We start from the raw sequence: 54,190 nt of genomic DNA on the forward strand, positions 1-54,190 counted from the left end.
AAGAACCAAACGAAACCCCCGACTCGGGGTGTTCCCCCCCCCTTCTCCCCCCCCGGCCCCCCCCCCCCCGGGGCCCACTGCTGTACGTCGCACCAAAGCGCCCAGAGCCGCCGGAAAAGAACAGGTTCCCATGATCCGTTTCGAGAACATCGAGGTCACCTTCGGTGACTTCACCGCCATCCCAGAGCTGAATCTCCAGGTGAAACAGGGTGAGTTCTTTACGCTCCTGGGACCGTCCGGTTGCGGCAAGACGACGGCGCTGCGCACCCTGGCCGGGTTCATTGAACCATCAGCCGGTGAAGTGTACGTCGACGGCAAGCCGGTCACCCGGCTCCCGAGCGACAAACGCCAGGTCGGCATGGTGTTCCAGAACTATGCCCTGTTCCCCAGCATGAGCGTGTGGGAAAACATCGCTTTCGGTCTCAGGGTCCGCAAGGAAAAGTCGGCCGAGAGCGACCGGCTCGTGCGCGAAATCGCCCGGCGTGTGGAGCTGTCCGACGACCAGCTCCGGAAGAATGTCACAGAGCTCTCCGGCGGGCAGCAGCAGCGCGTCGCCGTCGCCCGTGCCCTCGTTCTGCAGCCCAAGATCCTGCTCCTGGACGAGCCGCTCTCCAACCTTGACGCCAAGCTCCGGCACCAGCTGCGGCAGCAGCTCAAGGACCTGCAGAGCGAATTCGGCATCACCACCGTCTACGTCACCCACGACCAGGACGAGGCCCTGGCGATGAGCGACCGGGTGGCCGTCTTCAATAAGGGTGTGGTGGAGCAGGTGGGCACACCCCAGGATATCTACGAGGACTCCGCCACCGAATTCGTCTGCAATTTCATCGGCGACAGCTCGCGCCTCACCGGCGACTTCGTTGCCGAACTGAACCGGAAGTCGAGCTATGCCCTCGACCCCACGGCCAATTCCTACCTGCGGGTGGAAAAGGCCTCGCTGGAACCTGCCGGCGGGGACGGCTCCGCCGTTCCGATGCAGGGGACAGTTGTCTCGAAGAGTTACCACGGGCTGCACAGCCGGTACGTCGTGAGCTGCCACGGGTCCGAGGTCCGGCTCCTGGTCAAGGAGGACGGCGGGGTGCATCCCGACACCGGCAGCCAGGCAACGGTGTACATCCAGCCGCGGCACGTCCTGCAGTACCACCCGGAAACAGGCCAGTCACTGGGCGCCCGGCTGCCGGAAGCGGCCCGGCCGTGAGCAGCGGCGGCGCCCGGAACGGTGCCAGCACCCGGAGCATGCTGCGCTCCCCCGCCGTCCTGATCGCCGGCGTCGTGCTGACCTGGTTCATCGCGGCCTTCCTCGTCTGGCCGAATGCGAACGTGCTGATCCAGACCTTCTTGCCGAACGGAAGCTTCTCGGGACGCGCCGCCGAGAAGCTCTTCTCCTCCCAGCGGGCGATGAAGTCACTCGGCAACAGCTTCCTGCTGGCGGTCGCCCTGTCCATCACCGTCAATGCGGTGGGAATCTTCATTGTGCTGGTCACCCAGTACTTTCGGATTCGCGGCTCACGGATCCTGTTCCTCGGTTACGCCTCGACCTTTATCTACGGCGGAATTGTGCTGGCGGCCGGCTACAAGTTCATCTACGGGGACAAGGGCATTGTCACCGGTTTCCTGCTGTCGCTGTTTCCCGGCATGGACCCCGGGTGGTTCTCCGGGTTCTTCGCCGTTCTTGCCGTGATGACTTTTGCCACCACCACGAACCACATGCTCTTCGTCGCCAACGCCCTCAAAGGGGTGGATTACCAGACCATCGAGGCGGCCCGGAACATGGGCGCGTCCACCTGGACGATCCTGCGGCGGATTGTCCTGCCGATGCTCAAGCCCACACTCTTTGCCGTGACCGTACTCTCGTTCCTGACCGGCCTCGGTGCCCTCAGCGCCCCGCAGGTGCTGGGCGGACGGGACTTCCAGACCATCACCCCGATGATTCTCACCTTTTCCAACAGCCCGACGTCGCGGGACCTCGCCGCGCTGCTCGCCGTCATCCTCGGCGTGGCCACCATCCTGATGCTGGCCGTCATGACACGGCTGGAAAAGGGCGGCACCTACTTCTCGGTCTCCAAGGTCTCCTCCGGGCTGCAGAAACAGCAGATCCGCAACCCCGCCGCCAACGCCGCCGTCCATGTCATCGCGTATCTGCTGTTCGCCGTCTATACCCTGCCGGTCGTGCTGATCGTGGTGTACTCGTTTGCCGACGGCGCCGCCATCCAGACCGGACAGCTGTCGCCCGGCAGCCTGACCCTGGACAACTACGTCCGGGTGCTCACCCAGCCGTCGGGCCTCCGGCCCTTCGTGATCAGCATCGTTTACAGCGCCCTGGCTTCGCTGATCGCCGTCGGAGGGTTGCTCTTTGTGGCCCGGATGCTGCAGAAATACCGCAATTGGCTCACCACGGCGTTCGAATACCTGCTCCACATCCCCTGGATCCTGCCGTCGGCACTGCTGGCCCTGGGCCTGATCCTGAGCTACGACCACCCCAACCCGCTGGTGGGCGGCGCGGTCCTGACCGGAACCACGGTCATCCTGCTGATCGCCTTCGTGACCGTGAAGATCCCGTTCACCCTGCGGATGCTGAAGGCTTCGTTCGCGTCGGTCAACTCCTCGCTCGAGGAGGCCGCCAACATCATGGGTGCCAAGACGCTGTACATCTTCCGCCGGATCCTGCTGCCGATCGTGCTGCCGGCCGCGGCGGCAATCACGGCGCTGAACTTTAACAGCATGCTGGACGACTATGACACGGCGATCTTCCTGGCGCACCCGCTGTTCCAGCCGCTTGGCCTGGTCATCAAGGCCAATACCGACGGGGCCGAGGGCGTCGACGGGGTGTCCAACACCTTCGTCTACACAGTGTTGCTGATGGTCATCACCGGAGTGACGATGTATCTGGTCTACGGCAGGACGGGCCGGAAGCAGGCAAGGACTGCAAAGGCCGGGACCGACGAGAAACATAGCCCGACGGCGGTCCTGGCGGAGGCAGCGCGCAAGGATCCCGCGCTTTTGCCCTGACCCGATCCTGCGGACCGTTGAAGGACGGTCACGTCACCAAATGCCTGGCCTGGTCCGTGGCTGCATTTTCCGGGCTGCCGGTTAGACCCAGAAATCGTCCCACGTGGCGGTGTCTTCGGAGTACTCCCGGCCTTCGGTGATCTTTCCGTCCCGGACCACAAAGGTGATGACGGTGGCCACGTCCAACGTTTTGCCATTGTTTGTCGCCCGGGTTTGCTGGATCGCGACCGTGTGGCTTTCCCCGCCGACGATGTCCTTGACCTTGGCTTGGAAGTTGCCCTGGGTGCGCGCTCCCAGTTCGCCAAAGTAGGCCAGGACGGCGTCGCGACCCTGCTTCGTACCGGACAGCACGCCGCTCCCGGCAACGTGCCAGACGGCGTCCTCCGCGAACATCTCGCTGAGGCTCGACATATCCCCGGCGTTGAAGGCCTCAAACCCCCGCCGGACCAGGTCAGCATTCTCTACGGTTCCCATGATCGGACACCTCTCCGTCGTCCTTGTCAGGTCGTGCTGGAACGTTTAAAGGCTAGTCCTGGCCGTGACGCCTGTCGATGGAATAAGGCACGACGGCCCGAGCGCGGGGGCGCGGGGGCGAGCGCGTGGGCGGGGCGCGGGGGCGAGCGCGGGTGCGGGTGCGGCCTAGTGTGATCCCGGCCAGCCGGTATAGGCCTCGGCCAGGTAGGCCCGGCCGTGACGGGAGGACACCACGGAATTGAGCTCGCCGAGCTGGCGGGCCCGGGCGAAGTCATCGCCGTTGGCCGGGGTGTGCAGCATGGAGGTCATCCAGTAGGAGAACTGCTGGGCCTTCCAGACCCGGTCCAGGGCGCGGTCGCTGTAGGCATCCAGGAGCACGGTGTTCCCGGTCTTGTAGAAGCTGTCGAAACCTTCGAACAGCACCTTGACGTCGTGCAGCGCCAGGTTCAGGCCCTTGGCCCCGGTCGGCGGGACGGTGTGGGCGGCGTCGCCGGCGAGGAACAGCTTGCCGTGCCGCATCGGGGCGTGCACGAAGCTGCGGAACTTCAGGACCGTCTTGTCGATGACCGGGCCCTCTTTGAGTTCAAAGCCGTTGCCGTTGACCCGGCTGCGGAAGGCGTCCCAGATCCGGTCTTCGCTCCAGTTGTTGACGTCTTCGTCCGGGTCGCACTGGAAGTACATCCGCTGCACAGTTTCGGTCCGCTGGCTGATCAGGGCGAAACCATTCTCGGAGTTGGCGTAAATCAGTTCCTCGGAGCTGCGCGGCGCCTCGGCCAGGATCCCGAACCAGGCGAACGGGTATTCGTGGAAATACCACTTGCGCTGGGCCTCGGGGATCTGGAAGCGGCTGTGGCTGCGGGAGCCGTCGGCGCCGGCGATGAAGTCCGCCTGCAGCTCCCATTCCACGCCCTCGGCATCGGTAAACCAGACCTTCGGTTTGCCCTCAAGGTCATGGATGGTGGTGTCGGTGACGTTGTAGCGGACGTCGCCGCCGTCGGCCTGGCGGCGTGCTGCGAGGTCGAGGAAGACGTCGGTCTGGGGGTAGAGCCAGACCGACTCGCCGACGAGGTCCTGGAAGTCGATCCGGTGGCTCTCGCCGTTGAAGCGCAGTTCGATTCCGTCGTGCCGGTCGCCGTCGCGCAGGACGCGGTCCGAGACGCCGCTGTCCACGAGCAGGTTCACGGACCCGTGCTCGAGGATGCCCGCGCGGACGGTTTCCGAGATCTCCTGGTGGCTGCGGATCTCGATCACGGTGGATTCGATGCCCTGCTTGGCCAGCAGGTGGGAGAGCATCAGCCCTGCCGGGCCGGCGCCCATGATCGCGACCTGGGTGGTGATGACGTGGCGCTGTGCCATGCTGTCCTCGCTTCGTTGCGGGGCCCGGACTGCTGGTGTCCGGGGCCGGATGGTTTCTCTGGCTACAGTGTGCGCCGGGATTCGTGACAGGCGTTACAGGGATTCCGCTGAATGGAATTGCGGGGCGGCTCGGGGGTCCTGGAGCTGCCGCCCGATGCCGCGGGCGGCTGTCTGCAGGGCCGGCACCAGCGCCTGAAGCCGCACTTCCCGCAGCGGAACGACGACGCCGAGCGCCGCCACGGTGCGGCTCCTCGCGTCCCGCACCGGAACGGCAATCCCCCACGTGTCGGGGTCCACGACGCCGGCCAGCTGCGCAAACCCATGGCCGGCGGTCTCCTGCAGCAGGGTTCGGAGGGCGTCGGGCTGCACCTTGCCGTCGGGGTCCTTGAACTGGAGGAGGTACTCGGCCTGGACCGCGGGTGCCTGGTTGGCCATCAGCGCCAGCCCGGCAGAGGAGACGTGCACCGGCATCCGGCCCGCGATCTGGGCCCGGTTCGCCACGGAACCGCGGCGGGACAGCCGCTCGACGAAAAGCGCCTCCCAGCCCTCAAGTACGGCCAGGTTCACATTCTGGTTCAGCACCTGCTGGATGTCCTCCATAAACGGCATCGCCGCCTGGCGCAGGGCTAGGGTGGGGGAATTCCGGTTGACCAGCTCCCAGAGGCGCAGCCCCAGCCGGACGGACCCGCCGCCGCCGAGCTCGAGGAGCCCGTGTCCGGCCAGCTGCCGGACCAGCCGGTGGGCGGTGCTCAGCGGCAGTCCGGCCCGGGCCGCGAGCTCGGAGAGCGGCAGCGCGGTGACACCCGCGGGGAACGCCGTGATCACCCGCACCACGCGGTCCACCACCGAGTCCCCGGTGCCTGAGTTGGCCATAACAGTCACTTCCGTTGAATGGATCCTGCGTCCACTTTACGCTGCCGGTCCGGCGCCGGTACGGGCTGCGCGGCGCCGGTCCGGCTTCGTCAGAGGGCCCGGCCCAGGCTTCGCCGCAGAAGCCCGGCACCGACCAGGAGCAACACCGCAGCCATGCCGGCGAGCACACCAAGCTGGGGCAGGATGTCACCAAGGGTGCCCTCCTGCCGCTGGATGGTGGCGAACGCCTCGTAGGCCCACCGGTGCGGAGTTGCGAAGGAGATTACGCCCAGCGCGTCCGGGAAGATTTCCGGCGGCACCATACAGCCGCCCAGGCCAGCCAGCACGAGCCCGCCGCCCACCCCCACGCCGGAGGCGGCAGTGTCGTTGTCCACCACCGAACCGACAATCATCGCGGCGGCCGCTGCGACGGCGCAGAAGATCACCAGCACCAGGCCGGAAAGCCACGGGTTGCCCCAGTCGACGCCGAACAGCAGCGCAGTACCGAGCATTATGACGCCGCCCTGGACGAAGGCGATGGCGAACCGTCCGAGCGCCTGGCCGGCAACGATCTGGCCGCTGGAAACCGGTGTGGACATGACCCGTCCGACCACACCGAAGCGACGTGACTGGATCAGCGTGGCCGCGCCGGCGAGCGAGCTGAGGAACACAAAGAGCAGGACCTGCTGGGAAGCGCCGAGGTCGAACTGGCCCAGTCCCCGGAACTCCTGGACGGCCGCGTCGATGTCCACGATCTCCACGGCCGGCACCGCCACCTGCGCGGCGGCCTGGTCAAGGGCCTGGCGTGCCTGCCCCTCGGGAATTCCGGCGCCGGTCAGGGCAGCAAGCGGGGTCCGCTCCAGGCCCACGGCCTGCACCGCGGTGCGGACCTGCTGGATCACGGCCTGGGCGGAGGACTGCGAGGCCATCACGACGTCGAGCTCCGCCGGCTGGCCGGCGTCGAAGGCCTTCGCGGCGGCCTCGTCCAGGAACAGCCCGACGTCGGTGCGTCCGCGGCTGAGGTCCGCCCGCGTGGCGTCAGCGCTGCTGGCAACGACGTGGGCGCCGGCTGATGTGAGTTCCGCGCTCAGGGCCTCGGAAAGTGCGCTGCTGGGACCGGCGATGGCCACCCGCGCCTGGCTGCTGCCGGCACCGAACTGGGAACCGAGCAGCAGGATCAGCAGGAACGGGAAGATGAAGACGAAGAAGATGTTCGACCTGTCACGCAGGAAGCGCCGCAGTTCAACGGCGGCGATCGCGATGATGGCGCTCATACCTGGGCCCCCCGGTTCGGGAGCAGGCGTGAGAGGAGCAGCCCGGCCGCGGCGAAAGCCAGCATCACTGCAACCGGCGCCATGACGTCGCCGAGGCCTCCGCCGCCGGCGGAGATCCCGAGTCCCCGGATGAACGCCCCGATCGGGTTGAGGTCCAGCAGCGTGGCGGCGACGCCGGTGCCCTGGACCGGGAAGAAGGCGCCGCCCGCGATCCCCAGCACCATCGCCAGGATGGACTGCGCCACGTTGGCCTGTTCCGCTGTCCGGACCAGCCGCGCGACCACGAATGTCAGGCTGGTGGCGGCTGTCACCACGGCCAGGATCAGCACGGCCACCACGGGTGGCGAGCCGAAGGACACATCGAACAGCCGTGAGCCTGCGGTGAGCAGGACGGTGGTAGCGACCACCCCCAGAATGAAGCCGGTGCAGGCTTTGGCCGTTATCACCGTGCCGCCGCTGACCGGCATCGACCGCAGCCTGGCCAGGGTGCCCTGTTCCCTCTCCGCGAGCAGCCCCAGCACCCCGAACCCGACGGTGAACATCAGGAACAGCCCGGCCTGGCCCGCCACGAGTGTGCCGCGGAGCGAGAGCTGCTCGGCCGCAGCCTGCCCTTCGGCCAGCGTGAGCAGGGGCGGCCCGGCCGAGGCCTGCCGGGCCAGTGCCGCGAGGTCCTGGGGCGGAAGCCCGGACATGCTGCCGGCGGCAGCGGTCACCGTTCCGGCGGCGAACTGGTCCACGATCCCCCGGACCACGGTGATCAGCACGTTGGTTTCCAGGCTGGCGCCGTTGCCCTCGACGAGTTGGACGGAGACGGCCCGTCCGGACAGCACGGCGTCGCTGAAGCCCGCGGGGATGATGATGCCGAGCTCGGCCCCGCTGGCCCGGGTCTCGTTCCGGACGTCGGCGGATGGAACCCGCCTGACGGTGACGTCCAGAATCTCCAGTGAATCGACGGTGCCGAGCAGCGCCGCCGCCAACTGGTCGGCGTCGTCCGCGCTGGCGACGACGGTGGCGGGCCGCAGTTCAACGGTGTCCTCGCCGACGCCGCCGAACACCAGGCTCAACACTCCCATGAGCGCGAGCGGGACGACGAGGGAGAAGATGAAGACGGACTTGTCCCGGATGCGCTGGCGCAGGTCGTTCCCGACCATGGTCCATAATCCCCGCATTTCAGTCCCTCAGCGCTTTGCCGGTCAGGTGCAGGAAGACGGACTCAAGGTCCGGCCGGACGATCTCGACGGAGGTCACCGACATCCCGGCGTCACCGGCGCCGGTCACGATCCGTGCGAGCGCAGTGGGTCCGTCGTTGACCGTAAGCATCAGCCCGGTCCCGTCCTTGTCGACGCGCTGCACCGCCGGCAGCAGGCGAAGGGCTTCCGCGGCCCGGGACATGTTGCCGCCGCCGCGGAGGTTGATCCGGTCCACACCACCGGTCAGCGTGATCAGCTGGTCCCGGGTGCCCTCGGCCTGGATCCGGCCCTCGTCAATGACAGCGATCCGGTCGCAGAGCCGCTCGGCTTCCTCCATGTAATGGGTGGTGTAGAGCACCGCCATGCCTTCGACGGAGAGCTTTTCCACGGACTCCAGGATGGAGTTGCGGGACTGCGGGTCCACTCCGACGGTCGGTTCGTCCAGGATCAGCAGGTTGGGCCGGTGGAGCAGGCCGATGCCGATGTTCAGCCGGCGCTTCATGCCGCCGGAGTACTTCTTGGTCAGGTCACCGGCACGGTCGCTCAGTCCGATCAGCTCCAGCACCTCGTTGGTGCGCTCGGTGAGCCCCTTGCCGGTGAGTCCCTGCAGCCGTCCGAAAAACTTCAGGTTTTCCCGGGCAGTCAGGTCCGGGTAGATGGCCAGCTCCTGCGGGACCAGGCCGATGACCCGCTTGGCCTCCGTCTCGGACGGGGTCATGTCCCGGCCCGCCACGCGGATGGTTCCCTCGCTGGCCGGAATCAGGCCCGCGACCATGGAGATGATGGTGGTCTTGCCGGCGCCGTTGGGGCCCAGCAGCCCGAACGTTTCGCCGGCGCGGATATGGAATGAAACATCGTCGACGGCGGTCAGCTCGCCGTATCGTTTGACGAGTCCGCTGACGTGCAGCACGTCCTTAGTTAAGACCTCAACAACTTCCACCAGCACTCCCCCAAGTCTCTGCGCACACGGCTGTGCCCAGAGTAGCCTTTCGTGCGGGCATCCGGCGGGACAGGGTCCTTAGACCCCTCCGGCCGGTCAGCGGGGGTGCGCCGGGCCTTTTGCCAGTGCCGGCTGGCTGCCGCGCAGCCGCCGCCAGACCGTCGGGGCGAGCACGACGGCGACGCCAACGGCGGCTCCAATGACGGTCTCAAAAATCCGGTCGCGCAGCAGCGCGCCCGGCGAGGACGGCACCACCAGCAACGTCGAAATCAGCGCCAGCGGGGTGACGAAGATCTGGGCCAGGACGTACTGGCGGGCGATGAACAGCTCCGCGCCGAACTGGCAGGCGGCGATCACCAGCACGGTCTGCCAGGGGGCCGGCTGCAGCAGCAGGATCCCCGCCAGCAGCACCAGTCCGATCGCCGTGCCGAGGATTCTTTGCACCCCGCGGCTGATCCGGTGCCGGGTGGAGTGCCCCACGAGCGGCACAACGGCGGCCACCATGGCCCAGTAGTTGTGGCCGAAGCCCAGCCATTCACCCAACAGCGTCGCCAGGGTTCCGGCCAGGCCGGCCGCCACAAGGTGGTTGCTGCCGTCAAGCAGAGCCGCGCGCTTTTCAGCCTGGCCGGGCGGGATGCGGGCCGGGACGACCCACGGCGTCCGGCGGCTCCGGAGCACCCGGGAGGACATGCCCACCAGCAGGGAGAAGCCGACGGTCAGGACCGCCACGAGCATGCCCTGCCAGAGCGGCGGCTGGGCAGGGATCGAGGCGATCGCGGCGAAGGCAAAGATGTGGAACAGGGAGCCTGCGGGGCGGAGCCGCCACCAGGCCACGATCAGCGAACAGCCGCCTGCCACCAGCGTCGTGGCGAAGACCTGGAGCCAGATGGTATGCGCGGCCGGAAGCGCGAGGGCCGTCCCGGCGCGGGCCGTCAGGGCCGCGGCCAGGAGGACCAGCAGCATCAGCGACCCGGCGCGCAGTTGCAGGAGGAAGCGCGTGGCGTGGGGTTGATTGCGGCCGTAGATTCCGGTGAAGGCACCAAAGGACGCGAAGATGGCCAGGTCGAGGCGGTCCAGCAGCACCAGCATGATCAGCGGGACAAAGACACCAACGGCACAGCGGATGGCGACCTGGTGGTCCTTGTTGGCAGGAGCCAAGGTGAACAGCTCGGCGAGCATCTTCACGTGCGGGCGGTGCCTTTCTTGCGGTCGGATGATAACGACGGCGGCGCTGGCATCCAGCAGAATTCTACGCCGGCGGACACGGGGCCCGTCATTCAAATCCATTCAGTGGAAAACTGCCCGGGGCTGTGGAGGTGATAGCGTCTAGCGGTTGATTCCCTTGCCGGGACACGGCACCCAGACTTATTTCAAGGCACACCGGAGGACCCCATGCTCAAAGGATTCAAGGACTTTATCCTGCGCGGCAACGTGATCGAACTGTCCATCGCCGTCGTGGTCGGCACCGCTTTCACCGCCTTGGTCGGCGCGTTCACCTCGAACATCGTGAACCCCATCATTGCGGCGGCCGGCGGCGTCGAAACCGACGGCCTGGGGTTCCACATCTGGCCGGGGAACGACAAGACCTTCCTCAACTTCGGGGCGGTCATCACCGCGTTCGTCACCTTCCTGATCACCGCCGCCGTCGTGTACTTCATCTTCGTGGCCCCGATGAACCGGATCAACCAGTTGGTCAAGAAGCGCCTGGCCACCGCAGAGCCGGAAGAGAAGCCGCTCCCCACCGACACTGCCCTGCTGGCCGAGATCCGTGACCTGTTGGCCCAGCTCGCCGGCCCGGACCACAACCATGGCCCCGCCGCGACCCCCAACCAGCAACGCGGGGTCACTCTCGGCCGGTAATCCCCTCCGGGATGGGCGGTAAGTGACCCCGCGTTGCAGTGTGGGCCGCGCGAAATCGTCACCGGCCGGCAATGGGCCGGTAACAGCCGCCGGACATCATGGGATGATGACGTCCTCAGCCCCTGGCAGGAAAACCGAAGCAACCCGCGCCGCAGCCTCCGAGCTAAGCTGCGAAGTCTGCGGCCAGATGCCCGAACCGACCAAGGCCCGGCTGACCCTCGCCAACATCGCCGTGATGCTGCCCATCGAGCTCGTGGTCCACGCGGCAGTCGTCGGGACCCACCTGCCCTATGCGGCCAAGGTCCTCGTCCTCACCCTGACCGCCACCGTCCTGGTGATCTGGGTGGCGGAACCTTCCGCCGCGCGGATGCTGCGGCGCTGGCTGCACGCCCCCGCCCTGCGGCACCGCAGCCCCCCCTCCCCCCCGCCGGCGCTGTGGCGGGCCCGCACGGTACTGCAGGACCGCCCCGGTTCGCTGCAGAAACTCACACAGTCGCTGGCCGGACTGGACAGTAACATCCTGAGCATCCATGTCCACCCGGTCGACGGCGGTGTGCTGGACGAGTTTGTGCTGTCCGCGCCCGGCGCACTGCGCGAGGCGGAGCTGTTGAAGGCCCTGCGCGACGGCGGCGGCTGCGATCCGCATGTCTGGCCCACCACCGCGCTGGCCATGGCGGACGGGCAGACCGGGGCGCTGAGCCTCGCGGCGAGGATCGCGGCCAACCCCGAGGAGTTGCCTCTCGCGGTGGCGGAACTTCTGCACGCCCGGATCGAGACCCGAACGGAGCCGGGCACTCCGGCTTCGGCGGCGGCCGCCCGCCCCGGCCCGCCGCCGGCGACGGACGGAACCGTGATGAGGATACCGACCGCGTGGCACGGTCCCCTCACCTTTTACCGCCCCGGCGAACCCTTCACCCCGGCGGAATCAGCGCGGGCGCACCGGCTGGCCGAGCTCGCCGAGATCCTCGCGCACCGGCCGGTCGCGGGCCGGTGACGGTTCAGGTTCCGCCGGGTTCAGCGCCGGGACCCCGGGCGTTCAGTCTGGTTTCCGCCGGAAGCCGGCCCGCGGCTGCTGGCATCGCGTTCCCAGCCCCCCGGATGTGCGGTCCCCCGGCGGCCTGCCAGGGCAAATCCCAGGTAGACCGAGGCGTGGACCGCCGAGAGCGGACCACGGATTGAGCGGACGACCTCCGAGAGCGTCTGGCCCGCCGTTCCGATCCGGCCGGTCTGCTCGGCGTTGCCGCGGTAGACGCGATGCAGCACGGCCAGCTGGTCCTTGGGTGTCCTGGGCGGGCAGATCACCACCGGGTCCACATCCAGGACGGCTTTCTCCGCGGGCCCGAAGAGACGGTCCACGAACAGATCATCCGCGGTCAGGTCGGGGAACTGCTGGAACCGCTGCCGCCCCTCGTGGGACAGGCCGTAGACGCCCCCTCCCCACAGCCCGCTGCGGGCCGCCGGGAGCTGCAGCCGGGTGCGGTAGTACGAGTGGATCAGCGGGTGCGCGTCGTGAAGGTCAAAACGCACGGCCGGGCGTGCGGCGAGGACCCGGCCCGACAGCAGTGCGTTGAGGACATCGCGCACCGTGTCCGGACTGATCTGCACGTCGGCGTCAAGATACAGCCGGGGCCAGTGGGAGGCGACGGCGTCACCGGCGTTGAGCGCGGCCGTCTTGGAGGGCTGCTTCAACTCCAGCACTGTCACGCCCTCGAACCCGCGCGCAATTGCGGCGGTGTCGTCGCTGCAACCATTGCAGGCCACGATCACCTCAAGGTGTCCTGCCGCAGCCAGCGGGGCCAGCGGAGTAAGGGTCCGCGCGATCACGGCGGCTTCGTTGTGTGCCGGAATGATCACCGAACCGTGCGGGAAACTTCCGGCGTCCGGGTTCTGCCCGGTGTCCCGGCCCGGGCCAGGCAGCGCTGACCAGCGTCCCTCGTCCAGCACCGTCCGCAGCACGCCCCGGTGTTCCGGCTTCCAGCAGCGCAGGAGTTCGGAAAGCACGACGGCGCCGTGAAACACCGCTGAATAGGCTGCGGAATGGTATTTGCGGATGTAGCGGACCCGGTTGACGGCCAGCAGCGCGTTTAATTGTGCTGACGCGCCGGAGGCCCCTCCCGTGTGGCGCATGACCGCAGCAGGTTCGTACCAGACCGTTTCCCCCATGGTCCTCAGACGCCGGAAAAAATCAGTCTCTTCGCTGTAGAGGAAGTAGGACTCATCCCATTCCAGCGCGTCCGCCAGGGGACGCCGGACCATCAGCGCAGCGCCGGTTGCCCACTCCACGGTGTGCGGGTGGGCGTAGCTTTCCGGGGAGAAGTCCGTGCCCGCAAGCCAGCCTGGCCGGTCGGGCGCCCGCCGGCCCAGCAGCGCATCGCCCACCGCGGTGGCGATGGTCGGCTCCCGGTAGAGGGAGTGGCTGGTTTCGCCCCGCTCGTTGACGAGGCGGGGAACCACGGCCCCGGCCCGCGACGACAGCAGCCGATGCAGCATTGTCTTGAAGCTGCCCGGTTCCACCGTGAGGTCAGGGTTGAGCACCACCACGGTCGCGGCATCGCCTGCCCTGCGCAGGGCGGCGTTGATGCCGCCGGAATAGCCCAGATTGCCGCCGGTGCCGAACGCCTGGACGTCCGGGTGGCGGCGGCGCACCAAATCCAGGGTGCCGTCGCTGGAGGCGTTGTCGGCCACCAGCACCCGCAGCGTTTGATCGGCAGTCTCCACCCGCAGGCTCTCCAGGAGCGCTCCGACGCATTCCGCGCTGTTGTAGGTCACAATGACGACGGCGGCGTCCGCTGACCCTTCGGGCCCGGTGAAGCGGCCCGGCGTGCGTGGGGCTGCGGCCGCCTGCGGCCGGGGTTCGACCCGGGCGGGCGGGACTGCGCAGGATGCGGTCCGCAATTTCAGGTAAGCCGGTGGGCCGTCCACGAGGTAGCGGCCGGCCAGCCGCTTGGGCTCCAGGGCCAGCCGGTACCCCCATTCCAGACCGTGCTCGCAAAACCAGTCGGGTGCCCGCTGGACCCGGCCTGCCAGGAAGTCCACGGCCGCGCCGAAGGCCAGCAGGACAGCCGCCCCCGTGGCCGCCGCGTACCGGTCGATCCAGAGTTCCTGGCGCGGCTTGCCGAGTCCCACGTAGAGGATCTGGGTGCCGGAAGCGGCAATCTCGCCGGCAATCCGTTCGGAGTCACTGACGGACGCGAGCTCCTCCCGGCTCGGGGACCACATGCCGGCGAGTTGCAGATCAGGATGCTCATCTGCGATCTTCCGGGCCAACAGCCGCTGGTTGGCTTCGGAGCCGCCGAGGAATCCCACTTTCAGCCCGAGTTGCTCCGCCCGCGCCAGCAGCGGGGAGGCCAGGTCGCTGCCCGCCAGCCGGGGCCACCGGTGGCCGGTGATCCGCTGGGACTGGGCCACCAGGGGCGCACCGTCAAGAAGGTAAAGCCAGTCGACGGTACTGGCGGGATCGGCATGCAGAGTGCCCGCCCATCGGCCGCCGGTGCCGAAGTGGTGCAAATGGTCCAGATTAACCGAAGCGACTCCCAACGGCGGGAGGACAGCACCGTTGGTCACCCTGGCGAGTATCCTCTCCAGGGCCGGTTCGGGTTCCATCAGGTCTACTGGTGTACCGCCCAGGATTACTTTGCTTCTATCCAGCTTTTCCACGCCGCCTCCTCAGTCCAGCAGTGCCGCAGGGGCCAATTGCCCGTTGGTTTCGACGTATCTCCGGCCGGTGGCCGGGCAGAGCCACGTGCCGCCGTCCTCCTTGAGCGGGTGTCCGGCCTCACCCACCCAGCCGGCCTGCCGGGCCGGGACTCCAACAACCACCGCGTAGTCCGGCACGTCCCTGGTCACCACGGCCCCGGCGGCCACTGTGGCCCATTGCCCGATGGACACGGGGGCGACGCAAACGGCCCGGGCGCCGATGGAGGCGCCCTTGCCGACAGTCACGCCCACGGCCTCCCAGTCCTCGGCGCCCTTGAGTGTTCCGTCCGGGGTGATGGCCCGGGGGTGCAGGTCATTGGTGAGCACGGCCGCGGGCCCGACGAAGACGCCGTCGGCCAGGCGCGCCGGTTCATAGACGAGGGCGTAGTTTTGCAGTTTGCAGTTGTTCCCCAGCACGACGGCGGGGCCAACGTATGCGCCACGTCCGATATTGCAGTTGCTGCCCACGCTGGCATCCTCGCGGATCTGTGCGAGGTGCCAGATCCTGGTTCCGTCCCCGATGACGGCGGTGTCCGCCACGTCTGCTGTATCGGCGATGGTTTTCATGACGCTCCTTGGGGAAACGGGTTCCGTGCCGGGGTGCGGCGTGGTGCCCCGCGCCGGGTGTGTTCGGATTATCCGGATGGCCGCGGCACCCAGCGCGGCTCCGAGGGTGTTGTTCATGATGTCCCCCAGACTCGCCGTGCGCTGGCTCAGCGCGACGTATTGTACGGTTTCGATTGCGGCTGAGATCAGCGCACCAGCGACCGCCGCCAGCCACCACCGGCGGGTCGGCAGGAGCAGTGCGACGATCAGCCCAAGAGGGACAAAGAGCAGGACGTTGGCCGCGCCCTCGACGTGCATGTACGTGATGCCTGCTGTCAGCGGATAATTCCGCACGGCCTCAATGACATCTCTGAGCAGGCCCGTCAGCGGGCGGTCCACCGGCGTCGGCCAGGCGCCGATGAACGCGAGGCCAACCAGGTACAGCGCCAGGGCGATAAGCAGGATCCCGCGGCGTGCCGTCGCGTTCATCGCCTGACGTCCCTTCGCACCGGGCCCGGGTTCTGGTGTTTCACGGCTGTCCGACGGCTGCCCGCAGATGGTCCGCGACAGACTGCTGCTGGGCCCCGCTGATGTGCGGGAAGATCGGCAGCGACAGGATCGCGCGGGCGGCCTGCTCCGCCACCGGGAAGGATCCAGGACCCAGGCCCAGATGCCGGTAGGCGGGGCTGAGGTGCACCGGAACGGGGTAGTGGATGCCGGCGCCGATCCCGGCCCGGTTCAAGGCGGCAAGCACACGGTCCCGATCCGCGACCCTGATGACGTAGAGATGCCAGACGTCGGTGTTGCCCGGGGCAGTGCCGGGGAGCTGGACGCCTGGCAGGTCCTCCAGCAATTCCTGGTAGCGGGCCGCGGCGCTCCGGCGCCGTGCGTTCCATCCGGCCAGCCGGCGCAGCTTGGCGTTGAGCACTACCGCCTGGATGGTGTCGAGGCGTGAGTTCATGCCCACCGCGTCGTGCTGGTATTTCCGCTCGCTGCCGTGGGCGCCAAGCATCCGCACCCTGGCCGCGAGGTCGTCGTCAGCTGTCAGCACGGCTCCGGCATCGCCGGCGGCGCCGAGGTTCTTGCCGGGATAGAAGCTGGTGCCGGCCACCTGTCCGAGCGTGCCGGCGCACCGGCCATGGCGGGTCGCACCCTGGGACTGGGCTGCGTCCTCGACAATCACCGCGCCGCAGGACGCCGCAATCGGGACGAGGTGCTCAACAAAGGCCGTTTGCCCGAACAGGTGGACCGGGATGATGGCCCGGGTCCGCGGCGTCACAGCGGCCGCCACCGCTTCGGGATCGATCAGCAGGTACTCCGGATCGACGTCGACCAGCACCGGCATGGCGCCGATCCGGCTCACCGCCTCGGCGGTCGCGATAAACGTGTTGGCGGGGAGGATGACTTCCGCTCCGGCCGTGACCCCGGACGCGCGCAGCGCCAGTTCCAGCGCGTCGGTCCCGTTGGCCACCCCGACGCAATGTCCGGCGCCGAGGAACCGGGCATACGCCTGCTCAAATTCGGCCACGGCGGGACCGCCGATAAAGGAGGTCTGCGCAAAGACTTCCTTCAGCCCGACCTCGACTTCGTCGGCGATCTCGTCCTGCTGGGCGGCCAAATCAACGAAGGGAACCGAAGTACCGGCAGTCCTGGGCCCGGTCATCGCGCACCGCCCGCGGAGGCCGCTGCGGGTTCCAGTACCCGTGCCGGGACGCCGGCCCAGGTTTCGCCGTCGGGAACGTTAACCAGAACGGCGGCTCCCATGCCCACCCTCGAACCACTGCCCACCCTGATTCCTTCGCGCACGCTGGAGTTCATGCCCAGGTACGCCGTGCGCCCGATCCGGACACCGCCGCCCAGCGACACGCCGGCGGCCAGCGTGGCGAAGTCCTCCACGACGTCGTCGTGGGTCAACGTCACACCGGGCATCACCACGACATGGCTGCCGACAGTGACACCGGCGGTCAGGGTGACATTGCCCAGCAGGATGCTCCCGGGACCGATATCGCAGCAGTACGGCACCCGCACTGACGGATCGATTACCGTCGCGAAACGGTAACCCGGGAAGCCCAGCCCGGCGAGCCTGGCGACCACCTTCTCGCGCCCCTTTCCGGCACCGATGCAGATGACTACACGGGCTTCCGGGTAGCGGAGGACGTGGCTTGCGGGGCCCACGATCGGAGCGCCGTCCACGGTGGATCCGACCTTGGATTCGTCGTCGTCAAGGACTCCGACGACGTCGAACTGGCCGTTTTCGCGGACGCAGGCAAGCACCTCACGGGCCAGGCCGCTGGCGCCAATCAGCAGGAGCTCAGTCATCAGATTTGCCTGCGGCCTTCAAGATCGACTGGATGACCCGGGACTGTTCGTCCAGGGTCAGCTGGTGGTACACCGGCAGAATCACGGTGTGGTCCGTGAGCCGCTCCGTCACGGAGAGGTCGGCCCCGCCGGTGTCACGCCCGGCGTAGGCGGGTTGCCGGTGTGCGGCCATGATGCCGCGCCGGGCCGAGATGCCGTCCTGCGCCAGCCGCTCCAGGAGTTCCTCACGCCCGAGCGGGAAGTCCGGCCGGACTTCGAACCAGAAGGACTGGAAATTGCTGGTGCCATAGAGCGGGTCCTGGCTGAAGCGCAGCCCCTCGACCCCCGCGAGCGCCCTCCGGTAGCCGTCGGCGATGGCCCGGCGCCGGGAGACGGCCTCATCCAGCCGGCCCAGCTGCACAAGCCCGACGGCGGCCTGCAGGTCGGTCATCCGGTAGTTGAACCCGATTTCGCCGTATTCCTCAGGCGGTGCCAGGACGGTGGCGTGCCGGTCGTTCGCGGAGACGCTCATGGCGTGCTCACGGAGCCTCCGGGCCCGCGCCGCCCATGCCTCGTTGTTTGTGGTCAGCATCCCGCCCTCACCGGTGGTGAGGATTTTGCGGGGATGGAAGGACCAGGCGGCGAGCTCGGCGGCCGCCCCGACCGGCCGGCCCCGGTAGGTGGAGCCCGCCCCGCACGCGGCGTCCTCGATGACGGTGATGCCCAGACCGTCACAGAGGTCGCGGATGGGAACCAGATCGACCGGCATGCCGCCCTGGTCGACCACGATCACGGCGCGGGTGTTGGACGTCATGGCGGCGGCGAGCGTCCGGACTGACACGTTCCCGGTGTCCTCTTCGACGTCGGCGAAGACCGGACGGGCGCCAACGTAGGTGACCGCGTTGGCGGTGGCGATGAAGGAGAAGGAGGGCACCACGACGTCGTCACGCGGTCCGATGCCGGCCACCTTCAGGGCCAGATGCAGGGCAGTCGTGCAGTTGGAGAGGGCGACGGCATGGCTGGCCTGCTGCGCGGCGGCGAAGGCTTCCTCGAAACGCGCCACGCGGGGTCCCTGGGCCACCCAGCCGGAGGCGATCACTTCTGCCACGGCCTCGGCTTCCTCGGCCCCGAGCCACGGCTTCATCACGTTGATCCGGCTCAGGGCCTGGTCCTGGCCTACCGTCACCGCGCACCCCCGACCCTGGCGTCGGAAATTTCAGTGCGCAGCGGCCGCCACCAGTCGACCAGTTCTCGCAGGCCATCCTCGAGCCCGGTTTCGGCGCTGAATCCCAGGTCCCGCGTGGCCGCGGCGGTGTCCGCCTGGCGCCGGACCACCCCGTTGACGGCCCGCTCCGGGCCGTGCTCCACGTGAAGTTCGGAATCCATGGCCCGCAGCAGCGCCTCGGCGAGTTCCAGCAGGCTGGTCTCCGCACCGCTGGCGACGTTGTATACGCCTTCGTCCGCCTCGCTGCCCGCGGCCAGGATATTGGCCCGGGCCACGTCCCGGGTGTGGATGAAATCCATGGTCTGCTGGCCGTCGCCGAAAATCAGCGGCGGCAGCCCGTCCTCGATCCGTTCCATCCAGCGCACCAGCACTTCGGTGTAGAGGCCATGGACGTCCATCCGAGGCCCGTACACGTTGAAGTAGCGGAGCAGCACGTAGTCCAGGCCGGACATCGCGCGGAAACTGCGGGTCATGGCTTCGTTGAAGGACTTGGCCGCACCGTAGAACGTGTCGTTGTTGTAGTGGTGGTGGCGTTCGGTGGTGGGAAACGTCTCCGCCATGCCATAGACCGAGGCGCTGGAAGCCGCCACGAGTTTGCCGACCCGTTGGGCCGACGCGGCCTCGAGCACGTTGAACGTCCCGTCGACCAGCACCTCCAGGGCCAGCCGGGGTTCCTCGGCGCACTGGGTGATCCGGATGGCCGCCTGGTGGAAGACGATGTCCTTGCCCCGGCTCAGGTCGTGGACCAGGTCCCGGTCGCGGAGGTCCCCTTCGACAAGCTGGACGCGCCCGGTGGCGATGGCGGGGGCCAGGTTGGCGCGCCGGCCCCGGACCAGGTTGTCCAGCACGTCGATCCTGCCGGCACCGGCGTCGAGCAGGTGGTCCACGACGGTGGAACCGATGGTCCCGGCTCCGCCCGTCACCAGGACCTGCGCTCCTTGCAGGATGCTCATCTTCTTGCCTCCAGTTGCGGTTCGTTTCCGACGACGATGCTGGCTTTGCCGTCAGCGCTGAGGCTGTCACTGACGGCCTCCAGCACGGAGAGTACCCGGAGACCGGCGGCGCCGCTGGTCCGGGCCGGGCGCTGCTGCCAGATACTGTTGGCGAACTCGGCCACCATCTGCCCGAGCGCCTCGTATTCAGGCAGGGCGGGCGACCAGGTGTCGCCCAGCCGGTAGGAGATGGCGGAGGTCCTGCGGTCCGCTGCCGACCGGGCGTCCCCGTCAAGGCTGACGCCGCGGTCATAGACGCTGAGCCGCTGCTGGGGATTCAGGTCATCCCAGACCAGCGTCCGCCGGGAGCCGCCCACCACGAGCTGGCGGATCTTGGTCGGGCTCAGCCAGTTGACGTGGACGTGGACCATGCCGTCATTGGGGAGCGCGAAGGTCAGGTGCCCGACGCACGCCTGGCCCGTCCCCAGCGGATCGGCCCCGTGCGCTGTCACATCCATCGGCCGCAACCCATCGGGCAGCACGAAGTCGAGAATGGCCAGGTCGTGTGGTGCGAGGTCCCAGAAGACGTCCACGTCCGGTTGCACCAGCCCCAGGTTGATCCGGACCGAGTCGATGAACAGAATCTCGCCGAGCGACCCGTCGGCGATCAGCTCTTTAATTTTCAGTACAGCCGGGGTATAGCAGTAGGTGTGGTCCGCCATCAGGACCAGACCGCGTCCCTCCGCTTCATCCACCATTTCCAGTCCCTTGACCCGGCTGTCGGCCAGCGGTTTCTCAACGAGCACATGCTTTCCCGCCTGCAGCGCCGTCAGCGCGATGCCGTGGTGCGTATGGGCCGGCGTCGCGATCGCAACGGCGTCGACGTCGGCCGTGTCCAGCAGTTCGTCAACGGACCTGAAGACCGGAACCCGGCCCTGGGCGGCGGCGAGCTTGGCGGCCCTTGCCTGGTCCAGGTCAACGATTCCGGCCAGTTCCCAGTGCGGGCTTGCGGTGAAGTTCCGGGCGAGGTTCGGCCCCCAGTACCCCGCGCCGATGACGGCTACCCGCAGGGGCGCGACGGAGGCTCCCCGGTCCAGGCCGCGGGAATGTCCCGAACGTGTTTCGTTCATTGTGTTTCCTCACTAAGTCAGTACGCGCCGACGGGCACGCACATCGCTTTGACGGTGCGCCACATGATGATGACGTCGCCCATGATTGACCAGTTTTCGACGTAATAAAGATCCAGGCGCACGGCCTCGTCCCAGGGCAAATCCGAACGCCCGTTGATTTGCCACAGCCCGGTAATCCCTGGTTTGATCAGCAGCCGGCGGTGCGTGTGCCGCTCGTAGCCGCCGACCTCGCGCTGCAGCGGCGGGCGGGGCCCGACCAGGCTCATTTCCCCGGACAGGACGTTCCAGATCTGCGGCAGTTCGTCCAGTGAGTACTTCCGCATCCAGCGTCCGCAGCGGGTCACCCGGGGGTCATCGCGCATCTTGAACAGCACGCCGGCCCCGTCATTCTGGGCCCCGAGCCCGGCCAGCGCGGTTTCGGCATCCGTCACCATGGACCGGAACTTGACCATCCGGAACGGCTTTCCGGCCTTGCCGGCCCGCTCCTGCCGGAACAGGACGGGTCCCGGGCTGTCGAGTTTGACGATGATCGCCAGGGCGAGCAGAAGCGGCGCCAGCAGCACGAGAGCGACAGCGGCTACCGTGATGTCCATCAGCCGCTTGAATGCATGTCTGGCGCCGGAGTACCGCGGCACATCCACGTGCATCAGCGGCAGCCCTTCCACCGGACGCCAGTGGATCCGGGGCCCGGCAACATTGGTCAGGGAGGAGGCCAGGACCAGCTCCGCCCGGTGCTCCTCGAGCCCCCAGCCCAATTCGCGGATGTACTGGTTGCCGCCGGGTACGGGGCCCGCCACGATGACTGCCTCGGCGCCGTAAAGGCCCACCGTCCGCACGACGTCATCCGTGGAGGAGAGGACGGGCACCCGGCGGCCGTCGACGTCGAACCACGTCCCCCGCCGCCCGCCCGGCAGCGCAACCCCCAGGATGTCGTAGACGGCGCCGGACTTCTTGGCGATCCGCTTGAGCACGTAGCGCACATCCTCGGGCTGGCCAATGACAACCGCCCTGACGAGGTACTGGCCCTGCGCGTTGTACCAGCGGCGGGCAATCCAGCGGCTGCCGGGCAGCAGGATGAGGCCCAGCGGGAGGGACACGAGGTAGAACGCGGAGGCCGGCTGGACCCGGAAGACGACCAGGCCGACGGCGAGCAAGCCAAAGACAGCGCTGCTGGCAGCGGCCACACGCTTGTATTCACTGGTCCCGACGCCCAGGATTTTGGGGTCCCGGGTGCGGTAGAGGCCCAGGGCTGCGATCCACAGCACGCCGAGGACTATTGCGATGGCGGCGCCGTTGAGGTCGGCGGCGGTGCCCGGGAAGGCTTGGCCGCCCTCGCTGTGGCTGAGGAATCCGGCGAGGATGGAGACGGCGACCAGAAGCGTATCAGTGCCGCGCAGGAGGCGGCGCAGGAACAGCCCCCATTTACGGCCGGAGAGCCTGGCCGGTGCCGGCGGCGCCGCGATGCCCGCAGCCGTGGGCGGTGCCGCGAGCCGGGCCGCGGACGCTCCGGCGGTCCGTTCGGCGGGACGTCCGGGGTAGGGCCGCCGCTGAGGCGCCAGGACCGCGGGGTGGCCGTGGCTGGTTGGGGCTGTGCCGAGGATGTTGGTGGTGTGGGTTGCGTAGGCGAGGTCGGCCAGCGTGCTCCCGGGGCGCCCGGCACTGTGGCCGGTGCTGGGGAGGGTCAGTTTGCGTGGCCTGCCCTCGACCTGGGGTGTCACGGGCGCCCGCAAGAGTCGGCGGGCCGCTCGGCAGCCGGGGCTGCATCCGGATTAAAAGACGCTGTCCGGTCATTCGGCCGGACAAGCGGGGCGACAAGGAACCAGCGGGCCATTGCGACTCCCTCCAAAAGGCAATTGGCTGCATCGTTTGATGCCTGAGCCAATCCAAGTTGGTGGGAGAACCCCGGTCACGCGTGGTCGCTACCTGCCTTTGCGCCCGGCCCCGGAGGGCAGGATCCGGGTAGTACTCACTACCCGGACCCGCCCCCCAATGCTGGCGCCCGTAATCAGTCGGCAAGTATCCCGGCCGGCCGGCGGGGGTGGTTTAGACCGCCATCCGAATCTTCAGGGCGTCCCGCTCGACGGTGACGGCCAGATGCGTTCCGGTGCCGAGGTGGTCGCCGTCAAGCTGGAACTCCTGTTCATGTTCCAGGGTGATCTCGGCGGATTTGCCCTGGAAATACTCCACGGATTCAGTCTCCTGCTTGTTCCGGCCGAAGATCCCGGCGACGACGCCCAACCAGCCGAGCCGCCCCCGCGGGGCCAGGATCAACAGATCCAGGGCTCCGTCGTCGATTTTGGCGTCCGGGAAGATTTCGACTCCGCCCATGATCCGTCCGCAATTGCCGATCATGACGCTGCGGATCCGGCGGCGGACCGGTTCCCCGCCGTCGACACTGATCTGCGCCCGGACCGGTTTACCGGGGAGCTTGCGGATGCCGGCCTCGACGTACGCGAGCCAGCCCATCCGGTCCTTCAGCACGTCAACGGTGTCGGCCATGATGGCGGCGTCGTAGCCGAGACCGGCCATGACCAGGAAGACCTGATCATTGTCCGCGTGGTCAAGCCGGGCCTTGACGACGTCGATCGCCTGGTCGCTTCCGTTGAGCACGTCGTAGCAGGCGGAGACCGGGTCAGTGATGTCCACCCCGAGGTTGCGGGCCAGCAGGTTGCCGGTTCCCAGCGGGACCAGTCCCATTGGCGTTCCGGTGCCGGCGAGCGCCTCCCCGACGCAGCGCACGGTTCCGTCGCCGCCGGCCGCGATCACGACGTCGACCCCCGCCTCCAGCGCCTGGCGTGCCTGCCCGGTTCCCGGGTCTTCAACGGTGGTTTCCAGCCAGAGCGGCTCGGCCCAGCCCTGCGTCTCGCAGAGCCTGACGATGGCGCCCTGAAGCGCCGGACCACCGGATTTGGCGGGGTTGATGATGACGGCTGCGCGTCTGGCCGGTGTTGGGCTGTCCGGCGCGGGATCGTTCTCTGGCATGGCGTCCTTCAATGGCGGGATGGCGGAGGGTCTCCGAAGTGAAATCCTAGCGGGGATCCGCGCGTAACTTCGGGAGCAACGGGTGCGAACCGTGGACGTCCACGCGCCGCGGTCACTAGACTGGCCATGCTCAAGTACTGGAGCCTGCCGGCGGCACCAATCTGCCGGCGGGCCGCCTGTCCGGAAAAGCCTGACAGGATGCGCTCCAGGGGCGGGAAGCGGGAGCATATGTCCGAACCACAGGAGAACTACTCGGCCGAGGCCGAGGCGTCCAGCAGGGACCCCCACGACTGGGGCCGGGCCATGGCGCTGGCCGTCACACGGCTGGCCGAGCAGATCGCTCCGGCGGACAGTGAGGACATCCATGCCGCGCTGGTGGGCAAGGACCTGCACCTCAATATCCGTGACGACTCCGCTGGGGTCACCATAACGGTCTCCACCGCGCCGGCGTCGGGCCCCGCCAGCTGACGGCCGCTAGCGTCCGGAGGACAGGTCCGCGGAGATGAGTTCGGCGGTGGCCACGGTGGCCTCCCGGACCAAGTCCAGGTAGGCGTCCGGGTCCGGCCGGCTCGCGACCGACTGGGCCTGCAATGACACGTTGATGGCGGCGACCACCTTGGGTCCGTCACGGACCGGCGCGGCAACGGACATCAGCCCGAGCTCAAGCTCCTGGTTCAGCATGCACCAGCCCTGGGCCCTGACGCGGCCCAGCTCGGCCAGCAGTTCCTCCTGCGTGCCGATGGCCAGCGGCGTCAGGGGCCGGATCTCAGTCCGGGCCAGGTAGTCCTCTAGCTGGGCGGGCGGCAGCGCCGCCAGCAGCACCCGGCCCATCGAGGTCGCGTACGCCGGGAAACGCGTGCCGACGGTGATGCCGACGGCCATGATCCGGCGCGTCGCAACCCGGGCGATGTAGGCGATGTCCGCGCCCTCCAGGACGGCGGCCGACGTCGACTCCCCCAGCTGCTGGGACAGCTCCTCGAGGTGGGGCTGGGCAAGCTGCGGCAGCGACAGTCCCGACAGGTAGGCGTAGCCGAGCTGCAGCACCTTGGCGGTCAGGGCGAAGATCTTGCCGTCGGTGCGGACGTAGCCCAGCTCCACCAGCGTGTACAGGAAGCGCCGCGCCGTGGCGCGCGTGAGGTCCGTCCGGGCCGCCACCTCGGTCAGTGTCATCTTCGGATGCTCGGTGTCGAAGGCGCGGATCACGGCCAGCCCGCGCGCCAGCGACTGTACGTACTGGTCACTGGCGGCGGGCGCGCCACCGGCCGTGGCGCCCTTTACTGCGTCGATCATTTCCATGCCTCTCGGTCCCGCACCCACTGTATCCGTGCGCGCGGAAGCTCAGCTTCAGGCGGCGGACACGGCCGTCAGCGGCACCGGAACCATGTCCTGCAGTTCCTCGAGCGTGCAGCCGAACGTTTCCCGGACCTGCACCCCGCCGGGCCCGGTCAGGAAGACAGCCTTGTCGGTGTAGACCCTGGTGACGCAGCCGATGCCGGTCAGCGGGTAGGTGCACGCCTCGACAAGCTTGGACGCGCCTTCACGGGTCAGCAGTGTCATCATCACGAAGACGTCCTTGGCGCCGGTCGCGAGGTCCATGGCCCCGCCGACCGCCGGGATCGCGTCCGGCGCGCCGGTGTGCCAGTTGGCGAGGTCGCCCGTCGCGGACACCTGGAAGGCGCCCAGCACGCAGATGTCCAGGTGGCCGCCGCGCATGATCGCGAACGAGTCGGCGTGATGGAAGTAGGAAGCCCCCGGCAGTTCCGTCACCGGGATCTTGCCGGCATTAATGAGGTCGCCGTCGATCTGGTCCCCGATGGCCTCCGGTCCCATGCCCAGCATGCCGTTCTCGGTGTGGAGCGTGATGTTCTGCTCCGGCTCGAGGTAGTTCGACACCAGGGTCGGCTGGCCGATGCCGAGGTTCACGAAGGAACCGGGCTTGATGTCCCGGGCCACGAGGCGGGCCAGGTCGTCGCGGCCCAGGGGCGTCCCGGACGTCTGGATGCCCGCCAGGGTGGCCGGCTGGCCGTTGGAATTGACGCTCATGTCAGGCCACCTTCACAATGCTGTTGACGTAGATTCCGGGGGTCACGATGATCTCCGGGTCGAGGTCCCCGGTCGGGACGATTTCGGTGACCTGAACCACTGTGTGCTTGGCCGCGGCGGCCATGATCGGGCCGAAGTTGCGTGCCGTCTTGCGGTAGACGAGGTTTCCCTTGCCGTCGGCCTTGAGCGCCTTGATCAGCGCGACGTCGGCGTGGATGGGGGTCTCGAAGACCTGGCCGCGGCCGTCGAGGATGCGGGTTTCCTTGCCTTCGGCCAGCATGGTGCCGTACCCGGTGGGAGTGAAAAAGCCGCCGATTCCGGCGCCAGCGGCGCGGATCCGCTCAGCCAGGTTGCCCTGCGGCACGAGTTCCAGCTCGATCTCGCCGGCGTGGAACTTCGCGTCGAAGTGCCAGGAGTCTGACTGCCGGGGGAAGGAACAGATCATCTTCCTGACCCGGCCTTCCTTGATCAGCAGCGCGAGGCCCTGGTCGCCCTGGCCGGCGTTGTTGTTGACGACCGTGAGCTCCTTGGCGCCGCAGTCCATCAGCGCGTCAATCAGTTCGAACGGCTGCCCGGCGTTGCCGAACCCGCCGATCATCACGGTGGAGCCATCCTTGATGCCGGCGACGGCCTCGTTGACGCTCTCTAAGAAGTTCAGCATGTCCTAGCCCTTTACTGTTGCTGTTGTCGCCGGCGGTGTTGTTGCCTGCGTTGCTGCCCGTGTTGTTGCCTGTGTTTTTGCCTGAGGGGCGGTCGTTGTGCTGACGTTTTCGAGGACGACGGCGAGGCCCTGGCCGACGCCGATGCAGATCGCGGCGACGCCCCAGCGCTGCCCGGAGGCCTGCAGGGACCGGGCCAGGGTGCCGAGGATCCGGGCCCCGGAGGCGCCGAGGGGGTGGCCCATCGCGATGGCCCCGCCGTGCCGGTTCACAATGCCCGGGTCGATGCCCCAGGCGCTGATGCAGGCCAGGGACTGCGCGGCGAACGCCTCGTTCAGTTCGACGGCGCCGACCTGGTCCCAGCCGATCCCGGCCTTGGCGAGGGCCCTGTTCGCGGCCTCCACCGGGGCGTAACCGAAGAACTGCGGATCGTTCGCGTGCGCCCCGCGCCCCGCGATCCGCGCCAGCGGCTCCATCCCCAGCAGCCCGGCAGCGTTCTCGGAGCCCAGCCACGCCGCGGACGCACCGTCCGACAGCGGGGACGCGTTCCCGGCCGTAACGGTACCGTCCCCGGTCCGGAACACGGTCTTGAGCCCGGCGAGCTTCTCCGCGGAGGACCCGGCCCGGATACCCTCGTCCCGGACCAGTCCGGTGCCCGGCACCGGGGCCACGAGGCTGTCATAGAACCCCTCGTCCCAGGCCGCGGCAGCCAGGTTGTGCGAGGCCGCGGAGAACTCATCCTGCGCCTCCCGGGTGATCCCGTACTTCTCGCGCAGCCGTTCGGTCGCCTCGCCCAGGGACACGGTCCAGTCCGGGCGCATGGCCTTGTTCACCAGCCGCCAGCCCAGCGTCGTGGACACCAGGGACATGTCCCCGGCCGGGTAGGGCTTCTCGGTCTTGGGCAGCACCCACGGGGCCCGGGACATCGACTCCGCACCGCCGACCAGCATCAGCTCCGCATCACCGGTGTTGATCTGCCGGGAGGCGATGATCGCCGCGTCCAGCGAGGACCCGCACAACCGGTTCACCGTCGTACCCGGGATCGAGACCGGCAAACCGGCCAGCAGCGTGCCCATCCGGGCGATGTTGCGGTTCTCCTCACCGGCACCGTTCGCGTTCCCGAACACCACCTCTTCAATCCGCTCCACATCAAGCGTCGGGGCCCGCTTCACCGCCTCACCGATCACGTGCGCGGCCAGATCATCCGGACGGACACCCGCGAGCCCCCCGCCGAACTTCCCGAACGGAGTCCGCACCGCGTCATAAAGGTAGGCCTGGTTCACGGTGTGCTGTCCATTTCTGTGCTGTCGACTTCTGTGGTGTTTGCTGCCGCCTGGTCCGTTCCCGTGGTGCCCGCTGCGGCGCTGTCTATCGTGTGGAACACCTGCTGGGCGGTCTTGAAGGCGGTGTTGGCGGAGGGGACACCGCAGTAGATGGCGGTCTGCAGCAGGATTTCCTTGATTTCGTCCCGGCTCAGGCCGTTGGTGAGGGCGGCGCGGATGTGCATCGCCAGTTCCTCCCAATGTCCGTGCGCGACCATTGCGGTGATCGTGACGGCGGAGCGCATCTGCCGGGTCAGGCCCGGGCGGGTCCAGATCCCGCCCCACGCGATCCGTGTGATCATGTCCTGGAAGTCCTCGGTGAAGGCGTCCTTGTTGGCGTTGGCGCGGTCCACGTGCGCGGCGCCCAGCACTTCGCGGCGGACCGCCATGCCGCCGTCGTAAATCTCGCGGCTGGTGGCGTCCGGCTGGACTGCCCCATGCCGTTCCAGACCGGTCCGCCCCGGGCCGGTCACTTCCGGGCCGTTCACGCGCCGGCTCCGCGGGATTCTGCCCAGGTGATCAAGGTCCGCAGCAGCTCCGCCACGTGCCCCGGAGCCTCGAACGGCGCCAGATGGGCCACACCCTCGAGGGTCACGGCGTTCGCGGTGCCGCCGCCCGCGGTGATGCCATCGGCGATCGCCTCGGCGAGCGACGGCGTGGCAACCGTGTCCTCCGTGCCAGCGATGGCCTGGGTGGGGACCCGGATGCTGCCGAGTTCGTCCCGGACGTCATAGCCGGCGAGGGCCTCGCAGCAGAAGGCGTAGCTGAACCGGTCGGCGTCGCGCAGGCTGTGCAACAGCCGGCCGCTGAGTTCCGGCTGGCGCTCCATGAACCCGGGAGCGAACCAGCGCTGCGCCGAGCCCTGGATCATCACCGGCGTGCCCTGGCTGCGGACGGTCTCCGCGCGTTCCAGCCAGCCCTCGGGCGTGCCGATTTTCGCGCCGGTGCACTGCACGGACAGGCTCTTGAGCCGTTCGCCGTGTTTGATGCCCAGCTGCAGCCCGGTGGCGCCTCCCAGCGATACCCCGGCATAGTGGAACTGCATTCCGGGGGCGATCGAATCCACCAGTTCGACGACGGCGTCGGCGAGTTCGGCGACGGTGAAGGTTTCCGTCGCGGCGGGTGAGATCCCGTGGCCGGGCAGGTCCCAGGCGACGACGTCGACGTCGTCGCCGAGCAGGGCTCCGGCCTGGCTCCACAGCAGCGTGGAGGTGCCCAGGGACGGGCCCACCACGAGGAGGGGCTTGTCCCCGAGCGGGCGCTGGGGTGAAAGCAGTACTGCCTTGACTGTCGGTCTAGCCACGGGAGGCTCCGTTCAGGTCGGTAATCGGTGATGGGGCGTTGGTGCCGCGGGCGGCGAACTCCGGGTATGCCGCGAGGATGCGGCGGGAGATTTCGGCGGCCTGGCCGAGGTAGTTGCCCGGGTCGAGCAGCTCCTCCAGCCGGGCGTCCGGGAGCAGTTCCGGCGGGACTGCGGCGCGGAGCAACCGCCGGTAGGTGCCGGCCTGTTCGGCGGCCGGGGCCTGGAGTGTCTGGTCGACGACGGATTGCAGCTGCTGCTTGCCGTCGGCCCTCTGCTTACCCGCGGGGATGCCTGCCAGGAGCGGCGCGACGGCCGCCGTGACGGCCTCGCTGAGCAGCAGCGGTCCGGAGAGGTCCAAATTGCGGCGCATGGCGCCGGGGAAGACCTGCAGGCCCTCGGCGAGTTCGCGCAGCTGCATGGCGGCGCCGAGGCCCAGCCGGAGGAGCTGGCGGAGCGCCGGCCATTCGCTGTGCCAGGCCCCGTCGGGGCGTTCGTCGTTGAAGTTTGCCGCTGCCAGGTGCAGCTGCGCGGCCAGCCCGGGTGCCTGCAGGGCGGCGCTGCGGACCAGCACGGACAGCACCGGGTTCTGTTTCTGCGGCATGGCCGAGGACCCGCCCCGTCCGGCGGCGCGGGGTTCGGCGAGTTCGGCCACCTCGGGGCGGCTGAGGAACAGCACGTCGGAGGCGATCTTGCCGGCAGCGTCGGTCACAGCGGCCAGGGCGTCGCCGAGGGATGTCACGGCCAGCCGGTTGGTGTGCCACGGCGCCGGAACGGCAGCGAGGCCGAGTTCTGCGGCCAGCCGGTCGGCGAGATCAAACGGTGACAACCCGGAACCGGAGGCCGGTGCCGTGCCGGCTGCAAGGGTAAACCCGGTCAGCACGGTGCCGGCCGCGAGGGTGCCGGCGGCTCCCCCGGTCTGCACGGGGAATTCGAGGGCCTCCAGCCGGCGCGCCGCGGCGGCGAGCCCATGGAACCACTGGGCCGCTTTGAGCCCGAAGCTGAACGGCAGGGAGTGCTGGGTGAGGCTGCGGCCCACACACAACGTGTCGGAGTGCTGTTCGGCGAGGGCGGCGAGGGCTGCGGTGGTGGCCCGAAGCTCGGTGAGCAGTCCGCGGACGGCGTCCCGGGCCAGCAGAATCAGCGCGGAATCGAGCACATCCTGGCTGGTCAGAGAGGTGTGCACGGCTTTTCCGGCACCGATCCCTGCGGTGTCCAGGGCGTTGACGTGACCGCGGAGGTCGGCCAGCAGGGGGATCACCGGGTTGGCGCCGCCCTGGGCGCGTACGGCAAGGTCCGGCAGGTCATAACGGTCCACGTCGGCGGCCGCGGCGACAATCGCGGCCGACCCGGCCGGTGCCAGGGACGCGTCCTCCAGGACCGTGGCCCAGGCGGCCTCGACCCGGAGGATGGCGGCAAGGACCGCCCGGTCCCCGGTCAGCGCCGCCACACGGGGCGACGCCGACACGGGACTCAGGAGGCCGACGTCGCCCTCGGCGCCGAGGAGGGTCACTTCGAGGAGCCCTCGAAGTCGAGGAACACGGTCTCGCCCTCGCCCTGGAGCCGGACGTCCCAGGTCAGGCCGCCGTCGGCGTCGCGGCGGGCGATCAGCGTCTTGCGGCGTTCCGGATCCAGCGAGGACAGCAGCGGATCCGCGGCCAGGGCGACCTCGTTCTCCGGCAGGTAGATCCGGGTGAAGAGCCGGTTCATCAGGCCGCGGGCAAAGACGGCCACGGAGATGAACGGGGCCGCGCCTTCCTCGGTGGGGCCGGGGTTCACCGTGGTGAAGGTGAAGACGCCGGTGTTGCCCACCGCGCTGCGGCCGAATCCGGTGAAGGTGTAGCCGTCGCGGACGAGCGAACCGGTGTGGTGCGGAACCTGGCCCTCGGCGTCGGCCTGCCAGATCTCCAGGATGGCGTCCGGAATCGGGTGGCCGGCGCCGTCGTACACGGTGCCCTGGAGCCGGATGGAACCCGGCGAGCCCGGGGCCAGCAGCTCGCGGTCCTTGGCGTACGGCAGTGCGTAGCCGTAGAAAGGTCCCACGGTCTGGCCGGGGGTGGGGGTGAGTTTGCTCATGCTGGCCCTATTCATTCTCGTCTCCTGCGCCTGATGCCTCGTTCTCGGTCCAGGTCCGCTTCGACCCGGTCAGGACGATGTCCCAGTTGTACGCGAGGGCCCATTCCGGCTTGGTCTGCTCGTGGTTGTAGGTGGCGACGAGCCGATCTCGGGCGTCCTGGTCCACGATCGACTGGTAGATCGGGTCCAGCGGGAAGAGCTGGTCGCCGGGGAAGTACATCTGGGTGACGATCCGCTGGGTGAATTCCTGGCCGAACAGGGAGAAGTGGATGTGCGCCGGGCGCCAGGCGTTCAGGTGGTTCTTCCACGGGTAGGCGCCGGGCTTGATGGTGGTGAAGCTGTAGGAGCCGTCAGCGCCGGTGATGCAGCGGCCGACGCCGGTGAAGTGGGGATCCAGCGGTGCCGGGTGCTGGTCGCGCTTGTGGATGTAGCGGCCGGCCGAGTTGGCCTGCCAGATCTCCACGAGCTGGCCGGCGACGGGGCGGCCGTCGCCGTCGAGCACGCGGCCGGACACGACGATGCGTTCGCCCAGCGGTTCACCGTTGTGTTGGATGGTGAGGTCTGCCTCCAGCGCGTGCACGTCCATGTGCCCGAACGCGGGAGAGTACAGCTCGATGGTTTCCGGGTCCGCGTGGTGCAGGTCCTTGGTGGGGTGGCGCAGGACGCTGCTGCGGTACGGGGCGTAGTCCAGCCGTGGCTGGATCTCCGCCGGGGCACCGTTTTGCAGGGCCCGGGCGTAGGCGTCGCCGAGCGCTTTCATCTCGGCGCTGAGGTCTGCCTGCGATTCAGCGGCAGCGTCCAGCGGCGCATACGTCTTCGGTGCGGCCTGCGTGGCTTCGTCGGACACGTCCTCGGTGAGCGTATCCGCGTTGTAGATTTCAAGGTTGATTTCTTCAGGCACAGCAGCCTCCTTTCGTTGGGTGTGGGTGTTGTTGGTGGGTCAGGGGGTGGGGTTCAGCTGGTGCAGGTGGTCGTATTGGACGGCGTGCCGCACCGGGGCGTTGGGCGCCCCGTAGCCGTCGTAGGAACCGCGGCGCTCGACCATTTCGAAGAACACGCTGCCGACGGTGGCCGTGTAGAAGTGCAGGAATTCGCCGTCGGCGTCCCGGTCGTAAAGCAGGTTCAGCTCACGGAGCGTGGCCAGGAAGGACGCGTCCAGTCCGAACCGCGCATCGAGGTCCTCGTAGTAGTTCGCCGGGATCTGGAGGAAATCAAGGCCACGCGCCTTCGCCGCCCGGGCCGTGGCCACGAGGTCATCCACCGCGAAGGCGATGTGTTCCTGGTAGGTCCGGCGCTGCCCGGTGCCGGCCGTACCTTCCGCGCCGGAGGCGGCACCTTCGCGCTGGATCAGCGGGGCCAGGTTCAGCACCAGGCGGACGCCGCGGTCGCGGGTGAGCATGACCTGGGAGCGGACCAGGCCGGTGGGGCTGGCGACTTCGGCATACGGCTGCGGTTCCAGGGCCAGGGCGCTGGTATAAAAGAGCAAGGCCTCGTCGAAGTGCTGCCAGGGCTGGGCAAGGTTGACGTGGTCGATCACGGCGCCCGGCCCCCCGCTCCGGCTGGCGGGGGTGGCCTCCAGTCCCTCACCGAATTCGCGGGTCCATGCGGCGGTGCCGTCCGGGTTGCCCTGGCACAGGAAGATTTCGGTGGAATCCGGGGCGGCGAAGCCCTGGAAAATCTCCTCGTCGGCCTGGCTCTTGCGGGGCACGGCCGGGGCCTTGAGCTGCTGGGCGCGCGCGGCGGCAATCACGGGGGACTCGACGTCGAAGCCCAGCGCAGAAATTGCCGGCGCGGCGGCACCGGCGTCGCGGGATTCCCGGGAGGAATCCTCGTTGATGATCACGCGGGCATGGCCCATGCTCCACAATTGCACGTTCTTGGTCCGGTGGCGGCCGTTGAACGCGAATCCGAGCTGGAACAGCAGGGTTTCCAGCCCGCCGGTGTCCGCGGCGCTGACCTCGGCGAAGTTGAAGCCTGCCGGTTCGGCCACCTGCGGGAGAGTAGCCAGTTCCATCGGGTACCGGCGGCGGCGCGGCGCGGCATTACCGGCGCCGTTGTCACCGTTTCGACCGGACGGCTGCGCGTCCAGCCACTTCGCGCTCTGCTCCTCAAGCCAGATCAGCGACCGCATTGCGTCCACGGCGGTGCGTTCGACGTCGGACTGGCGGAAGACGTCGTTGAAGACCTCCAGGGACACCGGGCCGGTGTACCCGGCCCGGACCACGTGGCCCAGGAACTTTGCGAGTTCGAACTGGCCCTCGCCCGGGAAGACCCGGTAGTGCCGGCTCCAGGACAGCACGTCCATGGACAATTTGGGCGCATCGGCGACCTGGACGAAGAAAATCTTCTCCGGGTTGAAAGCCTCGATCGGGGCGGTGTCCCAGTCGCGGGAGAGGATGTGGAACGAGTCGAGGCAGGTTCCCAGGCTGGGGTGGTCCACAGCCTGGACGAGGCGGTGGGCGTGCTCGTAGTCGTTGACGTATTTTCCCCAGGCCAGGGCCTCGTAGGCCACCTTGACGCCGTGGTCCTGGGCCAGGGCAGCCAGTGCGGCGAGTTGTTCCGCGCGGAGCCCCTCGTCATCAATGCTGGCGGTGGCGACGTTGGAGCAGAGCAGCATGGTGTCCGTGCCGAGACGTGCCATCAGCCGGAACTTGGCGTCCGCCCGGCGCAGGTTGGCGGCCAGCAGATCCCCGGGCACGCTGTCGAAGTCGCGGAACGGCTGGTAAAGATCCAGCGTCAGGCCCAGGTCGGCGGCCATCTTGCGGACGTCCTCCGGGCTGAGGGGGGAGGTGACCAGGTCCTGTTCAAAGATTTCGATCCCGTCGAAGCCCGCGATGGCGCAGGCCTGCATTTTTTCCCGCAGGGTGCCGGAGAGGCAGACGGTGGCGATTCCGGTGCGCATCAGGCGGACACCTCTTCCGCGGCGACGAGCTCCAGGAAGTGGCTGCGCATCCGTTCGGCGTCGGCCTCGAGCCCGGTGAAGATCCGGAACGCGTCGGCTGCCTGGCCGACCGCCATCCGGCCGCCGTCGAGCACGTCGCAGCCCTTGGCCCGGGCCTGCCGGACCAGCTCGGTCTCGATCGGCCGGTACACAATGTCCGCGACCCAGTGCCGGGGGTCCACGAGGGACATGTCCAGCGGCACCCCGGGGTGGGCGGCCATGCCCACCGGAGTGCAGTGCACCAGGCCGTCGGCGAGCGGCATCAGCTGCGGCAGCTCCGCCGTCGTCCGCGCGGTGACCAGCTGGTCCGGGAAGAAGCCGGCGAGTTCGGCGGCGCGTGCCGCGCAGCGGGCGGCGTCCGTGTCCACCAGGTCCAGTTCCCGGACGCCGGCGGTGAGCAAGGCGTAGGCGACGGCTGACCCGGCACCGCCGGCGCCCAGCTGCACGACGCGGTTGAGTTTGGCGCCCGGCAGGCCCGTGGCGAGGGCGGCGGCGAACCCGGAGAAGTCTGTGTTGTGGCCGATGAAACGGCCGTCCCGGATGGTCACGGTGTTGACCGCGCCAAGACGGCGGGCGTCCTCGGTGACCTCGTCCAGGTGGTCCAGGACCAGTTGCTTGCAGGGGTGGGTGATGTTCAAGCCGTTGAAGCCCAGGCGGTAGGCGCCGGTCAGGAGCTCGCCGACGCTCTGGCCGGGGAGTCCCAGCTCTGTGAGGTCGATGGGGCGGTAGAGGTACCGGAGGCCCTGCACATCGCCTTCGCGTTCGTGCATCGGCGGCGTCAGCGATGGCAGCACGCCATCGCCTATCAGGCCCACAAGAAAGGACTCTGCTCGATTGCTCATCCGTATAGCTCCTTTGACAACGGCACTCGGCGGGCGGGGTCGCACTGGGCGAGGGCCGCGGGCCGGGTGATGGGGGTTACATTACCGCATTTGTTCATATGATGCACGCTTGTTCTACTAGCGAACAGAGTTTGCCGGCTGGACGTGCGGCCGGCGGCCGGACTCACTGCTGGGGCAGCCGGGCCGACAGTTCCGCCGCCGCCGACTGCAGCAGCGGGACCAACGCCACGAGGGCTTCCACGCTCATCCGAAAAACCGGAACGGCCGTGGCCAGCGAGGCGAAGGCATGACCCTGGGAGTTGAACACCGGAACGGCGACGGCCCGCATGCCGGGCTCGTTTTCCTGGTCCATGACGGCATAGCCGCGCTTGCGGACGAGTTCGACCTCGGCCCGGAAGGCGTCCCGGTCCGTGATGGAAAATTCGGTCAGCGGCTCCAGTTCGAGCTCCTCCACCAGCTGGCGGCGGGTGGCGTCATCGGCGAAGGCCACGAGCGCCTTGCCCACCGATGTGGTGTGCAGGGCGCCCAGATGACCCGGGTCGCTCGTGACGCGGAACGTCTGGGGTCCGTCGACCTTGTTGACCGTGAGATGGTGGTGCCCGTCGCGCACGGACAGGATGGTGGCTTCGCCCGTCTCCTCGGTGACCCGCCGGAGGATGGGCAGGGCGGTGCCGGCGAATCCATGATGGTTGGACACCCGCTGGCCGAGCTGGAAGATGCGCAGGCCCAGGTGGTAGCGGCGCCCGTCCGCTTCATAGTCCACGAAGCCGTCGCGGGTCAGGGAACCCAGCAGGCGGTAGGTCGTGCTGAAGGGCAGCTCCGCCCGGCGCGACAAATCCGCGGCGCTGGCGCCGCTCGGTTCGTCACCGAGCAGGACGAGCAGGCCCAGGGCTTTGCCGACCATGTCGGTCCGGCCGTCCTCCCGGGCGGCTTTGGCGCCTGCCGCGGCGCCTTTGCCGGCGGGGGCTGGAGGGGTGGACGCGGGCCCCGGGGGCGTCATAGCGGCCTCGGGCGCTCCTGTGTCTTGATTCACACTCATGGCTCAATGTTCCCACATAGTGAGAGCTATTGCTAGATCGTGATTATTTTTGTTGACAAGTGATCACCCTCACAGTCATGATTGCTACATCGCACAAGTAGCTCCCACCATGTGGCTACTCGTCCGGTCTTTCCACGAACCTTCTGCTGCCGCACACTTGATACCAGCGGCGGCCGAGACCTTCCTGATCCATCCGCGACAATGTCGTCACACAAAAGGAACACCATGCAGACACTCCCGTCTACGACGCCCGGCACCGAAGCAGCCGCCGGGACGCCGAAGAAGGCAGCCCTCGCCAGCTTCCTCGGCAGCGCCGTCGAGTACTACGACTTCTTTATCTTCGGATCCGCCGCCGCGCTGATCTTCCCCACGGTCTTCTTCCCGGACGCCGGCGCCAACGCCGCGATCATGTCGTTCGCGACCTTCGGCTTCGCCTATGTCGCCCGGCCGGTGGGCGCGGTCATCCTGGGCCACTTCGGTGACCGGGTGGGCCGCCGCAAGGTCCTTATGTTCACGCTCCTGCTGATGGGCGCCTCCACCTTTGTGATCGGCTGCCTGCCCGACTTCAACGCCATCGGCTGGTGGGCACCGGCCCTGCTCGTGCTGGCACGTCTCTGCCAGGGCCTCTCGGCAGCCGGCGAGCAGGCGGGCGCCTCGTCCATGACCCTGGAACACGCCCCGGATAACCGCCGGGCCTTCTTCACCTCCTGGACGCTGACCGGAACCCAGGGCGGGCAGATCCTCGCGGCCCTCGTCTTCATCCCCGTCCTGGCCCTCCCGGATGAGATCAAGTACGGCATCGGCTGGCGCATCCCGTTCTGGCTCAGCGCCGTGGTGGTCATTGTTGCGTTCTTCATCCGCCGCACCCTGCACGAGCCCCCGGCCTTCGAGGAAGCCCAGAAGACCGCCCAGATCTCCAAGCTCCCCGTCGCGGACCTGCTCAAGGACCACTGGCGCGATGTCCTCCGCGTCGTCGCCTGCGCCTTCATCGCCGCCGTCTCCACCGTCTTCGGCACCCTGGCCATCAGCTACGCCAAAAACGTCGCCGGTGTGGACGGAACGACCACTCTCTGGCTCGTCGTCGGGGCCAACGTCGTGGCCCTCGGCACCCAGCCGCTCTTCGGCAAGCTCGCCGACCGGATCGGCCGCAAGCCGGTCTTCATTTACGGCGCGCTGGCCAGTGCAGTCCTGACGCCGCTGTTCCTGCTCAGCCTCGAATCCGGCAGCGTGCCGCTGATGTTCGTGGCCGCAATCGGCTTCTTCTCCTTTGGCTACGCAGCCTCCAATGCCGTCTGGCCCGCCTTCTACGCAGAAATGTTCAGCACGAAGGTCCGCTTCTCCGGCCTGGCCATCGGCACCCAGCTCGGCTTCCTGATGGCAGGCTTCGCTCCGGCGATCGTCGCGGCCATGGGCGGCATCAAGCCCGGCGGCTGGGTGCAGATCAGTATCTTTACCGCGGTGATCTGCGTTATTGCGGCCGTCTCCGCCTTGACCGCCAAGGAATCCTTCAAGATTCCCACCAGGGAGCTCGGCCTTAAGTAGTCCGGCCGCAGCGTTCCCGCCCGGTTGCTCCGGGCCGCATCACCGGAAGCCCGGCGTGATCACTGGACACGCCGGGCTTTTCCGCGTCCCCGGCAGGGTCCTGGCAGAGCAACCGGGCGGGAACGCCGGGAGCAACGGCAACCGGGCGGGAACGCCGGGAACAACGGCAACCGGGCGGGAACGCTGGGAGCACCGGGCGCCGTGCGGGAACGCCGGGAGCACCCCGGGCCGGGCGTGCCGTGGCTACTCCCGGCCGGCCGCCAGCACGGCCGCAAGATCGAACCTGACCGGCTCCTCGAGCTGTTCGTAGGTGCAGGACCGCGGCTCCCGGTCCGGGCGCCAGCGGACAAACTGCGCCGTGTGGCGGAACCGTTCGCCCTCCATGTGGTCATATTTCACTTCCACCACCCGCTCCGGCCGGAGCGGCGTGAAGGAGAGGTCCTTGCCGCCACTCCACCGGCTGCCCTCGGCATTGCGCGGCGTCCGGGTCCCGTCCTCCTGCCGGGACCAGGCCCACGGGTGGTCCTCGAAGCTGGTCACGAGCGGCTGGAGTTCCTCGAAGAGATCCTTCCGCCGCTGCAGCGGGAACGCGCCCACCACACCCACACTGGCGAGTTCGCCGTCGTCGCCGTAGAGCCCCAGCAGCAGTGAACCGATCCGGTCCGGCCCGGAGGTGTGCACCCGGTACCCGGCAAGGACGCAGTCGGCGGTGCGTTCGTGCTTGACCTTGAACATGGCGCGCTTGTCCGGCAGATACCGCCCGTCCAGCGGTTTGGCCACGATCCCGTCCAGCCCGGCCCCCTCGAACTGGTGGAACCACGCCTGCGCGGTGGGCCTGTCCCGCGTCGCGGCGGTGAGGTGGATGGGCGCCGAACTGCCGGCAAGCACGCGCTCCAGCTCCGTGCGCCGCTCGGCGAAGGGACGGGCCGTGAGGTCCTCGTCGCCGAGGGCCAGCAGGTCGAACGCCACGAAGCTCGCGGGGGTCTGTTCGGCCAGCAGCCGGACCCGGCTCGCCGCGGGATGGATCCGTTGCTGCAGCGCATCAAAGTCGAGCCGGTCCCCGGCGGCGCCGACCAGAACGATCTCGCCGTCCAGCACACAGCGCGGCGGGAGGTTTTCCTTCAGCGCCTCGACGAGTTCAGGGAAGTAGCGGGTCAGCGGTTTGCCGTTGCGGCTGCCGATCTCCACGTCCCCGCCGTCGCGGAAGATGATGGACCGGAAACCGTCCCACTTCGGTTCGAACATCACCGCACCCTCGGGCAGGGCGGTCACGGACTTCGCCAGCATCGGGGCGATCGGGGGCATCAGCGGCAGTCGCATAGGCCCCATTCTGGTCCGGCATTCCCCCGACCGCCAGAGGGCGGGCAGACGAAGGTCGGACAGGGCTTTCCTCGACAACCGCCCGGGCCGACGGTAGACATGAACGATGGCTACCCTCGGTTTCCACGCATCCCACGAACAAATCAGCCCCGGCCAGCTTCTCAAGGACGTTCAGCTGGCGGAGCAGGCGGGCTTCGACGCCGCCATGTGCTCGGACCACATCGAGCCCTGGTCCGCCCGGCAGGGCCACTCCGGCTTCGCCTGGTCCTGGCTGGGGGCCGCCCTGGCCACCACCAGCCTGCGCCTCGGCGTGGTGACCGCTCCCGGCCAGCGCTACCACCCGGCCATCATCGCGCACGCGTCGGCCACCCTGGCGGACATGTTCCCCGGCCGGTTCTGGCTGGCACCGGGCAGCGGCGAGTACATGAACGAGCACATCACCGGGGAGCCCTGGCCGGACAAGGCGATGCGGCAGCAGCGACTCGAGGAAGCCGTACAGATCATCCGCGAACTCCACGACGGCAAGGAAGTAACCCGGGACGGCCTGGTCACCGTCCAGCAGGCCCGGATCTGGGATCTGCCCGCGATCAAGCCGCCGCTGATTGCTCCGGCCATCAGCGTGGAAACGGCCCGCCGCGGGGCGGCCTGGGCGGACGGGCTGGTCACGGTCAACCAGCCGCACGGGAAGCTGAAGGACATGCTCGCCGCCTACCGCGACGCCGGCGGCCGGGGCAAAGCCGTGCTGCAGGTGCACCTGTCCTGGGCGCCGACCGAACAGGAAGCCGTTGCGGTGGCCCTGGACCAGTGGCGCGGCAACGTGTTTGCCCCGCCGGTCCCGTGGGATCTGCCGACAGCGGCCCACTTCGACGGCGTCAGCGCCGACGTCGGCGAGGACCGGGTCCGGAGCGTCGTGAATATCTCCGCGGACACCGGGCAGCACGCCCAGTGGCTCGCCGACTATGTGGACCTCGGCTTCGACGAGCTGTACCTGCACTTCGTCGGCCAGGAGCAGGCGCCGTTCATCCATGCCTTCGCCGAAAATGTGCTCCCGCAGCTTCGCGGGTCCGGCAGCCCGCGGCAGGACCGGGAGGTGCTGCTGTGAGAATCGCAGAAACCTCGGACCTGTGGTGGAAGAACTCTGTCATCTACTGCCTGGATCCGGAGACCTTCTTCGACAGTGACGGCGACGGCACCGGCGACTTCGGCGGCCTGATCCAGCGCGTGGACTACCTTGCGGCACTCGGGGTGACGTGCATCTGGCTGATGCCGTTCTACCCCACCCCGGACCGGGACGACGGCTACGACGTCACGGACCTGTACGGAGTGGACCCGCGGCTGGGCAACCTGGGCGACGTGGTGGAGTTCATCCGCACCGCGAAGGACCGCGGGATGCGGGTGATCGCGGACTTCGTCCTCAACCACACGTCGGACCGGCATCCCTGGTTCGTGGAGTCCCGCAAATCGGTGGACAACCCGTTTCGCGATTACTACGTCTGGCGCAAGGACACCCCGCCGGACACGTCCGGGCAGGTGGTGTTCCCCGGTGAGGAGACGTCCATCTGGACCCAGGACAAGGCCACCGGCGAGTGGTACCTGCACATGTTCGCCAAGCACCAGCCGGACCTGAACGTGGCCAACCCGAAGGTCCGGGACGAAATCGCCAAGTCAATGGGCTTCTGGCTGCAGCTGGGACTGGACGGTTTCCGGCTGGACGCTGTCCCGTTCTTCCTGGAGCTCCAGGGCACGTCCGGGGAAGGCGCGGCGCAGATTGATCCGCACGACTATCTCAGCGCGCTCCGCAGCTTCCTGAACCGCCGCAACGGCAGCGGGGTGCTGCTGGGCGAGGTCAACCTGCCCTACAAGGACCAGCTGAAGTATTTCGGCGGCGCGGCGGGAAATGAGCTGAACATGCAGTTCGACTTCCTGTCCATGCAGAATCTGTACCTGTCCCTCGCCCGCGAGGATGCCCGGCCGCTGGCCACATCGCTCAGTTCCCGCCCGAGGATCCACCCGGACAACCAGTGGGCCATGTTTGTCCGCAACCATGACGAACTGACCCTGGACAAACTCAGCGACGCTGAACGCGAAGAAGTCTTTGCCGCGTTCGGGCCGGACGAGGATATGCAGATGTACGGCCGCGGCCTGCGCCGCCGGCTGCCCACGATGCTCAACGGCGACCCCGCCCGGATCCGCATGGTCTACTCGCTGATGTTCGCACTGCCCGGTACCCCGGTGCTCTTCTACGGCGAGGAGATCGGCATGGGCGAGGACCTCTCGGCCAAGGGCCGCTCGGCCGTGCGCTCCCCCATGCAATGGAATGACACTGCGAACGGCGGTTTTTCGGCCGCCCCGGCGAAGGATCTCGTGGCCCAGGTGGTGGACGGGTTCTTCGGGCCGAAGCACGTCAACGCCGCCGCGGCGAAGCGGGATCCGGAGTCGCTGTGGAACTTCATGGCGACCCTGATCCAGCGCTACCGGGAAAGCCCCGAACTGGGGTGGGGCGACTTCGAGGTCATCAAACACAGCTCGGCGAAGGTGCTTCTGCACCGCTGCTCCTGGGAGGGTTCAACCGTCGTCCTGGCCCACAACTTCGGGGCGGAACCTGCCTCGGTGGCCGCAAACGTGCGCTCTGCGGGGGACCCTAAGACAGGATTCGGCGGCGCCCACCTGCGGGATCTGTTCGATAACCAGGACATCGAACTGGCGGACGACGGCGGTTTCGAGCTGGAACTGGAACGCTACGGCTACCGCTGGTTCCGGCTCCAGCGACCGGGTGAACGCCACATCCCGTGAGGGACGCCGGCCCGGACGTCCGACGCCGGTAACGGCGCCGGCGTCGAACGCTTACCCACGTCTTACCGGGCCGAAACGCGCCCGCAACATTGGCGCCGGACACTGGAAGTGCCGGCAAGAGCAGGCACCACTCTCCAGTTCCGGGAGGCCCCGCCATGTTGAAGGAAGCCAAAACCCACGTAACCCGCATCCGCGCCCTGGATCAGCTGCACCGCGGCGACGAGATCGAGGCGCGCCTGAAGGTCGGACCCAATTACGACGACGTCGTAATCCGCCGCGGCCGCGTCCAGGAAACCGCGCCCGGAATCGGTGTCGTCTGGATCATGGACCGGCAGTCCGGCACGCGGAGAGTCATCAACACCGACGAATGCAGCCTTTGGCGGGTCGCCTGACCAGGCGGGCGTGGCCCTGCGCCGTCCCCACCGGAGCGCTCGACCCACGCCGCGGGCGTAGTCAGTAAGGACTGCCCGCGGTCAGGTCGGCAGTGAACCCGACGATTCGGCGCCTGCCGCCACTTCATCGCGGGGCCGTTTTGCGGAGCCTAGCCCCCGGCCACGGACTGGATGATCACCACTTCCTGGCCCGGTTCCACCGCGGTATCGAGGCCCTGCAGCCGACGTATCTCATCGCCCTCCACATAAACGTTCACATACCGGCGGAGCGCCCCCGTCTCGTCGCGCAGCCGCCGGCCCAGCACCGGGTAGCCCGCGGTCACTTCGTCCAGCAGCCTGCCCACGGTCCGCGGCCCGGCAGCGGGGGAAGTCAGCACCGGCCGCCCGCCTGCCAGCGGCTGCAGGATGCTGGGGAGCACCACGCTGATGTCAGTCACGGGCGATAACCGCGGCCCGGACACAAAGCACGTCGGGCAGGTGTGAGGCGATTTCACTGAAGTGTTCGCCCTCGTCGGCGCTGGCGTAGATGCTGCCACCGCGCGTGCCGAAGTACACGCCGGCCGGTTCGGACGGGTCAACGCAGGCGGCGTCCCGCAGCACGGAGTTGAATTCCGCCTGGGGCAGTCCGTCGTCCAGCCGCTTCCAGCTCGCGCCGGCGTCGTCGGTCCGGTGGACTGCGAGCCTGCCCTCCGGCGGGATCCGTTCGCCGTCGGCCTTGAGCGGGATGACCCAGGCGGTGCCGGCCCGGCGGGGGTGCGTGAGCATCACGAAGCCGAAGTCCGCCGGCAGCCCCTCCGCGATCGACTTCCAGTTCTCGGCGTCGTCGTCACTGCGGTAGACGCCGTGGTGGTTCTGCGCGTAGAGGCGGCCGTCGACGGCGGCATCCGCCGCGATCTTGTGCACGCACTGGCCGAACTCCGGGTTGGGGTCGGGCATGAAGTAGGCCGAAATCCCCTTGTTGCGCGGCTCCCAGGAGCTGCCGCCGTCGAGCGAGCGGTAGACCCCGCCGGTACTCATGGCGACGTGCACCTTCTGGCCGGTGTCGTCCAGAACGATTGAGTGGGCCGCTGCGCCGCCGTAACCGGCTCCCCATTCGCCCCGGTGCGGGTGGTCCCAGAGGCCGCGGTTGAGTTCAAAGTGTTCGCCGCCGTCGGTGGATTTCCAGACCGAGATCGGCTCGCAGCCGGCCCAGACGACGCCGGGGCGGGACTCGGCGTCAGGGTGGATCTGCCAGACGCGTTCCAGGGCGGCGTCCGTGCCCTCCGGGAACCGGATGGCTCCTTCTTCGGGCTCGTTCCACGTTTCGCCCAGATCATCGGAATGGAACACGGTGGGGCCCCAGTGTTCGGAACGGACGCCGACCAGAATCCGGGTCCGGCCATCGCGGGTGTCGATGCCGATGCTGGGGACCTCGCTCATCAGAAAATGGGGGCCTGACAGCGACCAGTCCTTGCGGTCACGGCTGGTCGCCAGCCAGAGACCCTTCTTGGTGCCGATTGCCAGGACGTAACTCTCTGCGGTAGCCATGCCCCTTATGCAACCACTCATGCCGGATGCTCGCAATGGAATTCGCGCGCTGGTTGAACCGGTCTTGTCAGTCCACGAATTCGGACTGCGTCTCGATGAAGTCCCAATCCGCGTCGGTTAGCACCCCTGAGACGGCATCCGGGTGGGGGCCGCCGGCTTCGGCAATGCCCTGCAGCACCTGCAGCGGCAACTCAGCGGCGCGCAGGTTTTCCCGCAGCCACTCCTTGCTCGCCAGATCCAGATCCAGCCACCACATGAAGATCTCCACGGCGGTCACCCTTTCCTCAGTTCCTCCACGTTAGGCCCGGCACCGGGGGCGTTCAAGGGCCGCTTGGCTCTGGACGCCCACCCACCCGTGTCCGGCGGACAGCACGGGGAGTAAGTCCCTGTTCCTGGCCGCGGAACCGGGGCCACAATTGAGTATGTCCGCCGAGAGCATGAGTGGTCCGCCGCCCCTCGTGGTCGGCGTGCTCCCGGGGCAGGGCTCCGAAGTCCTGCAGGCGGCCGCTGTGCTGGCGTCGAAAGTCGCCGCCCCGATGATCTGCGCCTATGTGGACGAGGCGAGCTACCTGGTGGAGTGGGATCCGGCGCGGTCCGCGCACCGTCTCTCCCTGCACCCCGACACCAACAACGCCGAAATCCGGGCCGTGACCCATGAATTACGGACCAACATCGGCTCTGCCTGTGATGCCTTGGGTGTCCATTGGACCCTGCGGACGCTGGCGGGCGACCCTGCCCGGGCGCTTGGCCGGCTGGCGGCCGAGGTCGGAGCCGCGATGATAATCGTGGGCACGCCGGAGCCCGGCCTGGGCCACCGGATTTCCGCTGCGCTGAACGGCTCGGTCGCCGCATGGCTTAGCCACCATCAGGACCATCCGATCCTGATCGTTCCGGTCCGGGCCCCCGTCCACCACCGGACTAAACATGGACCCTGACCGGCTGCCTGGCCCCGGGCGGTGTGATTGTGGCGGTTGACCGCGACGCGGTCGTGGCCGAGTATCGGCGTAATGTGACCGAGCTCGAAATGCTCCTGGCCGGCACCTCACCAGAAGCCCTCCGGCGCCCCAGTGCGGGCACCCGATGGAGCAACGAGGAACTGCTCTACCACATGGTGTTCGGCTACATCGTGGTGCTGGCCCTGCTCCCCCTGGTGCGGCTTTTTGGCCGGCTGCCGGTCCCGGTCAGCCGCGGTTTCGCCTGGCTTCTGAACGCGGGAACGGCACCGTTCGACGTCGTGAATTACTGGGGCTCAATCGCCGGCGCCCGCATCGTCACCCGGCGGCGGATGGCCGCGGCGCTGCGCCGGGTCACGGCTGTGCTGGAACGACGGCTGCGGCGGGAACCCGAACCCCGGTTGGCCCGCCGCATGCACTTCCCGACCCGCTGGGACCCGTTCTTCAAAGAGACCATGTCCCTGGCCGACGTCTATGCCTACCCCGTGGCGCACTTCGATTTCCATGCCGCCCAGCTTTCACTGGGGTCCGCACCCGGGACCCCGACGGGTCCCTGAAAGTAAAGCGAAAGTAGTTATTCGGGGTGCTGGCTTTCACCACCGACCGCCCAGTAAGCTTGACAATGTAAGCGGGAGATCGAAGGCCCGCCCAAAGACTGCTCCGGAGTGCGTATCCCCCAATAACGCACTCCGGAGTTCTTTTTTGCCTCCGGGCGTCCGGAGGCACCCGGCAGCGGATACCCCTGCGGGGTACTTGTTTTATACCCCTGGGGGGTATAGTTTGAGCTTATGAACGAGCCCGAAAACCCGGCCCTGGCGTCCGCGGACGCTGCGCCGGAGCAACAGCACGGCTATTCCTCCAACAAGGACGCCTACCTCCTGCGGCTGAAACGGATCGAAGGCCAGGTGCGCGGCATCGCCCGGATGGTCGATGAGGACAAGTACTGCATCGACATCCTCACCCAGGTCGCAGCGGTCACCAAAGCCCTGCACGCCGTCAGCCTCGGCCTCGTGGAGGAGCACATCGGCCACTGCGTGGTCGGAGCCGCGTCCGAACCGGATGCGAAGCTGCGGGGCGCAGCGATCGACTTCAAGGTCAAAGAGGCCACCGACGCCATCGGCCGCCTGCTGCGGTAGCGGCAACACCACAGCCAGCCCGCCCGGGCTGGTGGACGAGTCCACCCACAAGGAGCAAGCCATGAGCACTGTATCCACCACCGTCAACGTTTCCGGCATGACCTGCGGCCACTGCGTGTCCTCCGTCAGCGAAGAGCTCGAGGCGCTGGCCGGCGTCGAGAAGATCGACGTCGACCTCAACTCAGGCGGCATCTCCACGGTCACCATCACCTCCGCCGGTGCACTGTCCACCTCCGAAATCGGCGAGGCCATTGCCGAAGCCGGCTATCTGGTCGTGGCCAACCAGGCCTAAGAAGCAACCGCCCGCTCACCATCAGGCAGACCAACAGGATCAGGACACCGTGAGTAACGAGAAACTGCTGGACCCGCCCGGGAGCCGGGTGATCGAGCTGGACATCGAGGGCATGACCTGCGCTTCCTGCGTCGGCCGGGTCGAACGCAAGCTCGGAAAGCTCGACGGCGTTACGGCCACCGTCAATCTGCCCTTGGAGTCGGCCCACGTGAGCGTCCCCACGGACATCACGGACGAGCAAATCACCGCCACCGTTGAGGCCGCAGGCTACAAAGCCACGGTTCGGGGTGCCAAGCCACCGGTTGCGATCCTTGCTGAGGGCGACCACAACGGCGCCGCCGGGGACATGCGGAAGCGTGCGCCTCAGGTGGGGCCACCCCGACAGGGTGCCCTGGCCGAGCTTGCGAGGCCAGGGGGTCGGCGGGGAGGAACGACCGAGCACGCCGAGCATGCGGCCACCGGTGGCGGCGCGTCCGGCAACCACCCGGCAGCCAAGCTCCGCCCGCGCCTGCTCGTCGCGGCCATCCTCACCGTGCCGGTGTTCCTGATTTCCATGTTCCCGGCCCTTCAATTCGCCAACTGGGGCTGGACGGCCGCAGCCCTGGCCCTGCCCGTGGTTACCTGGGCAGCCTGGCCGTTCCACCGGGCTGCCGCCATCAACGCCCGGCACTTCGCCTCCACGATGGACACGCTGGTCTCCATCGGAGTGACCGCAGCCTACGTCTTTTCAGCCTGGCAGCTCGCCGCGGACCCGCAGCTGACCGCCCACCGGCTGGGCATGGACGGCATGGAGGGCATGGGGAGGGCATCCGGCGGACTCTACTTCGAGGTTTCCGCAGTCGTCACGACCTTTCTGCTGCTCGGCCGCTATCTGGAGGCCAATGCCAAGCAAAAAGCGGGGGACGCCCTCCGGGCCCTGCTGAACCTGGGCGCCAAGGATGCCACGGTGCTGCGCGACGGCCAGGAGCAGCAGATCCCGGCCGATCAGCTCGGGGTGGGCGACCTCATACTGGTCCGCCCCGGCGAGAAGATTGCGACTGACGGGATCGTCGTCGAAGGCTCCTCCGCGGTTGATGCCTCGCTGGTTACAGGCGAATCGGTGCCGGTGGAAGTCGGCCCGGACAGCCCGGTCACGGGCGCCACCATCAACACCTCCGGCAGGCTGCTCGTCCGCGCAACGCGCGTTGGCGCCGAAACCACCCTGGCCCAGATGGGCCGGCTGGTCTCCCAGGCACAGACGGGCAAGGCGCCGATCGCGCGTCTGGCGGACCGGATCAGTGCCGTGTTCGTTCCGGTGGTCCTGGGGATCGCTGCGCTGACTTTTGGCGGCTGGCTGCTCGCGGCCGGCCCGTCAGCCGGCGACGCCGATCTCCGCGCAGCGTTTTCGGCCGCCGTGGCGGTGCTGGTCATTGCCTGCCCGTGCGCCCTGGGCCTGGCTACCCCGGTGGGGCTGCTCACCGGGACTGGGCGGGGCGCGCAACTGGGCATCCTGATCAGGGGCCCACAGGTCCTCGAGGACACCCGGACCGTTGACACGATCCTGCTGGACAAGACCGGCACCGTGACCACCGGCCACCTCGCCGTCGAGGGCACCGACACGTTCGGAACATTCCACCCGGCTGAGCTGCTCCGCCTGGCCGGAGCTGTGGAGTCCGCATCCGAACACCCGATCGCCCGTGCCATCGCCGCTTCGGCGCTCTCGGCCGGGCACCGCAACGGCGGAGCCGGCACCCTGCCCGCCGTCGTCGGCTTCCGTTCCGCGCCCGGCGGCGGAGTTCAGGGGACAGTCGAGGGCCGGCAGGTCACGGCCGGCCGCGCGGGCTGGCTGGCGGAGAACGGCATTGCCTCCACCGCAGCGCAGCTGGCGGCTGTCCGCGCCGCCGAAGGCTCCGGAACAACGGTGATCTGGCTCGCCGTGGACGGGGAGCCCGCGGGAATCATCAGCCTGCGGGACACGCTGAAGCCAGGCTCCGCGGCCGCGATCAGGCGGCTGCGCGGGCTCGGTCTCCGGCCCATCCTATTGACCGGGGACAACGCCGCTGTCGCCGCGCAGGTGGCCGAGTCTGTCGGCATCCCTGCGGAGGATGTGTTCGCGGGCGTGCTGCCGGAGGGCAAAGTCATGGCCGTGCGGAGGCTGCAGTCCGCCGGCGCCACCGTCGCCATGGCCGGCGACGGCGTCAATGACGCCGCGGCGCTGGCCCAGGCCGACCTTGGCATCGCAATGGGCTCCGGCACGGACGTGGCGATCGAGGCCGCGGACCTGACGGTGATGGGCAACGACCTGGGCCAGGTGGCCCAGGCCATCGAACTCTCCCGCCGGACCTTGGCGACCATCAAAACGAACCTTTTCTGGGCGTTCTTCTACAACGCCGTCGGCATCCCGGTGGCCGCCCTGGGGCTGCTCAATCCAATGATCGCCGGCGCCGCAATGGCTGCCAGCTCCGTGCTCGTCGTCGCCAATTCGCTGCGGTTACGCAGCTTCGGCAAGTAGGCAGCTCGCCAGGTTTCTTTTCGCCCAGGCCGTTCCCTCAGGCCGCACCAAAGCGGACTGCCGCCCTGGCTTTGGCCCTGGCAGCTTCCTCCCCGCGGTCCTTTGCCGGAGCGTGGGTCACCAGGGAGTCCAGCAGGTGCTGCGTAACGTGGGCAATCTCCTGCACAGCCCGGTTGAAGGCCTCCTCGTTCGCCTTGGACGGCTTGGTGCTGCCGCTGATCTTGCGCACGTACTGCAACGCGGCGGCTTCAACCTCGGCGGTGGTCGCGTGCGGTTCAAAGTTGTGGAGGGTCCGGATGTTTCGGCACATATCTTCATGCTAGGTGCCTTCGGGCCCGGGATCGAGTGCCCTGGCCAAGTGGTTGCCGCCGGCCGGCAAAAGCCATGCGGCCGCGTCTAGCCGCGTCCGGGTGATGGGCAGCTGTGCCCATCGACACTATTTCCGCGGGCAGGGTAGGTTCTAAGCAATGGACTTCCGGGAACAGCCGGGGGCCGTTTGGGGGACGCCGGCATGGCTCGGGTCCGTTTCACTTACTGAAGGAGATTTTCGCATGGCTATTTGGGGTGCAGACATTGCTCAGCTCAAGACTCTTGGGACGAAGCTGCAGGCAGGTTCGTCGGAGATCGACAAGCAGAAGTCGCTGCTGACCAAGGTGCTCGAGGGCACCGACTGGAAGGGCCCGGACGCCGAGAAGTTCCGCAGCGAGTGGAACGGCCAGCACGTTTCCGCGCTGGCGAAGGTTTCCCAGGCGCTGCAGGAGGCCGGCAAGCAGGCCAGCCGCAACGCCACCGAGCAGGAAAGCGCTTCACGCTAGGGATTTGGTTTCATAGGACAGCCCGGACGCACTGCGTCCGGGCTGTCCTACTGTTTGGACCCAGGTTACGGCGGCATTGTTTGGACCAGGTCACGGGACGGGCTCGACGTCCCTGGCGTGGTCCAGCACCGCCGGCAGTGCCGCGCCGGTCCCGGACAGGGACCGGAGCTCGTCCAGCCGAACCAGCACCACCCCGCCGACAATCAGCAGCCCGCCCATGAGCTGGATGGGGCCCGGCAGTTCACCCAGAAGCAGCCACGCCCAGAGGACCGCGAACAGCACCTCGGTCAACGAGACAAAGGACGCTACCTTGGAGCCAAGTGCCCGCGCCGCCACAATGCCGGAGACGTAGGCGAGCACGGTGGCCAGTACGACCAGTCCGCCCAGCGCCACCCACCACGGGGTGACCCAGGGGCCGAGGCGGGTGTCAGTGGTGCTGAACGCCATCGGCAGCAGGCCGGTTGCCGCAGCCAGCCACATGGTGACGGCTCCGACCATCAGCCCCCCGGAGGCAAGGACGATCGGCGGGAGGGTGTCATTTTCCTTGGCGGTGATGAAGAAGTAGATAGCGAGACAGACAGCCGCTGCCATCCCCCACAGCACGCCGTTGAAGTCGATGGTGACAGCTCCGGTGAGGTCCAGGACGAGGACCAGTCCGCCCAGGGACAGTACGGTCCCGGCGACCGTGAGCGGCCGCGGGCGCTTCCGGCTGGCGGCCCAGAGCCACAGGACGATGATGACGGGGGCCAGGTATTCCAGCAGCAGCGCAACCCCCACCGACAGCCTGGCGACCGCGTTGAAATAGAACAGCTGGCAGGCGGCGACACCGATCAGGCCGAAGAGCAGCACCGTGAGCCAATTGTCCCTGAGCTGGTGCCAGCGACCATGCAGCGCCCATGCGGCGGGAATGGCCAGGATCAGCGCCGCTGCCGTGAGTCGGGCGGTGACGGCCGCGCCCGGGGTCCAGCCGGTCTCCAACATCGCCTTGGCAAAGGAGCCTGACAGCCCGAACACGGCCGACGAAAACAGCGCCACGCCGAGACCCGAGGCCATGAACCCCGAGGCCGCGCCGGGCTTGCCGGCCAGCGTTCCGGGCGCGGACATCCCGGCATCGTGAATGGCCGAGGTTTCAGCGGATCGGCGTGCGGCAGACACAGGCGCCTCCTGTCAGGAGTAAAATGGGGTTATGCTCATGACAATACTCCACGCCGACGTAAGGAGTCAAGATGGTTTTTGCCCCTGACACGGAGATAGCGCTGCGGTCCGTGGTCAATCTGATCAACTCAGCGGCCAACGGACATGAGCAACTCGCCACGACCCAGGACCTCGATCTGTTCCTGAAAGCCGAGGGATTCAGTGGCTCCCGGACCAGGGATGCTGCTGAACTGGCCGGCGTACACCGCCTCCGCGGCGAACTGTCGGCCCTCTGGTTTGCGGACGAGCCAGTGGCCGTCGAGACCGTGAACCGGCTGCTGCGGGAGGCGCGGGCACTTCCCCAGTTGGTCAAACACGACGAGTGGGACTGGCACCTGCACGCCACCACCCGGGACGCGCCACTGGCGGACCGGATGAGCACAGAGGCCGCGATGGCCCTGGTTGATGTCATCCGCAGCAAGGAAATGGACCGCCTGCTCGTGTGCGCCGCGGAGGACTGCAATGCCGTGGTGCTGGACCTCAGCCGGAACCGCTCCAAGCGCTACTGCGACACCGGAAACTGCGCCAACCGTGCACACGTGGCGGCCTACCGGGCCCGGAGGGCGGGGTCCTGAGTCCGTTTCAGATTCATTCCAATGCGCTGCCAGCAGCGATTGCCGACCTCAGACTTAGCGGACGCCCTCGGCGGGGCCAGACTCCGGGGCGCCGGTCTCCGGGCCTCCGGCCTCGGGGCGGGACTGGGCCGGGTGGCCGCCATGGCCAGAGTTCCGGGAGCTCAAATTGATGCCGGAGCCCTTGCCGAGCTGTTCGTCATTTGGCTTGTGGCCCATGGACAGCATGGCAATCACGACCAGAATCACGATGAAGGCAATTCCCGCGGCGGTGAAGGCCAGGTCATAGCGGGGCGTCTTGGCGCTGCCGCCTGAGGCGAAAATAAGGGTCGCAACGAAGGCCAGCACTGCCCAGAACGCGGAGAACATCAGCGGTCCCTTGACCGTGGTCCGCAGCTTGCGCGGTTCTCCAGATTTCTGCTGTGCCAAGGTGTTTCCTCCTGCAGCCGACGCCGCCAGGCGCGGCAGTTGTGATGCCCCGAATGTTCTACGCAATGTAGAACCTGTCGCTACTAGTTTACGGCTTCGTGGAATCGTCCCGCGCATCGTTCCGCAGCGTCAGCCCGGCCAGCGCCCAGAGCACGCCGCTGATGATGGCCCCGCCGCCGGCAACCCCGAGCAGGGCGTGCGGGCCGAGGTCAATGAAGAACGGCAACAAAACCGCAGTGCCCAGCCCGATAACGCCGGAAGCCATCCAGTCCCGCGCAAGCACGGACCGGCCACGATGGGTGATGCCGAGGTAGAACTCTGCAGCGCCGGCAAGTCCCAGGCCCAGGCCCGCGAGGACACCGAAGACCAGGCTTCCCGGGATAAGGCCGACGGCCGCCCCGGTTCCGGTCAGCAAGGCGCCGGCGGCTGCAAGGATCTTGCCGGCGGGGGACCCGGGAAGGAATCCCGTCTTGTTCACGCCCCACAGCAGCACCACTCCGGTGGCCAGCAGGTAGAGGCCGCCCGCCCAGCCCATGCCCGCCGGGGGCGGCGAAGCCCAAAACACAGTCAGCGCACCGAAGACGAGCGCGACGGCGGCCCGGACCAGTACGGGTTTCCAGAGATCCGCCGCGGCGGGCAGGGCAATGGAGGCGTCGGGGGCTGCGGGGAGAGTCACCCGTCCAGTTTAGTGCGAAGCCGCGGCCGTCCGCGCCGGGAGCCGGCCGAACTCAGTGCGAACCGAGTACCATCCACCGGTCCGTCCGCGCACGGAGGCCCAGGGTCAGGGCCCGGACGGCCATGTAGCCCAATGAGAACGCCGCCCACAGCCAGAGCAGCCCCGCACCGCCGCCGGCCCCGGACTGTCCGACCGCCACCAGCAGCGGAAGGTACAGGGCGAGGTTCACGACGCCGGCAGTTGCCAGGTACTTCGCGTCCCCGGCACCGATCAGCACACCGTCGAGGACAAAGACATAGCCGGCGATCGGCTGTCCGGCCGCGAGCACCCACAGCGCCAGCGTGAGCGCGGTTCGGACGTCGGCGTCGGACGTAAAGAGCAGTCCCGCCCACGGTGCCGCGGCGGCCAGCAGGAGCCCGGTCAGAACGCCGAAGCCGATACCCCAGCGGACCATCGTTGCGGTGAGCGCCCGCGCCGCCGCCGGCCGGGAGGCACCGAGTTCCTTGCCGATCAGCGCTTGCGCGGCAATCGCGAGGGCATCGAGGGCGAACGCCAGGAAGGTGAAGACAGTCATCGCGAGCTGGTGGGCGGCGAGGTTGACCGCCCCCTGGGCCGTGACCACCACAACAGTGGCGAGGATCGCGATCCGCAGGCTGAGCGTCCGCAGCATCAGCCATGAACCCACTTTGGCCAGTGCCCGGATGCCATGCCAGTCCGGCCACGGGGATACGCCATGGTTGCGCGCGTTCCGCTGGACCATCACCACGTAGACCAGGGCCATGGCCCCTTGGGCGATGCTGGTCCCGATCGCCGAGCCCGCGACGGACAGTTGCAGGCCGTAGACCAGGAACAGGTTGAGCACGATGTTCAGGGTGAAACCGGCGCCGGCAACCAGCAGCGGGGTCCGCGTGTCCTGCAGGCCCCGCAGTACTCCGGTGCCGGCAAAGATGAGCAGCATCGCGACGAGTCCGGGCATCGACCAGCGCAGGTAGTCGACGGCGAACGACCGCACCTCGCCGCGGGCGCCCATCAGGTCCAGGAGCGGTTCTGCGGCCAGGAAACCGGCCACGGCAAGGACGACGCCCAGCAGCAGGGCCAGCCAGACGCCGTCGCGTCCTGCGGCGAGTGCCCTGGCCAGCTGGCCGTTGCCGACGGCCCGGGCTACCGCCGGCGTCGTGGAGTAGGCGAGGAACACCATGAGGCCCACAGCTGTATGCAGCACGGCTGAAGCCAGCCCGACACCGGCCAGTTGTGCGACGCCGAGGTGGCCGACGATGGCTGCATCCGCGAGGAGGAAGAGCGGTTCGGCGATCAACGCACCGAAGGCCGGTACCGCGAGGCGCAGGATCTCCCGCCTGCGGCCTGCCGGGGTCCGGATCGTTGCGGGAGTCGGGGCGGAGGCTGGCACGGAACCACCCTAACCGCACTGCCGGCGACGCACAGCTACGCACTAGTTGACTTTTCAACCAAAGGCCGGAAGAATATAAGTTGAAACTTCAACCAAATCCGGAGCGGCCCGCCCGGCCCCCGGTCCCCACGTCAGAACGGTATCCTCATGAACCAGCCCGCACTCACCACTGCAGCCCGCACCATCCTGCGCATTGTTACCGGCTTCCTCTTCGCCGCCCACGGCTGGCAGAAATTCAACGAGTTCACCATCGCCGGAACCCAGGCAGCCTTTGCCCAGATGGGTGTCCCGGCAGCCAACCTCGTCGCTCCGGTCACCGCCACACTTGAGCTTGTGGGCGGTGTCGCGCTGATCCTCGGCGTGCTCACCCGCGTGTTCGCAGCCCTCCTCGCCGTGAACGTGCTCGGCGCCCTGGTCCTGGTCCACGCCTCGGCGGGCGTCTTTGTCGCCACCGGCGGTTACGAACTGGTACTGATCCTCGCCGCCGCAGCACTGGCCGTGGCCCTCGTTGGTGCCGGCAAGGTGTCCGTGGACAAGGCCCTCTTCGGCCGCCCCGGCTCCAAGCTCAGCGTCCTGGCCTAGCCCCCGGGTTTGCCGGAAGGGGGGGGGGGGGGGTGGGGGGGGGGCCCGCCACTCCCTGTCTCTCGCTACCCCCCCCCCCCCA

General features: G+C 68.2%; 54 protein-coding genes and 1 pseudogene. 17 read left to right on the plus strand and 38 right to left on the minus strand.

Annotated elements, in window-relative coordinates:
- Positions 1-130: 130 nt before the first annotated feature.
- Both AC50YM_RS16790 and AC50YM_RS16795 read left to right on the plus strand, forming a co-directional pair.
- Entirely contained in the window at positions 131-1,198 is a 1,068-nt protein-coding gene (locus AC50YM_RS16790) for an ABC transporter ATP-binding protein (protein ID WP_494958086.1), read from the plus strand.
- A 38-nt stretch (positions 1,199-1,236) separates the two neighbouring features.
- The gene (locus AC50YM_RS16795) at positions 1,237-3,009 is read left to right on the plus strand and encodes an ABC transporter permease (protein ID WP_494958133.1); all 1,773 of its coding nucleotides are present in this window, start codon (positions 1,237-1,239) and stop codon (positions 3,007-3,009) included.
- 81 nt (positions 3,010-3,090) lie between these two features.
- On the opposite strand, the gene AC50YM_RS16800 is transcribed toward AC50YM_RS16795, so the two are convergent.
- The 7 genes from AC50YM_RS16800 to AC50YM_RS16830 all read right to left on the minus strand — a co-directional run bounded on the left by AC50YM_RS16800 (position 3,091) and on the right by AC50YM_RS16830 (position 10,280).
- Positions 3,091-3,483, minus strand: a complete 393-nt coding sequence (locus AC50YM_RS16800; protein WP_494958087.1) for a nuclear transport factor 2 family protein — start codon at positions 3,481-3,483, stop codon at positions 3,091-3,093.
- Between the two features lie 165 nt (positions 3,484-3,648).
- Positions 3,649-4,839, minus strand: coding sequence for a 4-hydroxybenzoate 3-monooxygenase (locus AC50YM_RS16805; RefSeq protein WP_494958088.1), 1,191 nt, complete (start codon positions 4,837-4,839; stop codon positions 3,649-3,651).
- A 93-nt stretch (positions 4,840-4,932) separates the two neighbouring features.
- Positions 4,933-5,712 (minus strand): IclR family transcriptional regulator, encoded by a 780-nt coding sequence (locus AC50YM_RS16810; protein WP_494958089.1) that lies wholly within the window; start codon positions 5,710-5,712, stop codon positions 4,933-4,935.
- An 89-nt stretch (positions 5,713-5,801) separates the two neighbouring features.
- On the minus strand, positions 5,802-6,965 hold the full coding sequence (locus tag AC50YM_RS16815) for an ABC transporter permease (RefSeq protein WP_494958090.1): 1,164 nt from the start codon (positions 6,963-6,965) through the stop codon (positions 5,802-5,804).
- A complete protein-coding gene (locus tag AC50YM_RS16820) occupies positions 6,962-8,116 on the minus strand; it encodes an ABC transporter permease (protein WP_494958091.1) in 1,155 nt (384 codons plus the stop codon). Before AC50YM_RS16820 ends, AC50YM_RS16815 begins: the two co-directional genes overlap by 4 nt.
- Before the next feature lie 19 nt (positions 8,117-8,135).
- On the minus strand, positions 8,136-9,095 hold the full coding sequence (locus AC50YM_RS16825; protein WP_494958092.1) for an ABC transporter ATP-binding protein: 960 nt from the start codon (positions 9,093-9,095) through the stop codon (positions 8,136-8,138).
- A gap of 96 nt (positions 9,096-9,191) precedes the next feature.
- Complete coding sequence (locus AC50YM_RS16830; RefSeq protein WP_494958093.1) at positions 9,192-10,280, minus strand: FUSC family protein; 1,089 nt, start codon at positions 10,278-10,280, stop codon at positions 9,192-9,194.
- Positions 10,281-10,487: 207 nt separating this feature from the next.
- Here AC50YM_RS16830 and mscL point away from each other — a divergent pair, with 207 nt between their 5' ends.
- Positions 10,488-10,955, plus strand: coding sequence for a large conductance mechanosensitive channel protein MscL (gene mscL, locus AC50YM_RS16835; protein WP_494958094.1), 468 nt, complete (start codon positions 10,488-10,490; stop codon positions 10,953-10,955).
- Positions 10,956-11,061: 106 nt separating this feature from the next.
- Positions 11,062-11,949 carry an ACT domain-containing protein gene (locus tag AC50YM_RS16840; RefSeq protein ID WP_494958095.1) on the plus strand — a complete coding sequence of 296 codons (888 nt, stop codon included), beginning with the start codon at positions 11,062-11,064 and terminating at the stop codon, positions 11,947-11,949.
- 20 nt (positions 11,950-11,969) lie between these two features.
- Here the strand turns inward: AC50YM_RS16840 and AC50YM_RS16845 are convergent, their stop codons facing one another.
- The 10 genes and pseudogenes from AC50YM_RS16845 to AC50YM_RS16890 form a co-directional block, all read right to left on the minus strand.
- Positions 11,970-14,612 (minus strand): WecB/TagA/CpsF family glycosyltransferase, encoded by a 2,643-nt coding sequence (locus AC50YM_RS16845; protein WP_494958096.1) that lies wholly within the window; start codon positions 14,610-14,612, stop codon positions 11,970-11,972.
- Between the two features lie 9 nt (positions 14,613-14,621).
- Positions 14,622-15,218 (minus strand): acyltransferase, encoded by a 597-nt coding sequence (locus AC50YM_RS16850; protein ID WP_494958134.1) that lies wholly within the window; start codon positions 15,216-15,218, stop codon positions 14,622-14,624.
- A gap of 78 nt (positions 15,219-15,296) precedes the next feature.
- A pseudogene (locus AC50YM_RS16855) lies at positions 15,297-15,686 on the minus strand (VanZ family protein); the annotation flags it as partial.
- Between the two features lie 40 nt (positions 15,687-15,726).
- Complete coding sequence (locus AC50YM_RS16860; RefSeq protein ID WP_494958097.1) at positions 15,727-16,860, minus strand: DegT/DnrJ/EryC1/StrS family aminotransferase; 1,134 nt, start codon at positions 16,858-16,860, stop codon at positions 15,727-15,729.
- On the minus strand, positions 16,857-17,516 hold the full coding sequence (locus AC50YM_RS16865; RefSeq protein WP_494958098.1) for an acetyltransferase: 660 nt from the start codon (positions 17,514-17,516) through the stop codon (positions 16,857-16,859). Before AC50YM_RS16865 ends, AC50YM_RS16860 begins: the two co-directional genes overlap by 4 nt.
- Positions 17,509-18,639, minus strand: a complete 1,131-nt coding sequence (locus tag AC50YM_RS16870) for a DegT/DnrJ/EryC1/StrS family aminotransferase (protein ID WP_494958135.1) — start codon at positions 18,637-18,639, stop codon at positions 17,509-17,511. The genes AC50YM_RS16865 and AC50YM_RS16870 overlap by 8 nt, the downstream gene beginning before the upstream one ends.
- A gap of 38 nt (positions 18,640-18,677) precedes the next feature.
- Positions 18,678-19,673 carry an NAD-dependent epimerase/dehydratase family protein gene (locus AC50YM_RS16875; RefSeq protein WP_494958099.1) on the minus strand — a complete coding sequence of 332 codons (996 nt, stop codon included), beginning with the start codon at positions 19,671-19,673 and terminating at the stop codon, positions 18,678-18,680.
- A complete protein-coding gene (locus tag AC50YM_RS16880) occupies positions 19,670-20,782 on the minus strand; it encodes a Gfo/Idh/MocA family protein (protein ID WP_494958100.1) in 1,113 nt (370 codons plus the stop codon). The genes AC50YM_RS16875 and AC50YM_RS16880 overlap by 4 nt, the downstream gene beginning before the upstream one ends.
- Before the next feature lie 17 nt (positions 20,783-20,799).
- Positions 20,800-22,341 (minus strand): sugar transferase, encoded by a 1,542-nt coding sequence (locus tag AC50YM_RS16885; protein WP_494958136.1) that lies wholly within the window; start codon positions 22,339-22,341, stop codon positions 20,800-20,802.
- A gap of 484 nt (positions 22,342-22,825) precedes the next feature.
- Complete coding sequence (locus AC50YM_RS16890; protein WP_494958101.1) at positions 22,826-23,764, minus strand: diacylglycerol/lipid kinase family protein; 939 nt, start codon at positions 23,762-23,764, stop codon at positions 22,826-22,828.
- A 228-nt stretch (positions 23,765-23,992) separates the two neighbouring features.
- Between AC50YM_RS16890 and AC50YM_RS16895 the strand changes: the two genes are divergently transcribed.
- Entirely contained in the window at positions 23,993-24,232 is a 240-nt protein-coding gene (locus AC50YM_RS16895) for a hypothetical protein (RefSeq protein ID WP_494958102.1), read from the plus strand.
- A gap of 6 nt (positions 24,233-24,238) precedes the next feature.
- On the opposite strand, the gene AC50YM_RS16900 is transcribed toward AC50YM_RS16895, so the two are convergent.
- From AC50YM_RS16900 to AC50YM_RS16955, 12 genes are all read right to left on the minus strand, one after another.
- The gene (locus AC50YM_RS16900) at positions 24,239-25,054 is read right to left on the minus strand and encodes an IclR family transcriptional regulator domain-containing protein (RefSeq protein ID WP_494958103.1); all 816 of its coding nucleotides are present in this window, start codon (positions 25,052-25,054) and stop codon (positions 24,239-24,241) included.
- A 54-nt stretch (positions 25,055-25,108) separates the two neighbouring features.
- Entirely contained in the window at positions 25,109-25,807 is a 699-nt protein-coding gene (locus AC50YM_RS16905; RefSeq protein WP_494958104.1) for a 3-oxoacid CoA-transferase subunit B, read from the minus strand.
- 1 nt (position 25,808) lies between these two features.
- The gene (locus tag AC50YM_RS16910; RefSeq protein WP_494958105.1) at positions 25,809-26,468 is read right to left on the minus strand and encodes a 3-oxoacid CoA-transferase subunit A; all 660 of its coding nucleotides are present in this window, start codon (positions 26,466-26,468) and stop codon (positions 25,809-25,811) included.
- Between the two features lie 3 nt (positions 26,469-26,471).
- A complete protein-coding gene (locus AC50YM_RS16915; RefSeq protein ID WP_494958106.1) occupies positions 26,472-27,749 on the minus strand; it encodes a thiolase family protein in 1,278 nt (425 codons plus the stop codon).
- Positions 27,746-28,276 (minus strand): 4-carboxymuconolactone decarboxylase, encoded by a 531-nt coding sequence (gene pcaC / locus AC50YM_RS16920; protein ID WP_494958107.1) that lies wholly within the window; start codon positions 28,274-28,276, stop codon positions 27,746-27,748. Before pcaC ends, AC50YM_RS16915 begins: the two co-directional genes overlap by 4 nt.
- Entirely contained in the window at positions 28,273-29,091 is an 819-nt protein-coding gene (locus AC50YM_RS16925) for an alpha/beta fold hydrolase (RefSeq protein ID WP_494958108.1), read from the minus strand. Before AC50YM_RS16925 ends, pcaC begins: the two co-directional genes overlap by 4 nt.
- On the minus strand, positions 29,084-30,601 hold the full coding sequence (locus AC50YM_RS16930) for a lyase family protein (RefSeq protein ID WP_494958109.1): 1,518 nt from the start codon (positions 30,599-30,601) through the stop codon (positions 29,084-29,086). Before AC50YM_RS16930 ends, AC50YM_RS16925 begins: the two co-directional genes overlap by 8 nt.
- A complete protein-coding gene (gene pcaG / locus AC50YM_RS16935) occupies positions 30,598-31,164 on the minus strand; it encodes a protocatechuate 3,4-dioxygenase subunit alpha (RefSeq protein WP_494958110.1) in 567 nt (188 codons plus the stop codon). The genes AC50YM_RS16930 and pcaG overlap by 4 nt, the downstream gene beginning before the upstream one ends.
- A 7-nt stretch (positions 31,165-31,171) precedes the next feature.
- Positions 31,172-32,065, minus strand: coding sequence for a protocatechuate 3,4-dioxygenase subunit beta (pcaH, locus tag AC50YM_RS16940; protein WP_494958111.1), 894 nt, complete (start codon positions 32,063-32,065; stop codon positions 31,172-31,174).
- 39 nt (positions 32,066-32,104) lie between these two features.
- Positions 32,105-34,066: a bifunctional sugar phosphate isomerase/epimerase/4-hydroxyphenylpyruvate dioxygenase family protein gene (locus AC50YM_RS16945; protein WP_494958112.1), complete on the minus strand. Its 1,962-nt coding sequence runs from the start codon at positions 34,064-34,066 to the stop codon at positions 32,105-32,107.
- On the minus strand, positions 34,066-34,947 hold the full coding sequence (locus AC50YM_RS16950) for a shikimate dehydrogenase (RefSeq protein ID WP_494958113.1): 882 nt from the start codon (positions 34,945-34,947) through the stop codon (positions 34,066-34,068). The genes AC50YM_RS16945 and AC50YM_RS16950 overlap by 1 nt, the downstream gene beginning before the upstream one ends.
- 163 nt (positions 34,948-35,110) lie before the next feature.
- Complete coding sequence (locus AC50YM_RS16955) at positions 35,111-35,986, minus strand: IclR family transcriptional regulator (protein WP_494958114.1); 876 nt, start codon at positions 35,984-35,986, stop codon at positions 35,111-35,113.
- Positions 35,987-36,211: 225 nt separating this feature from the next.
- On the opposite strand from AC50YM_RS16955, the gene AC50YM_RS16960 reads away from it, so the two are divergent.
- Positions 36,212-37,528, plus strand: a complete 1,317-nt coding sequence (locus tag AC50YM_RS16960) for an MFS transporter (protein WP_494958115.1) — start codon at positions 36,212-36,214, stop codon at positions 37,526-37,528.
- 243 nt (positions 37,529-37,771) lie between these two features.
- On the opposite strand, the gene AC50YM_RS16965 is transcribed toward AC50YM_RS16960, so the two are convergent.
- Entirely contained in the window at positions 37,772-38,848 is a 1,077-nt protein-coding gene (locus tag AC50YM_RS16965) for an ATP-dependent DNA ligase (protein WP_494958116.1), read from the minus strand.
- 106 nt (positions 38,849-38,954) lie between these two features.
- Between AC50YM_RS16965 and AC50YM_RS16970 the strand changes: the two genes are divergently transcribed.
- The 3 genes from AC50YM_RS16970 to AC50YM_RS16980 all read left to right on the plus strand — a co-directional run bounded on the left by AC50YM_RS16970 (position 38,955) and on the right by AC50YM_RS16980 (position 42,033).
- Positions 38,955-39,950 carry a TIGR03885 family FMN-dependent LLM class oxidoreductase gene (locus tag AC50YM_RS16970; protein WP_494958117.1) on the plus strand — a complete coding sequence of 332 codons (996 nt, stop codon included), beginning with the start codon at positions 38,955-38,957 and terminating at the stop codon, positions 39,948-39,950.
- Positions 39,947-41,641, plus strand: a complete 1,695-nt coding sequence (locus AC50YM_RS16975; protein WP_494958118.1) for an alpha-amylase family protein — start codon at positions 39,947-39,949, stop codon at positions 41,639-41,641. The genes AC50YM_RS16970 and AC50YM_RS16975 overlap by 4 nt, the downstream gene beginning before the upstream one ends.
- 155 nt (positions 41,642-41,796) lie before the next feature.
- On the plus strand, positions 41,797-42,033 hold the full coding sequence (locus AC50YM_RS16980) for a hypothetical protein (protein WP_494958119.1): 237 nt from the start codon (positions 41,797-41,799) through the stop codon (positions 42,031-42,033).
- Positions 42,034-42,182: 149 nt separating this feature from the next.
- On the opposite strand, the gene AC50YM_RS16985 is transcribed toward AC50YM_RS16980, so the two are convergent.
- The 3 genes from AC50YM_RS16985 to AC50YM_RS16995 all read right to left on the minus strand — a co-directional run bounded on the left by AC50YM_RS16985 (position 42,183) and on the right by AC50YM_RS16995 (position 43,828).
- Positions 42,183-42,470: a MoaD/ThiS family protein gene (locus AC50YM_RS16985; RefSeq protein WP_494958120.1), complete on the minus strand. Its 288-nt coding sequence runs from the start codon at positions 42,468-42,470 to the stop codon at positions 42,183-42,185.
- Positions 42,463-43,560 (minus strand): WD40/YVTN/BNR-like repeat-containing protein, encoded by a 1,098-nt coding sequence (locus tag AC50YM_RS16990; RefSeq protein ID WP_494958121.1) that lies wholly within the window; start codon positions 43,558-43,560, stop codon positions 42,463-42,465. Before AC50YM_RS16990 ends, AC50YM_RS16985 begins: the two co-directional genes overlap by 8 nt.
- A gap of 67 nt (positions 43,561-43,627) precedes the next feature.
- Positions 43,628-43,828, minus strand: coding sequence for a hypothetical protein (locus tag AC50YM_RS16995; RefSeq protein WP_494958137.1), 201 nt, complete (start codon positions 43,826-43,828; stop codon positions 43,628-43,630).
- A 154-nt stretch (positions 43,829-43,982) separates the two neighbouring features.
- On the opposite strand from AC50YM_RS16995, the gene AC50YM_RS17000 reads away from it, so the two are divergent.
- The 5 genes from AC50YM_RS17000 to AC50YM_RS17020 all read left to right on the plus strand — a co-directional run bounded on the left by AC50YM_RS17000 (position 43,983) and on the right by AC50YM_RS17020 (position 48,432).
- A complete protein-coding gene (locus AC50YM_RS17000) occupies positions 43,983-44,495 on the plus strand; it encodes a universal stress protein (RefSeq protein ID WP_494958122.1) in 513 nt (170 codons plus the stop codon).
- A 74-nt stretch (positions 44,496-44,569) separates the two neighbouring features.
- Entirely contained in the window at positions 44,570-45,070 is a 501-nt protein-coding gene (locus AC50YM_RS17005; protein WP_494958123.1) for a DinB family protein, read from the plus strand.
- A 231-nt stretch (positions 45,071-45,301) separates the two neighbouring features.
- On the plus strand, positions 45,302-45,649 hold the full coding sequence (locus tag AC50YM_RS17010) for a metal-sensitive transcriptional regulator (RefSeq protein ID WP_494958124.1): 348 nt from the start codon (positions 45,302-45,304) through the stop codon (positions 45,647-45,649).
- 61 nt (positions 45,650-45,710) lie between these two features.
- A complete protein-coding gene (locus tag AC50YM_RS17015) occupies positions 45,711-45,941 on the plus strand; it encodes a heavy-metal-associated domain-containing protein (protein ID WP_494890806.1) in 231 nt (76 codons plus the stop codon).
- Positions 45,942-45,990: 49 nt separating this feature from the next.
- Complete coding sequence (locus tag AC50YM_RS17020; RefSeq protein WP_494958125.1) at positions 45,991-48,432, plus strand: heavy metal translocating P-type ATPase; 2,442 nt, start codon at positions 45,991-45,993, stop codon at positions 48,430-48,432.
- Positions 48,433-48,469: 37 nt separating this feature from the next.
- On the opposite strand, the gene AC50YM_RS17025 is transcribed toward AC50YM_RS17020, so the two are convergent.
- Positions 48,470-48,742 (minus strand): DUF2277 domain-containing protein, encoded by a 273-nt coding sequence (locus tag AC50YM_RS17025; protein ID WP_494958126.1) that lies wholly within the window; start codon positions 48,740-48,742, stop codon positions 48,470-48,472.
- Positions 48,743-48,983: 241 nt separating this feature from the next.
- Here AC50YM_RS17025 and AC50YM_RS17030 point away from each other — a divergent pair, with 241 nt between their 5' ends.
- Positions 48,984-49,247, plus strand: a complete 264-nt coding sequence (locus AC50YM_RS17030; RefSeq protein ID WP_494958127.1) for a hypothetical protein — start codon at positions 48,984-48,986, stop codon at positions 49,245-49,247.
- 90 nt (positions 49,248-49,337) lie between these two features.
- Here AC50YM_RS17030 and AC50YM_RS17035 read toward each other — a convergent pair whose 3' ends face one another.
- Positions 49,338-50,351: an EamA family transporter gene (locus AC50YM_RS17035; protein ID WP_494958138.1), complete on the minus strand. Its 1,014-nt coding sequence runs from the start codon at positions 50,349-50,351 to the stop codon at positions 49,338-49,340.
- 122 nt (positions 50,352-50,473) lie between these two features.
- Between AC50YM_RS17035 and AC50YM_RS17040 the strand changes: the two genes are divergently transcribed.
- Positions 50,474-51,016: a CGNR zinc finger domain-containing protein gene (locus tag AC50YM_RS17040; RefSeq protein ID WP_494958128.1), complete on the plus strand. Its 543-nt coding sequence runs from the start codon at positions 50,474-50,476 to the stop codon at positions 51,014-51,016.
- Positions 51,017-51,070: 54 nt separating this feature from the next.
- Here AC50YM_RS17040 and AC50YM_RS17045 read toward each other — a convergent pair whose 3' ends face one another.
- From AC50YM_RS17045 to AC50YM_RS17055, 3 genes are all read right to left on the minus strand, one after another.
- Positions 51,071-51,442: a hypothetical protein gene (locus AC50YM_RS17045; RefSeq protein ID WP_494958129.1), complete on the minus strand. Its 372-nt coding sequence runs from the start codon at positions 51,440-51,442 to the stop codon at positions 51,071-51,073.
- Positions 51,443-51,530: 88 nt separating this feature from the next.
- A complete protein-coding gene (locus tag AC50YM_RS17050) occupies positions 51,531-52,118 on the minus strand; it encodes a hypothetical protein (protein WP_494958130.1) in 588 nt (195 codons plus the stop codon).
- A gap of 52 nt (positions 52,119-52,170) precedes the next feature.
- A complete protein-coding gene (locus AC50YM_RS17055) occupies positions 52,171-53,526 on the minus strand; it encodes an MATE family efflux transporter (protein WP_494958131.1) in 1,356 nt (451 codons plus the stop codon).
- A gap of 147 nt (positions 53,527-53,673) precedes the next feature.
- On the opposite strand from AC50YM_RS17055, the gene AC50YM_RS17060 reads away from it, so the two are divergent.
- Complete coding sequence (locus tag AC50YM_RS17060) at positions 53,674-54,108, plus strand: DoxX family protein (protein WP_494958132.1); 435 nt, start codon at positions 53,674-53,676, stop codon at positions 54,106-54,108.
- The last annotated feature ends 82 nt before the right edge of the window (positions 54,109-54,190 follow it).

The sequence above is a fragment of the Pseudarthrobacter sp. RHLT1-30-1 genome (genome assembly GCF_059383415.1).

What these genes read in the sequence shown, in the direction of transcription:
- pcaG (WP_494958110.1), bottom strand. Translation starts at nt 31,164, where the DNA reads ATGAGCAAACTCACCCCCACCCCCGGCCAGACCGTGGGACCTTTCTAC.
- AC50YM_RS16900 (WP_494958103.1), bottom strand. Translation starts at nt 25,054, where the DNA reads ATGATCGACGCAGTAAAGGGCGCCACGGCCGGTGGCGCGCCCGCCGCC.
- AC50YM_RS16945 (WP_494958112.1), bottom strand. Translation starts at nt 34,066, where the DNA reads ATGCGCACCGGAATCGCCACCGTCTGCCTCTCCGGCACCCTGCGGGAA.
- AC50YM_RS16865 (WP_494958098.1), bottom strand. Translation starts at nt 17,516, where the DNA reads ATGACTGAGCTCCTGCTGATTGGCGCCAGCGGCCTGGCCCGTGAGGTG.
- AC50YM_RS16960 (WP_494958115.1), top strand. Translation starts at nt 36,212, where the DNA reads ATGCAGACACTCCCGTCTACGACGCCCGGCACCGAAGCAGCCGCCGGG.
- AC50YM_RS17010 (WP_494958124.1), top strand. Translation starts at nt 45,302, where the DNA reads ATGAACGAGCCCGAAAACCCGGCCCTGGCGTCCGCGGACGCTGCGCCG.
- AC50YM_RS16905 (WP_494958104.1), bottom strand. Translation starts at nt 25,807, where the DNA reads ATGAGCGTCAATTCCAACGGCCAGCCGGCCACCCTGGCGGGCATCCAG.
- AC50YM_RS17015 (WP_494890806.1), top strand. Translation starts at nt 45,711, where the DNA reads ATGAGCACTGTATCCACCACCGTCAACGTTTCCGGCATGACCTGCGGC.
- AC50YM_RS16880 (WP_494958100.1), bottom strand. Translation starts at nt 20,782, where the DNA reads ATGAACGAAACACGTTCGGGACATTCCCGCGGCCTGGACCGGGGAGCC.
- AC50YM_RS16910 (WP_494958105.1), bottom strand. Translation starts at nt 26,468, where the DNA reads ATGCTGAACTTCTTAGAGAGCGTCAACGAGGCCGTCGCCGGCATCAAG.
- AC50YM_RS16895 (WP_494958102.1), top strand. Translation starts at nt 23,993, where the DNA reads ATGTCCGAACCACAGGAGAACTACTCGGCCGAGGCCGAGGCGTCCAGC.
- AC50YM_RS17000 (WP_494958122.1), top strand. Translation starts at nt 43,983, where the DNA reads ATGTCCGCCGAGAGCATGAGTGGTCCGCCGCCCCTCGTGGTCGGCGTG.
- AC50YM_RS16870 (WP_494958135.1), bottom strand. Translation starts at nt 18,639, where the DNA reads ATGAAGCCGTGGCTCGGGGCCGAGGAAGCCGAGGCCGTGGCAGAAGTG.
- mscL (WP_494958094.1), top strand. Translation starts at nt 10,488, where the DNA reads ATGCTCAAAGGATTCAAGGACTTTATCCTGCGCGGCAACGTGATCGAA.
- AC50YM_RS16950 (WP_494958113.1), bottom strand. Translation starts at nt 34,947, where the DNA reads ATGAGCAATCGAGCAGAGTCCTTTCTTGTGGGCCTGATAGGCGATGGC.
- AC50YM_RS16970 (WP_494958117.1), top strand. Translation starts at nt 38,955, where the DNA reads ATGGCTACCCTCGGTTTCCACGCATCCCACGAACAAATCAGCCCCGGC.
- AC50YM_RS16965 (WP_494958116.1), bottom strand. Translation starts at nt 38,848, where the DNA reads ATGCGACTGCCGCTGATGCCCCCGATCGCCCCGATGCTGGCGAAGTCC.
- AC50YM_RS16850 (WP_494958134.1), bottom strand. Translation starts at nt 15,218, where the DNA reads ATGAAAACCATCGCCGATACAGCAGACGTGGCGGACACCGCCGTCATC.
- AC50YM_RS16820 (WP_494958091.1), bottom strand. Translation starts at nt 8,116, where the DNA reads ATGGTCGGGAACGACCTGCGCCAGCGCATCCGGGACAAGTCCGTCTTC.
- AC50YM_RS17025 (WP_494958126.1), bottom strand. Translation starts at nt 48,742, where the DNA reads ATGTGCCGAAACATCCGGACCCTCCACAACTTTGAACCGCACGCGACC.
- AC50YM_RS16980 (WP_494958119.1), top strand. Translation starts at nt 41,797, where the DNA reads ATGTTGAAGGAAGCCAAAACCCACGTAACCCGCATCCGCGCCCTGGAT.
- AC50YM_RS16805 (WP_494958088.1), bottom strand. Translation starts at nt 4,839, where the DNA reads ATGGCACAGCGCCACGTCATCACCACCCAGGTCGCGATCATGGGCGCC.
- AC50YM_RS16990 (WP_494958121.1), bottom strand. Translation starts at nt 43,560, where the DNA reads ATGGCTACCGCAGAGAGTTACGTCCTGGCAATCGGCACCAAGAAGGGT.
- AC50YM_RS16815 (WP_494958090.1), bottom strand. Translation starts at nt 6,965, where the DNA reads ATGAGCGCCATCATCGCGATCGCCGCCGTTGAACTGCGGCGCTTCCTG.
- AC50YM_RS16955 (WP_494958114.1), bottom strand. Translation starts at nt 35,986, where the DNA reads ATGAGTGTGAATCAAGACACAGGAGCGCCCGAGGCCGCTATGACGCCC.
- AC50YM_RS17030 (WP_494958127.1), top strand. Translation starts at nt 48,984, where the DNA reads ATGGCTATTTGGGGTGCAGACATTGCTCAGCTCAAGACTCTTGGGACG.
- AC50YM_RS16860 (WP_494958097.1), bottom strand. Translation starts at nt 16,860, where the DNA reads ATGACCGGGCCCAGGACTGCCGGTACTTCGGTTCCCTTCGTTGATTTG.
- AC50YM_RS16800 (WP_494958087.1), bottom strand. Translation starts at nt 3,483, where the DNA reads ATGGGAACCGTAGAGAATGCTGACCTGGTCCGGCGGGGGTTTGAGGCC.
- AC50YM_RS16790 (WP_494958086.1), top strand. Translation starts at nt 131, where the DNA reads ATGATCCGTTTCGAGAACATCGAGGTCACCTTCGGTGACTTCACCGCC.
- AC50YM_RS17035 (WP_494958138.1), bottom strand. Translation starts at nt 50,351, where the DNA reads ATGTCCGCGCCCGGAACGCTGGCCGGCAAGCCCGGCGCGGCCTCGGGG.
- AC50YM_RS16890 (WP_494958101.1), bottom strand. Translation starts at nt 23,764, where the DNA reads ATGCCAGAGAACGATCCCGCGCCGGACAGCCCAACACCGGCCAGACGC.
- AC50YM_RS16840 (WP_494958095.1), top strand. Translation starts at nt 11,062, where the DNA reads ATGACGTCCTCAGCCCCTGGCAGGAAAACCGAAGCAACCCGCGCCGCA.
- AC50YM_RS17040 (WP_494958128.1), top strand. Translation starts at nt 50,474, where the DNA reads ATGGTTTTTGCCCCTGACACGGAGATAGCGCTGCGGTCCGTGGTCAAT.
- AC50YM_RS16810 (WP_494958089.1), bottom strand. Translation starts at nt 5,712, where the DNA reads ATGGCCAACTCAGGCACCGGGGACTCGGTGGTGGACCGCGTGGTGCGG.
- AC50YM_RS16875 (WP_494958099.1), bottom strand. Translation starts at nt 19,673, where the DNA reads ATGAGCATCCTGCAAGGAGCGCAGGTCCTGGTGACGGGCGGAGCCGGG.
- AC50YM_RS17060 (WP_494958132.1), top strand. Translation starts at nt 53,674, where the DNA reads ATGAACCAGCCCGCACTCACCACTGCAGCCCGCACCATCCTGCGCATT.
- AC50YM_RS16795 (WP_494958133.1), top strand. Translation starts at nt 1,237, where the DNA reads ATGCTGCGCTCCCCCGCCGTCCTGATCGCCGGCGTCGTGCTGACCTGG.